The sequence below is a fragment of the Stenotrophomonas sp. GZD-301 genome, assembly GCF_049310345.1.
In the GTDB taxonomy this organism is placed as follows: domain Bacteria; phylum Pseudomonadota; class Gammaproteobacteria; order Xanthomonadales; family Xanthomonadaceae; genus Stenotrophomonas.
Genome location: NZ_JBMOWY010000049.1, coordinates 1 through 41132 on the forward strand (window position 1 = coordinate 1; position 41132 = coordinate 41132).

A 41132-nucleotide genomic window follows, 5' to 3' on the forward strand; every position below is an offset into this window, starting at 1 on the left:
TGGCGCCCGACCGCTGTTCGGGCGACGGCGCGAAGCGCCGGGCTGCTGAGGGGCAAGAGCGTGCCGACCAACGGTCGGCACCCACCGGTCGGGTTTCGGTCCGCAACCACCGGTCGGGCTTCGTCGGCACCCACCGGTCGGGTTTCGGTCCGCAACCACCCACCCGGTTCCGGTCGGCAGCGCCTACAGCCAGCCCTTCTGTCGTGCCAGCCGGTGGGCTTCGATGCGGTTGGCCACGCCCAGCTTGCCGATGCACTCGGACAGGTAGTTGCGCACGGTGCCGTGCGACAGCCCGAGCTGGGTGGCGATCTCGCTGGCCGAGCGGCCGTCGCCCGCCAGGCGCAGTACCTGGCGTTCGCGGTCGTTGAGCGGGTCGGCCTGCGACCACGCGTCCAGGGCCAGTTGCGGGTCGATCGCGCGGCCACCGCGCTGCACCTGGCGCAGTGCGTCGGCCAGGTGGTCGGCGGGCGCATCCTTGAGCAGGTAGCCGCACACACCGGCATCCAGCGCGCGGCGCAGGAAGCCCGAGCGGGCGAACGTGGTGACGATCACCACCTTGATCGGCAGCGCGTGACGGGCGATGCGCTGGGCCAGTTCCAGGCCGGACAGGCCCGGCATCTCGATGTCGGTCACCAGGACGTCCGGGGTGAACTGCTGCAGCATCCGCCACGCTTCCTCGCCATCGGCCGCGCTGCCCAGCACCTCGATGTCGGCTTCCAGCCCGAGCAGCGCCGACAGCGCGCCCCGCACCATCGCCTGGTCTTCGGCCAACACGATGCGGATCATGGCGCGCCTCCCGCCGACAGCGGCGTTGGCCCAGCAGGCGTGACCGGCAGCGCGGCGACGGCGGTGGTGGCCGCCGGCAAGGTGATCCGCACCGAAATGCAGGTGCCCTCACCCCGTACCGACTGCAGCAGCAGCGTGCCACGCAGCGCCGCCACACGCTCACGCATGCCGCTGAGGCCGTTGCCATCGGTCTGCACGCCGCCGCGGCCGTCGTCGCGGATCTGCATCAGCAGGGTGCGGCCGTCCTGCTCGAACTGCACCCAGGCCTGGTGCGCCTGCGCGTGCCGGGCGATGTTGGTGGCCGCCTCGCGCAGCACCAGCGACAGCGCACGCTCGATCTCCACCGGCATCGGTGGCGGTGGCGTGTAGTGCAGGTGCACGTGCTGGCACTCCAGCAGCAGCCGCGCCGATGCCAGCTCGGCGGCCAGGTCGCTGGCGCGGATGCCGGTCACCGCGCTGCGCACTTCCGCCAGCGCCTGGCGGGCGATCGTCTCGGCTTCGGTGACCTCGCGACGCGACGCCTCCGGATCACGGTCGAACAGCTTGCGCGAGAGCTCCAGCTTCAAGGTGATCAGCGACAGGGTGTGGCCAAGCAGGTCGTGCAGGTCGCGGCCGATGCGCTCGCGCTCGGCGGTGGCGGCCAGCCGCCGCACCTCTTCCTGCGACAGCTGCAACGCCGCGTCGCGTTCCTTGTTGAGGCTCTCGACGTTGACGATGATGCCGATGATCAAGGCCATCGACGGAATCCACACCACCAGCTGCCATTGATACCCCACCCACAGCGCGATGCCGACGAACACCGCGTTGAGCGCCAGCAGCTGCAGCAGGTAGCGCCACAGGCCACCCTCGCGGCAGGTGCGCAACATCACGCAGCCGAAGATGAAATAGCTGATCCCGGACGGATACCACGGCAGCAGCGCCAGCCCCATCGCCACCATCGCCAGCGCATAGCGCGGCCCGTGGTGGCGCGGGGCCAGCAGCAGGCGGCCGTACAACGCCAGAAACACCGGGTAGGTCAGCACCGTCAGCCAGAACCACCGCCAGGAATAGCCGGTGCCGAAGATCGGGGTGAAGAACACCCAGCCGGTCCACAGCAGGTGGACCGCATCGGCCCAGGCCGGTTTGCCACGGCGCAGGTTGTCGGCCACCGACGAGTCCGGCGCAGGCCGCAGCAGCGTAGCAATCCAGCGCGATGTCACGGGCGGCTCCAGACGGGGTGGGTCAGGCGCGATCATGCCATTTCAGCCCATGCGCCGCAGGCGGCGCCGTGCCAGCGCCAGGGCCACGGCGGTGATACCCAGCAACACCGCGACGTGCACCCACGCGCTGCCCTGCGCCGGCTGGCCCATCGCCGGCAATGCCAGCTGCGCCAGGTGCCAGGTTGGCCAGAGCGGCGCGAGCGTGGTGAACAACGGCGGCAGCATCGACAGCGGCAGCCATAGCCCGGACAGCAGGGCCAGCGGCAGGTAGACCAGGTTGACCACGGCCGGCGCCGCACCCGCACCGACGTGGCTGCCGATCAGCAGGCCGATGGCGCCCATCGGCAACGCTGCGAACGCCGCGACGGCCAGCAGGTGCACCGCCGCCCACGGCGTGACCGCCACGCCGGCAGCGACCGCCACGGCGATCAGCAGCGTGGCCACCAGCACCGCAAACAGCACCGTCATCAACAGCCGCGCCAGCAGCGGCGCCATTGGCGGCATCGGCAGCGCACGCTTGAGCGTGAGCAGGCCACCCTCGCGGTCCAGCGCCAGCTGCACACCAAAGCCGAACAGCGCCGGCGCCATCGCACCGAACACGCAGTAGGTGGCCAGCAGATACACCGGTGCGTAGCCGCGGCCGAGCAGCACGCCGAACAACGAATAGAACAGCACCGGGAACAACAGCGATGGCACCACGAAGCCCGGGTAGCGCCAGGCGCGGCGCAGCTCGCAGCGGATCTCGGCACGGTAGATCGGCCATGCCGCGGCGAGGGCGGGTGTAGCGGTGGGGACGGTGTTCATGCGGCCTCCCGGGTCAGTTCGACGAAGGCGTCGGCCAGGCCGCCGCCATGCACTTCCAGGTCCTGCAGGTGCGGATCTTCGGCAAGCAGCCGCGCCACCACCGGCTCGGCCGGCTCAGCGAGCAGCTGCAGGTTCAGGCCATCGCGCTGCACCTCGCGGACGCCCGGCCAGTGCTGCACTGCCTCCGCGTCGAGCGTGCTGCGGCAGCGGATTCTTCGTGGTGCACGCTGCGGGCGGAACTGCGCCAGCGGGCCATCGGCCAGCACCCGCCCCTGCTCGATGACCACCACGCGCTGCGCCAGCGCCTCGGCTTCCTCCAGATAGTGCGTGGTCAGCAGCACCCCGCAGCCCTCGCCGGCCAGCTGCCGGATCGCCTGCCACAGTGCCTGCCGGGCCTGGATGTCCAGGCCGGTGGTGGGTTCATCGAGGAACAGCAGGCGCGGCCGGCCGCAGATGGCGATGGCGAACTGCACCCGGCGTTGCTGCCCGCCGGACAGCCGGCCGTAGCGGCGCGATGCCAGGTCGGTGAGGCCGGCCAGCGCCAGGCACTCGTCCAGCGGACGGGGATCGGCGTAACAGACCCGCGCCAGGTCGATCAGTTCAGCCACCTGCAGCACCGGCGGCAACGCGGTGCTCTGCAGCATCACGCCGATGCCCGCGCGGCTGGCGCGGTCCTGCGGATCGCCCCCGAGCAGCTCGGCAATGCCGGCATCCAGGCGGCGCAGACCCAGCAGGACGGAGATCGCCGTGCTCTTGCCGGCCCCGTTGCGACCCAGCAGCGCGAGGATCTCGCCGCGATGCAGCGAAAACCCCACACCCTGCAGCGCGGCCACGGCACCATAGTGAACCTGCGCCTGGTGCAGCCGGGCCAGGGGAGACGCAACGGGATCGGACATGGGACACGCTCCGGGACGGGATGGGGACAGCCTCCGCTGTCGCCTTTGCCCCGGACAGTGGCCGTCGTCAGCGCATGCGGGTGACAGCTGTCACTGACGCTGCGCCAGTCGTGCGCGCATGCTGTGCACCACCCGGCGCCCCTGCCGGATTGCCCGAGGCCCGCCGTTGCGGTCACACTCGGCCCGATTCCCCGTCCAGGCTCACGATGAACGCATCTGCTGAACTGCTCAAGGAACTCCGCATCGACCGCAAGACCCCGCCGCCGCCCTCGTCCGGGCGCGGCCGGTGGATCGTGCTGGCGGTGGTGGCGGTGCTGTTGCTCGGCGCGATCGGCTGGTTCGTCGCCGGCCGCGAGCGCCCGATCGAGGTGACCACCGCGCCGGTGGTGGCGATGGGCCAGGGCGGCAGCAGCAGCACCGTGCTTGATGCCAGTGGCTACGTGGTGGCCCGGCGCATGGCCACGGTGTCGGCCAAGATCACCGGCAAGGTCCGCGAGGTGATGATCGAAGAAGGCATGCGCGTGGAGGAAGGCCAGGTCATGGCGACGCTGGACCCGATCGACGCCAACGCCCAGCGCAGCCTGTCGGCGTCGCAGCTGGAGGCCGCGCGCAGCCAGCTGGCCGGCCTGCAGGCCCAGGTGGCCCAGGCCGATGCCGAGGCCGGGCGCCTGCAGTCGCTGGTCGGCCAGCAGCTGGTGTCGCGCTCGCAGTACGACCTGGCCATCGCCCAGCGCGAGAGCCTGCGCGCACAGCTGCGCACCGCCCAGCGCAACACCAGCGTCGCCAGCGATGCGTTGGCCATCGCCGACCTGGGTGTGGACAACAACATCGTGCGCGCGCCGTTCTCCGGCGTGGTGACCGCCAAGTCCGCGCAGCCCGGCGAGATCGTGTCGCCGCTGTCGGCCGGCGGCGGGTTCACCCGCACCGGTATCGGCACCATCGTGGACATGGATTCGCTGGAGATCGAGGTCGAGGTCGGCGAGGCCTTCATCGGCCGCGTGCAGCCGAAGATGCCGGTCGAAGCCACCCTCAATGCCTACCCGGACTGGAAGATTCCCGGCGAAGTGATCGCGATCATCCCCACCGCCGATCGCGGCAAGGCCACCGTCAAAGTGCGTGTGGCGCTGAAGACCAAGGACCCGCGCATCGTGCCGGAGATGGGTGTGCGGGTGAGCTTCCTGGAAGCGGCCAAGCCCCAGGCGGCCGCGCCCAAGGGCGTGCGTGCGCCGGCGTCGGCCCTGGTCGAACGCGGCCAGCAGACCGTGGCCTTCGTGGTGGGCGAGGACCAGCGCGTGCAGCAGCGCACGGTCACCCCCGGCACGGTGTTGAACAACGACCGCCAGGTCACCGCCGGCCTGCGCGCGGGTGAGGTGGTGGTCACCGACCCGCCGGCGGAACTGCGCGACGGCAGCAAGGTCGTGGAAAAGCAATGACGGCCTGAGGCCCGCGGCAGGCGCCTGTCCTGCCGCCCGCCCGCCGATGCGTGTACGCGGCCCCGGCGTGGTTCCGGTGGCGGCGCGATGTGCGATTCCCGCGTGTCGCCACGGCGCGCGCCTGCCCCCTTTCCAACGATCTCCGGAGAACCGCCCATGTCCACCCTGGTTTCGCTCCGCAACATCACCAAGACCTACCAGCGCGGCCCCGAGAAGGTGCAGGTGCTGCACGGCATCCACCTGGACATCCAGCGCGGCGATTTCGTCGCGCTGATGGGTCCCTCCGGCTCGGGCAAGACCACCCTGCTGAACCTGATCGGTGGGCTGGACACGCCCAGCGGCGGCGAGATCGAGATCGAGGGCGAGCGCATCGACCAGATGAGCGGCGGCCAGCTGTCGACGTGGCGCAGTCACCATGTCGGCTTCGTGTTCCAGTTCTACAACCTGATGCCGATGCTGACCGCACAGAAGAACGTGGAACTGCCGCTGCTGCTGACCCACCTCGGCGCGGCCCAGCGCAAGCGCAATGCCGAGATCGCGCTGACCCTGGTCGGCCTGGCCGATCGCCGCAGCCACCGGCCCAACGAACTCTCCGGTGGCCAGCAGCAGCGCGTGGCGATCGCCCGGGCCATCGTCTCCGATCCCACCTTCCTGATCTGCGACGAGCCCACCGGCGACCTGGACCGCCAGTCCGCCGAGGAGATCCTGCAGCTGCTGCAGCAGCTCAACCGCGAGCACGGCAAGACCATCATCATGGTCACCCACGATCCCAAGGCCGCCGAGTACGCCACCCACACCGTGCACCTGGACAAGGGCGAACTGGCCGACGCGCCAGCGGCCCACTGACGGAGGATGCCGCGATGAAATACCTCTCGCTGGTGTGGGCCCAGCTGTTCCGCAGCAAGACCCGCACCCTGCTGACGCTGCTGTCGGTGGTGGCCGCCTTCCTGCTGTTCGGCATGCTCGACTCGGTGCGCGTGGCCTTCACCTCCGGCGGCAGTGTCGAAGGCGTGAACCGCCTGGTGGTCACCTCGCGCCTGTCGATCACCCAATCCCTGCCGATCCGGCTGGACCCGCAGATCCGCCAGGTGGACGGCGTGCGCGACGTGACCTCGGCCATGTGGTTTGGCGGCATCTACCGGGACCCGAAGAACTTCTTCGCCAATTTCTCGGTGGCGCCCAACTACTTCGACGTCTACCGCGAACTGCAGCTGCCACCGGCCCAGCTCAAGGCCTTCCAGGACACCCGCACCGGCGCGGTGGTGGGTGAGAGCCTGGCCAAGGAGTTCGGCTGGAAGATCGGCGACACCATTCCGCTGCAGGCCACGATCTTCCCACGCGGTGGCAGCAACGACTGGCCGCTGCAGCTGGTCGGCATCTACCGCTCCAAGGACCGGGCACTGGCGGCCAATGAAGAACGACAGTTGATGATGAACTGGAAGTACTTCGACGAATCCAACGACTACATCAAGAACCAGGTGAGCTGGTACACGGTGACGCTGGACAACCCCGACCATGCCTCGCGGGTGGCGCAGGCCATCGACGCGATCTCGGCCAACTCCGACCACGAAACCAAGTCGCAGACCGAGTCGGCGTTCCAGCAGGCCTTCGTCAAGCAGTTCGCCGACATCGGCATGATCGTCACCTCGATCATGGGCGCGGTGTTCTTCACCCTGCTGCTGCTCACCGGCAACACGATGGCGCAGGCGGTGCGCGAGCGCATCCCCGAACTGGCCACGCTCAAGACCCTGGGCTTCCAGGATGCGACCGTGCTGGTGCTGGTGATGGTCGAGGCGATCCTGCTGATCGGCCTGGGCGGTGCGATCGGGATGGGGCTGGCCGCCCTCGTGCTGCCGATCCTCGCGCCGATGACGATGGGCCTGCTGCCACCGCAGGTACCGCTGCAGACCTGGCTCATGGGCATCGGCCTGATCCTGGTCATCGGCGTGGTGGTGGGCCTGCTGCCGGCGCTGCGCGCCAAGCGGCTGAAGATCGTCGACGCATTGGCCGGGCGTTGAGCCCAGGAGAACGACATGAAGAAGCATTGGATGGGAAACGCACTGTCGATCCTGCTGCTGGCCGTCGGCCTGGCGGTCTGGGTCGCGCTGCCGTGGTTCGGCGTGCTCGTCGTCGCCGTGGCGATTCTGGTGTGGCTGGCGGTCACCCGCAGCGGGCGCCTGGCACTGGCGGCCACCCGCATCGGCATTGCCAGCCTGCCGCAGCGGTGGGGTGCCTCCTCGGTGATCGTGGTCGGCATCGCCGGTGTGGTCGGCGTGCTGGTGGCCATGCTGGCGATGGGCGAAGGCTTCCAGGCCACGCTCAACAGCACCGGCGATGACAGCACCGCCATCGTGCTGCGCGGTGGCTCGCAGGCCGAGACCAACTCGGTCATCACCCGCGACCAGGTGCCGCTGTTGTCCACGCTGCCGGGCGTGGCCAAGGACGCGCAGGGACGCGCGCTGATCTCGCCGGAACTGTCGCAGGTGGTCAACGTGGCCTCCAGGGCCGATGGCACCGACGTCAACGCGCAGTTCCGCGGGGTTGGCGAGATGGCGTGGGCGGTACACGACAAGATGAAGATCATCGAAGGCCGCCGCTTCAACACCGGCCTGCGCGAGATCGTGGTCGGCAAGGGCGCGCAGGCGCAGTTCCAGGGGCTGGACATTGGCAAGACGTTGACCCTGGGCAACCAGGCCTGGACGGTGGTGGGCGTGTTCGCCTCCGGTGACGCGCACGAGTCCGAACTGTGGACCGACGCGGAGACCCTGGCCGCCACCTACCAGCGCAGCGCCTGGCAGTCGATCAGCGTACGCACCGAGGGCAAGGCCGGCTTCGAGCAGTTCAAGGCGGCGGTCGCCGGCGACCCCCGGCTCAAGCTCGACGTGGAAACCACCCGTGCCTACTACGCCAAGCAGGGCGGTGGTCTCAGCACGTTGATCAGCGTGCTCGGCACCGTGATCGGCGCGATCATGGCGATCGGCGCGGTGTTCGGCGCGCTCAACACCATGTATGCCGCTGTGGCCACCCGCGCCCGCGAGATCGCCACGATGCGTGCGATCGGCTTCCGCGGCCTGCCGGTGGTCACCGCAGTGATGCTGGAGACCATGCTGCTCGCCCTGCTCGGCGGGTTGCTGGGCTGCGCGGTGGCGTGGGCGATCTTCAACGGCTACAGCGTGTCCACCATCGGCAGCAACTTCAGCCAGGTGGTGTTCCAGTTCAAGGTCTCGCCGGAACTGCTATGGAGCGGGTTGAAGTGGGCACTCGGCATCGGTCTGGTCGGTGGCCTGTTCCCGGCACTGCGTGCGGCACGCCTGCCGATCACCACCGCCCTGCGCGACGGTTGACGGCACTGGCAATGCACCCGCGTGCGCAGGCGCGCGCACTAAATAGCAATGATGAAACCGCATGCGCAAGCGTGCGGTTCTTTTTTTTGGAGAGGTGTTCACTGCGCGTTTAGTTGCGCAGCGTGGTGCACGATACCGCTTGTTTTTCAGGGTGCGGTGCAGTGTCGCAGGCGTTCAAGATGCGCACGCACTCGCCGCTATGGATGCGTCCACGTGTCGTGGCGGCGCGCGTCTACGTGCACCGATGCGCGTAGATGAAAAAGGTTTCTTCTGAATGCGCGCATTTGTCAGCGCGTGTTCATTTAAGGCGTTTTTCATGCTTTCAGATGAAAGTAAAAATTTTGAAAAGTCATTAGAATCCCGCCCCCCACGTCGTGGTGTTGTCCCCACGCCGCCCCTCAGGGCGAACGATTTTTTTGAGAAAGAGAACGCACGGATGTATTTGAAGACCAATCCGCTGCGCAACGCGATCGCCATCGCGCTTGTCGCCAGCTGCAGTGCCCCCGCCTTCGCACAGAGTGCCGCGGACGGCACCACCAACCTCGACCGCATTGAAATCACCGGTTCGCGCATCCGCCAGGCCAGCGTGGAAACCGCGCAGCCGGTCGTGGCGCTGAACCGCGCCGAGATCGAGAAGAAGGGCTACGTCAACGTTGCCGACATCCTGCAGGACGTCACCGCCGCCGGTTCGCCGAGCATGAGCCGTGCGTCTTCGCTGACCTCCTCGCGCGACTTCGGCGGCATGTACGTCAGCCTGCGCAACCTGGGTCCGGAACGCAGCCTGGTGCTGATCGACGGCCGTCGCATGGGCGTGAGCGCCGGCGGTTACTCCGACCTGGCCTCGATCCCGTCCTCGATCGTGGACCGCGTGGAAGTGCTGACCGACGGCGCCTCGGCGCTGTACGGCTCGGACGCCATCGCCGGTGTGGTCAACATCATTACCCGCAAGAACTTCGACGGCGCTGAAGTCAACGCCTACGTCGGCCAGTACGGCCAGGGCGACGGTCAGAAGACCTCCTACAGCGCGACCTTCGGCAAGACCTTCGATCGCGGCTGGTTCACCGTGGGTGGCGAGTACACCGACGAAGACCCGGTGCTGGGCAGCGCGCGTGAGTTCACCGCCTACCCGAACGGCCCGGCACACCCGACCGACGGCCTGAGCGGCATCACCGAGTGGGGCTACGCCACCGTCGGTGGCACCAACATCAGCGTCGGCCCGGGCGGCGATCCGTCGCAGGCAGGCAACTTCAAGCCGGTCGACAAGGCCAACGACAGCAACGCCAAGAGCAACATGAGCCTGCTCACCGGCCTGCAGCGCACGTCGGTGTACGCCAACGGTGGTTTCTCCATCACCGACAACCTGCGCATCGTCGCCGACGCGCTGTACAGCGAGCGCGAGTCGACCAAGCAGCTGGCCGGCTACCCGTACTCGGTCTCGGCCGCACAGGCCCGCAACGGCACCCGTGCCGCCCTGTCCAAGGACAGCGCGTTCAACCATTGGGGCCAGGACGTGCTGTTCGCGCACCGCACCGAGGAAATGCCGCGCGGTACCGAGAACAACCTGACCACCAAGCGCGCCAGCCTGGGTCTGGAAGGCAGCTTCGAAACCGGTTCGCGTTACTGGGACTGGAACGTCAGCTACATGTACAACCGCAATGAAGGCGAGCGCATCGGCACGGGCAGCATGTACCAGCCGAACGTGAACCTGGCCGTCGGCCCGTCGTTCATCGACAGCCAGGGCGTGGCGCACTGCGGCACCGTCGGCAACGTCATCGCCGGCTGCACCCCGTGGAACCCGCTGGCGCCGATGGGCTCCAACAGCGCCGGTTCGCTGAGCCGCCAGGACGTGCAGGATTTCCTGTTCACCCGTTACGTGGACAAGATCCAGAGCACCACCAAGGTGGCCAGCGCGAACATCTCCGGTTCGCTGTTCTCGCTGCCGGCCGGTGACATCATGGGTGCGATGGGCTTCGAGCACCGCAGCGAAGAAGCCAGCTACACCCCCGACCTGATGGTGCAGAACGGCCAGATCGCCGGTACCAGCGGCAAGCCGACCCGCGGCGACTACTCGCTCAACGAGGTGTACCTGGAGTTCCAGGTGCCGCTGCTGGCCGACATGGCCTTTGCCCGCGAACTGTCGCTGGACCTGGCCGGTCGCTACTCGGACTACAACAACTTCGGTGCCACCACCAACAGCAAGTTCGGCCTGAAGTGGAAGCCGATCGACAGCCTGCTGGTGCGCGCCACCTACGGCACCGGGTTCCGTGCGCCGACCGTGGATGACCTCTACGGCGGCACCGTGACCACGCGCGATTCGTTCACCGACCCGTGCGACACGCTGTTCGGCGCGGCGGCCAAGAGCCCCGACGTCGCTGCGCGCTGCGCGGTCAACGTGCCGGCGAGCTTCCGCCAGCAGAGCGCCGATGGCAGCAATGCAATGGTGCCGGGCCAGCAGGCGACCACCGATTTCAACTCGGGTTCCAACCCGGAGCTGAAGCCGGAAACCGCCAAGACCTGGACCGTGGGCGTGGTCTACAGCCCGGAATTCGTCTCCGGCCTGGACCTGAGCCTGGACTGGTGGAAGATCCGCATCAACAACGTGATCGTGGGTGAGTCGGCAACGGACATCCTCAACCAGTGCTACATCCAGGGCAACCAGTCGGCCTGCGGCCGCTTCACCCGTTCGACCTCGGGCAAGAACATCGGCCAGGTCACCGCACTGGACCGCACCCTGAACAACGCCGGTTTCCAGGAAACCGCCGGCTATGACCTCAGCGTGCGCTACCGCCTGCCGGAACTGGCGATCGGCAAGTTCGCGATCTCCTGGAACACCACCTATGTGGATTACCTGGAGCGCAAGAGCGACAACATCGACACCACGCCGGTCGAACAGTTCACCGGTTGGGCCGGCAACTTCCGCGTGCGTTCCAACCTCAACGTGGACTGGACCTACGGCAACCTGGGCATCGGCTGGACTGCGCGCTACTACTCCAGCATGAAGGAGAAGTGCTCGTACGACCTGACCGGCGGCCCGGAATGCAACCTGCCGGACTTCAACTCGGTCTACACCGACGCGCAGCCGAGCAACAAGGTGGGCTCCAACACCTTCCACGACCTGCAGGTGCGTTACGTGCTGCCGTGGAACGGCACCGTGTCGATGGGCGTGAACAACGTGTTCAACCATCAGGGTCCGATCATGTACAGCCAGCCGAACAGCAGCTTCACCTACTACGGTGGCTTCGACATCGGCCGCTTCATGTACATGAAGTACCAGCAGCGTTTCTGATCCAGCGTTTCTGATCCACGGCTTACTCTCTCCAAGCCGTTGATGGAAGTAAGGCGGCGCCCTCGGGCGCCGTCTTTTTTTTGCGCGCGGCAATGATCGGGGCCGGTAATCCGCCAACTGCAGCCGGGTAGAGCCGACCGTTGGTCGGCTGGCCGCGCACAGCGCGGCAATGATCGGGGCGGGCAATCCGCCAACGGCAGCCGGGTAGAACCCGGCTCTACGGGTGCGCAGCGCGGCAATGATCGGGGCCGATGATCCACCAACGGCAGCCGGGTAGAACCCGGCTCTACGGGTGCGCGGCGAATCCCCGGGTAGAGCCGACCGTTGGTCGGCTGGCCGCGCGCAGCGCGGCAATGATCGGGGCTGGCAATTCACCAACGGCAGCCGGGTAGAACCCGGCTCTACGGGTGCGCAGCGCGGCAATGATCGGGGCCGGTGATCCGCCAACGGCAGCCGGGTAGAACCCGGCTCTACGGGTGCGCGGCGCGGCAATGATCGGGGCCGGTAATCCGCCAACGGCAGCCGGGTAGAACCCGGCTCTACGTGCGCGCAGCGCGGCAATGATCGGGGCCGGCAATCCGCCGACGGCCGCCGGGTTGAACCGGCCGCTGGCGTCAGGCGGCTTTGCGCGACCGCCACACGCTGTCGCCGATGAACAGCGCCAGGCCGGTCCAGATCGCAGCGAAGCCGATTGCCTTGGCGGTGTCGAACGGTTCGCGGAAGAAGAACACGCCCAGCAGCAGGCCCAGGCTCGGTGCGATGTACTGCAGGATGCCGACCAGCGACAACGGAATGCGTTTGACCCCGTAGGCGAAGCCGATCAACGGCAAGGCCGTGACCGCGCCGCCCAGGATCAGCAGCGCATCGTTCTGCCAGCCCCATCCCCCGAAGAAGCCGCCGCCGTGCCCGTTCTCGCTCCACAGCGCGAAGCCGATGGCCGGCAGGAACAGGTACAGGCTCTCCACGCCCAGCCCCGCCACCGGGTCGACCGAAATCAGTTTGCGCAGCAGGCCGTACAGGCCGAACGAACAGGCCAGCCCCAGCGCGATCCACGGCGGCGTTCCTGCGTCGATGGTCAGCCAGGCCACGCCCAGCCCCGCGCAGCCCACCGCCAGCCATTGCAGGCGGTACAGGCGCTCCTTGAGCACCACCACGCCCAGCAACACGCTGACCAGCGGGTTGATGAAGTAGCCCAGGCTGGTTTCGATCACATGCCCGGCGTTGATCGCCCAGATGTACAGGCCCCAGTTGAACGCGATCGCCAGGCTGCTCAGCGCCAGTGTCGGCAATGCCCGCTTCTGCGCGGCGATTGCCTTCCACCAGCCGGTGCCCACGCTCAGCAGCAGCCAGGCCACCACCAGCACCGTGCTCCAGATGATGCGGTGGGCGATGATCTGCTGCGACGGCACCGCCTTGAGCAGGTGCCAGTAGACCGGCACCAGACCCCACAGGGTGAAGGTGAACGCGGTGATCGCCAACCCGCGGCGTTGTTCCTGCAGGCTGTGCTGCGGCTGCAGGCTCATTTCGCGCGCGTCCGGGCCAGGGTCAGCACCACCACGCCGGCCAGGATCACCGCCATCGCCAGCAGGTCGTGGCTGCCGAAGTGCTCGTTGCCGATGATCACCCCCAGGATCACCGCGATCACCGGATTGACGTAGGCATAGCTGGCCACCAGCGCGGGGCGCACGTTGTGCAGCAGCCACACGTACGCGGTGAACGCCACGATCGACCCGAACACACACAGGTAGGCCACCGCCGCCAGGCCATTGAGGGAGGGCCAGGTGGTGGGACGCTCACCGGTTGCCAGGCCCAGCGCCACCAGCATCACGCCACCGCAGAGCATCTGCCCGGCCGCCGTCATGAACGGGCTGGGCAGGTCCAGCCCGCGCGCCCAGATCGATCCGAAGGCCCAGCCGATGGGGGCGACCAGCAGCAGGATCAGCCCCTGCGGCGAGGCGGTCAGGCTGCTGCCGGCGTTGAGCCAGACCACGCCGAGGAAGCCGATCGCGATGCCCAGCCATTCGCCACGGCTGGCATGCTGGCCGCGCATCGCGGCGAACAGCGCCATCCACAGCGGCACCGAGGCCACGGCGGTGGCCGCCAGGCCCGAGGACACCGTGCGCTCGGCCAGCACCACCATGCCGTTGCCCAGCACCAGCATGGTCAGGCCCATGATCCCCAGGTTGCGCCACTGCCGCCGGGTCGGCGCCGGCATGCCGCGCCAGCGCAGCACCGCGTACATCAGCGAGCCGGCGATGATGAAGCGCGCGCCGGACACGGTCGTCAACGGCAGCGCGCCGCCTTCCAGCGCCAGCCGGATACCGAGATAGGTGGACCCCCAGACCACGTAAACCAGCAACAAGGCAAGTACGACAAGGCCGCTCCGGGGAGCAGCCGCTGCGGGTTCAGGTGAAGACATGGCACACCACCATCCGGGGGAGTGGGAATTCTAGGGCACCGCGTCGCCGGCGATCACCCCGGCAAACGGCATGCTGTATCCGCTGCGGGGGGCCAGGCGGCGTCGCGCGGGCACCTGTCGTTGACGTGCGATAAGGTAACAAGGAGCTGCCGCCCGGTCAGTTCGACCGTTTCCCAGCCAGGACCCCTACCCTGCATGAGCACGACCTCTCCTCCGGCGATTCCGCACGACGCCTCCCGCGCCGCCCTGCGCCGCTCCATCTCCAACACCCTGAAAGGCTCGGCCGGCAATCTGGTCGAGTGGTATGACGTCTACGTCTACTCGGTGTTCGCGGTGTACTTCGAATCGCAGTTCTTCTCGGCCGCCGACAAGAACTCCACCCTGTATGTCTGGGCGATCTTCGCCGCCACCTTCCTGATGCGCCCGATCGGGGCGTGGTACTTCGGCCGCTTCGCCGACCGCTACGGCCGCCGCCTGGCGCTGACCGTCTCGGTGACGGTCATGGCCGCCTGTTCGTTCCTGATCGCCATTACCCCCACCGCCTCGCAGATCGGCATCTGGGCGGCGGTGATCCTGCTGTTCGCGCGCCTGCTGCAGGGCTTCGCCACCGGCGGCGAGTACGGCACCAGCGCCACCTACATGTCCGAAGCGGCCATCCCCGGCCGGCGCGGCTTCCTGTCCTCGTTCCACTACGTCACCCTGGTCGGCGGCCATGTGCTGGCGCAGCTCACGCTGCTGGCCATGCTCACCTTCTGGGACAAGCCGCAGATCTCCGAATGGGGCTGGCGCATCGCCTTCGGCATCGGCGGCATCGCAGCGATCGTGGTGTTCTGGCTGCGCCGCACGATGGACGAGTCGCTGGGCGAGGCCTCCATCGAGGCTGCCAAGACCGGCAAGGCCAAGGCGTCCGGCTCGATGTACGAGCTGTTCGTGCACCAGTGGCGGCCGCTGCTGCTGTGCTTCCTGATCACCGCCGGCGGCACCGTGGCGTTCTACACCTACTCGGTCAACGGGCCGAAGATGATCCAGAGCGCCTTCGCCGGCGACGACGTGATGACCGGCACCCTGATCAACCTCGGCGTGCTGACCTTCCTGATGGTGCTGCAGCCGATCGGCGGCTGGCTGTCGGACATCGTCGGGCGCAAGAGCCTGCTGGTGTTCTTCGGCATCGGCGGCGTGCTGTACACCTGGTACCTGATCACCGAACTGCCCAACCAGCACGACCCGCTGATGGCCTTCCTGGTGCTGGCGATCGGCTTTGTCATCCTCACCGGCTACACCTCGATCAACGCCGTGGTGAAGGCCGAGCTGTTCCCCACCCACGTGCGTGCACTGGGCGTGGGCTTCGGCTACGCGGTGGCCAACTCGCTGTTCGGTGGCACCGCCCCGCTGCTGTACCAGGGCGCGTTGAAGACCGGGCATGTCACCTCGTTCGCCATCTATGTCACGGCGGTGATCGCGGTGTCGCTGGTGGTCTATGTGTTCTTCCTGAAGAACAAGGGCCCCAACTGGCTGGATGGCACCCGCACGCACCCGTAAGCGGCGGCGCGACACGAAAGGAATCGAGCGGTGCGTGCATGGATGCTGTGGGGTGTGATGGCGCTGGGACTGTGGGTCCCGGCGCCGGGCGAGGCGCGCGAGTGCCGGGCAGGCGTGGCGGTGCCCGACACCCACCCGCGCCCCCACGCGCCGCCTGCCACCGCGGCTGACATGCAGGCGCACGTGCGCGCCTGCGAGGTGCTGGAGCAGCGCGACAAGCAGGTGCGTGCCTGGGCGCCGCGGCTGTCGCAGGGGCTGTTCGGGGTGGCGGTGGTGGCAGCGCTGTTCACCGTCGTGGCGCTGTATCGGCAGCGCGCCAGCCAACGGCGCGCCGGACGCGCCCACGTGTACGCATTCATCGCACTGCACGCCTTCGCCGCGCGGGTGATGCTGGGCGTCGGGCTGGCGGTGTATCGGGGGGTTGCCCCGCTCGTCCAGCGGGGGCCCACACGCTGGCTCTGGTATGACCAGTCGCCCGGCGTCTTCATCGTGCAGCAGAGCATCCAGGTCGCCATCGCGGCGGCTGCGCTGGCGGCGGCCTGGTATGTGCTGCGCGACCACCGTCCGCTGCGCACGGTCAATCCGCTGCCGCGCCGGGGGCCACGCCGGCGCTGAGCGTCAGCGGCGCGCCGACTCGCTCTGCTCGCGCACCGCGCGGAACTCCGATCCCTCTTCCCAGTGCGGCCAGCGGCGGCTGTTGGCCAGTTCCGCGCCCAGGTCGTAGACCAGCAGGGTGTCGGCGGCGTGGCCGCTGGCGTCCCAGCTCGGGGTCCAGGCGTCGCAGGCCTGGTGGTAGCACGCGGCGAAGTAGGCATCGCGCAGCGCGCGGCCCTTTTCCACCCCGCCCTCGGTCATGTCCAGCCCCGGGCCGATGGTGATGGCCGGCACGCCGAGGCGCGCGAACGCGAAGTGGTCGGCGCGGTAGAAGAAGCCGGCTTCCAGGTTCGGGTCCGGCGAGTAGGTGCGGCCGCGGGCCTTGGCCACGCGCTCCAGGTCGCCTTCCAGCGAGACCCGGCCCTTGCCCCACGACGCGATGTCGCGGGTCGGGCCATCCGGACTGAACATCTCGATGTTGAGCACCGCGGCGGTCTTGTCCAGCGGCGCCAGCGGGTGCGCGGCGTAGTAACTGGCGCCGAGCAGGCCCTTCTCTTCGGCGGTCAGCGCCACGAAATACAGCGTGCGCTGCGGCTGCGGGCCGGCGGCGAACACCCGGCCCAGCTCCAGCACGGTGGCCACGCCGGTGGCGTTGTCGATCGCGCCACGGCGGATGCGGTCGCCCTTGGCGTCGGGCTGGCCGATGCCGAACGCATCCCAGTGCGCGGAGAAGATCACCGCTTCGTCGGCATGCGCGCCGCCGGGCAGCTTGGCCACCACGTTGCGGGTGATCACCTGCTCGCGCTTGAGCTTGAAGTTCACCGACAGGCGCGCGTCACCAAGCGCGACCGGAGTGAACGCAGGCGTCATCGCGCGGCGCTTCTCGGCCTCGAAATCCAGGCCGGCATCGCGGAACAGCTGCTCGGCCAGCGCGCGCTGCATCCAGCCGCGCACCGGCACGTGCTGGGCCAGCGCCTGCTCGGGGGTGCGCTCGATGTCGAACAGCGGCGAGGTGCCCGAGCTCTTCACCGTGGCCCAGCCATACGCGGCCGGCGCGGTTTCATGCACGATCAGCACACCCTGCGCGCCACGCCGGGCGGCTTCCTCGAATTTGTAGGTCCATCGGCCGTAGTAGGTCACCGCCTTGCCATCGAACGCGCCCGGCGCATCGGCCTCGAAATCGGCGTCGTTGATCAGCACCACGGCGATCTTGCCGTGCAAGTCGACGTCCTTGTAGTCGTTCCACTGCCGGTCCGGCGCATCGATGCCGTAGCCGACGAACACCAGCGGCGCGTCCTGGATGTCCACCGCCGCCTGCGGCCGCAGGCTCTGCAGCGTCACGTCCTCGCCATTGGCCAGCGGACGCAGATTGCCGTTCTGGCGCAGCTGCGCGCGCACCGGGCCATCGACCTGCGCACGCACCATCGGCACCGGCTGCACCCAGGTGCCATCCACGCCACCGGGCTGCAGGCCGTACTTGCGGAATTCGTCGGTCAGGTACTGGACGGTGCGCTCTTCGCCCGCCGAGGCCGGCGCGCGGCCTTCGAACGCGTCAGATGCAAGGATGCGCACATGCCGCGACAGCGCGTCCGGGTCGATGCCGCCACCGGGCAGGTCGTTGGCCGCGTGGGCCAGACCGCCGACGAACAGACAGGACGACAACAGCAGCATGCGCATCGGATTCACGGCAGACACCAGGCGGAAAACGGAAGCCCCGAGTGTAACGTGACACCTGCATGACCGCTGCCCCGGCCGCCCTCAACGGCGGTCGCGATCCAGCCAGCAGGCCAGGCCCTGCGCATTGAGCTCGATGTCCATCGCCAGCGCCTGCGTCACCGCCGCATCATCCAGGGGGCAGCCGTGGGCCTGCGCGCGCTCCAGGTACAGCGCGGTCAGTGCGGCCACCAGGCAGCGATGGCGGTCCGGCCGTGCATCGCACTGGCGCGCGATGTCGGTCATCGCATCGATCTGCTCGACCAGGTCGGCGGCCAGGCGCGGCACGTCTTCCACGCGGCCGTAATGGGTGAGGTACATCGCCTGCGGTGCACGGTCGAGCAGGCGCGCGATCGACTGCTTCAGCGGCTCCGGTTCGAACTGCACCGGCGAGGAGGTGGGCAGGATGAACGCACCGCGCGCGCTGTCCAGCTCGCGGTAGGACAGGCCGAAGGTATCGCCGGTGAACCAGCTCGCGCTGCGCGCATCCCACACGCACAGATGGTGCCGTGCGTGGCCGGGCGTGTGCACGCACTCCAGCGCGCGCCCGGCAAGATCGACGCGGTGGCCATCCTCGGCAATCACCACGCGTTCGGCCGGCACCGCCAGGATCGGACCGTAGCTGCGCTTTATTTCCGCTTCGCCGTACACCTCCGTCGCGCCGGCAATCAGCCGGGCCGGATCGACCATGTGCGGGGCGCCACGGGGGTGCACCACGAGCATCGCGTTGGGCAGCTGCTGCATCAGCAGGCCTGCGCCGCCGGCATGGTCCAGATGCACATGGGTCAGCACCAGCCAGTCCACGGCGTCGGCTGCCACGCCCGCGCGCGCCAGCGCCTTGAGCATGGCCGGCACCGCCAACCCGGTACCGCAGTCGATGAACGCGGCGCGCCCGTTCTCGACCACCAGGTAGGCGGCGTCGAAATCGTCGCGCTGGAACGCGGTATCGATGGTGTGGATGCTGGGGTCGGAGGTCATCGGCTCATCCCTGGCGGAACATCGGCTAACACGCCCAGTCTAGGGCGAACCCGCCGCCGGCTTCGATGCGGCTTTGGTCGAACACCGCGCCAGCAGCGGCCCGCGCAGCAGGATCGCAGCGACCATCACTGCCAGGAACGCACCGTAGGCATACAGCACGGCCAGCACCTGTCGCCAGATCGGGCCGGCATCGGACTGCACCCCGCCGAGATGGTGGCCCCACAGCATCGCCAGGATGCTGAGGGCGAAGGCAAGCACCAGCGCGACGCCGTCGAACAGGCGGCGCGATGGGCCACGCGGCTGGCGGGGAAACAGCCAGTACAGCGTTCCCAACAGCACAAACCAGGGCAGGAACAACACCAACGACAACCAGGCCATTGCAGTCTCCCGTGCAGGATGTCCGCATCATGCCATGCGCCGATGCCGCCGGCGGCCCGGTACCGGCACCGGGCCGGTACCGCTGCGATCAGGCCTGCTCGCGCAACACCTGCAGGGCATCGAGCACGACCGCCACGTCGACCTCGACCTTGAACAGTTCGCTCTGCAGGCCATCGCCGTGCGTGGTCTGCTTGAGCACACCGATCAGCTGGCCGGCGTCACGCGGCGAATCGAAGGCCTCGCTCTGGATCAGCAGGCTGCCGTCGCCGGCCAGCAGCTTGAAGTAGAACCGGCCGTCCTTCTCGCGGTACTGCTTGAACATCGGCGGCGCCGCGCGCGCTTCGCTGCTGTCTTCGCTGGCCACGCCACCGGCGCTGGACAGATCGCGCAGACCCACCGCATGGCGCAGTTCGGCCAGCAGCGGCACCGCATACTGCTCACGCAGCTGCTGGCCACGGCGACGCAGCAGCGCCTCGATCTTCTCCGGCTCGGCCATCAGCGCCTCGTAGCGCTCGCGCAGCGGGGTCAGCTCGGCGTCGATGCGCTCGAACAGCTGCTGCTTGGCCTCGCCCCAGCCGATGCCGTCGGCAAAGGCCTGGGCGAACGCGGCGGTCTGCTCGGCGCTGGCGAAGGCCTGGTACATCTGGAACAGCGCCGAGCCCTCGGTACTCTTGGGCTCGCCCGGTGCGCGCGAGTCGGTGAGGATGGAGAACACCAGCTTCTTCAGCTCCGCGCGCGGCGCGAACAGCGGAATGGTGTTGTGGTAGCTCTTGCTCATCTTGCGGCCGTCCAGGCCGGCCAGCGTGGCCACCTGCTCGTCGATCACCACCTCCGGCAACGGGAAATACTCCTTGCCGTACACGTGGTTGAAGCGCTGGGCAAAATCGCGCGCCATCTCGATGTGCTGGATCTGGTCACGGCCGACCGGTACGCGGTTGGCCTTGAAGATCAGGATGTCGGCCGCCATCAGCACCGGGTACATGAACAGACCCGCGCTGACGCCGGCATCGTCGTCGAGCTGCTCCTCGCGGTTCTTGTCCACGGCCGCCTTGTAGGCATGGGCGCGGTTGAGGATGCCCTTGCTGGCGATGGCGGTCAGGAACCACATCAGCTCGGTGGTTTCCGGGATGTCGCTCTGCCGGTAGAACCACACCTTGTCCGGGTCCAGCCCACACGCCAGCCAGCTCGCCGCGATCTCCAGGGTCGAGCGCTGGGTCCGCGCCGGCTCCTGCGCCTTGATCAGGCTGTGCAGGTCGGCCAGGAAGAAGAAGCTTTCGATGCCGGACGCCTGGCTGGCCGCAATGGCCGGACGGATGGCGCCGACGTAGTTGCCCAGGTGGGGGGTGCCGGAGGGGGTGATGCCGGTAAGAACGCGGGTGGTCATGAGGGAATCGTTACGGACAGTTGAACGCCCCCAGTTTACCTGCCCGCGCGCAACCCCGTTGGGCGGGGTGGGGCGTTCAATCCCGTACCCCAACCCGGATGCCTGCCATGAAACGCCTGATCCTGCCCCTGCTGGCCACGCTGATGCTGTGCGGCTTCACGCCGGTCGTTGCGCCCCCCGCCGATGCCGGCCCGGTATCCCTGGAGGTGGTGGACCGCGACAGCGGCCGCACCCTGCGCCAGTACCACGACAGGTCCCAGCGCTGGGTCGCCGGCCAGCAGGGCCACCGCTACAGCGTGGCGTTGCGCAACGACAGCGACGAGCGCGTGCTGGTGGTGCTGTCGGTGGACGGCCTGAACGCCATCACCGGCGAGGTTGCCGCCCCCGGCCAGACCGGCTATGTGCTCGACCCGTGGCAGCGCGCGGAGATCAGCGGCTGGCGCAAGTCCCCGCGCGAGGTCGCCCAGTTCGTGTTCACCGACCCCGGCCGCAGCTACGCCGCGCGCACCGACCGCCCCGACAACATCGGCGTGATCGGCATCGCCGTGTTCCGCGAAGCGGCCCGCTACGTGCCGGCACCGCCGATCGCCCGACCGTCGCGCCCGATCCTGCGCGAGGCCCCGCAGGCCGAAGCGGCTGCCGACATGGCCTCCTCCGCACGCAGCGTGGCGGCGCCCGCGCCGCAGCTTGGCACCGGCCACGGTGCGCGCGAATATTCGCGTGCGGACAACACCACTTTCGACCGCGCCACGCGCATGCCGACACAGCGGCTGGACGTGCGCTACGACAGCGAGCGCAATCTGATCGCACGGGGTGTCATGCCCCGGCGCGCACTGCGCCGCGACGATGCGCCGCAGGCATTCCCGCAGGGCTACGTCCCCGACCCGCCGTCGTACCGCACGCGTTGAAACAGAAAAGGCGGGCCGCGCAATGCGGCCCGCCTGGTTTCATACCCTGGCGGCCGTGCCGCCTCACTGCACGCGGCGTACCGCGTCAGTGGAAATCCGGATAGTCCTTGCGCATGGCTTTCTCGAAGTCGCGGACTTCGGTTTCAGCGCGGTCGCGCGCCCAGCCATAGCGTTCCTGCAGTCGGCCTGCCAGGTACTCGGCATTGCCCTCGGCCACCTTGAAATCGTCGTCGGTCAGGTCGCCCCACTTGGCCTGCGCCTTGCCCTTGAGCTGCGTCCACTTGCCGGAAATGATGTCTTTGTTCATGGGTTGGCATCCTTGTTTGCAACGGCGTCGTCGCCGCACGCACAGAATGCGCAGGCGCGCGTTCGGTGGCGGTCAAGCAGCGATGAAACGGATGCTCACGAGCTTGAATGGTTCACTACCGGGGATACGTCAACCGTCAGTCCCGGGCCCGACGCACAACAAAAAAGGCCGGGAAATCCCGGCCTTTTTCTGGGTGTCCGATCCGGGGATCAGTTGCCCTTGGCAGCGTCTTCCACCGTCTCGCCTGCCTTCTGTACATCCTTGCCGGCGCCGGCAACGGTGTTGCAGCCGGCCAGCATCGCCACCGAGAACATCGACAACAGCATCAGTGCAATAACACGCTTCATGGGGTTCTCCTGTTTGATCAACTTCAACACCGGTATCCGGTCCACCTGTCAGACGAGCGATGCTCCTCTTCCCGATCGCGGGGCGGGGGTCGAATCGACACTGCCGCCGCGTGAAGTGCAATCTGGCGGCAGTGGCGTGCAGCGAATGTGAACGCGCCCCGCCAGCATTCAGCCACGCGCCGGAAAGGCGCGCCGCCGCAGGATCAATCGCGCATCAGCGTCGATTTGCCGAACAGGCTTTCCACCAGGTCCACCGCCAGCTCTGCGGTGGTGTTGCGGTTGTCCAGCAGCGGATTGAGCTCCACGATGTCCAGCGAGCCCATGCGCCCGGTGTCGGCGATCATTTCCATCACCAGCTGCGCTTCGCGGTAGTTCACGCCGCCCGGCACGGTGGTGCCCACGCCCGGTGCGATGCTCGGGTCGAGGAAGTCCACGTCGAAGCTGACGTGCAGGTGGGTGGTGTCGTCGATCCCCTGCAGCGCCGCTTCCATCGTGCGTTTCATGCCGGCCTCGTCGATGTAGCGCATGTCGTACACATCCACCTGGTGCTGCTTGATCAGGCGCTTCTCGTCCTGGTCCACCGAGCGGATGCCGATCTGATGCACCTGCTGCGGCCGGATCGCCGGGGCGTCGCCGCCGAGCCGGGTCAGCGCATCCGGGCCCAGCCCGCACAGGCAGGCCACCGGCATGCCGTGCACGTTGCCCGACGGCGTGACGTCGCTGGTATTGAAATCCGAGTGCGCATCCAGCCACAGCACGCGCAGGGTCTTGCCCTGTTCGCGGCACCAGCGCGCCACCGCCGTGATCGACCCGATGCCCAGGCAATGGTCGCCGCCGAGCATGATCGGCATGCGGCCGGCCTGCAGTTCGGCGTAGGTGGCGTCCATCAGCGCACGGTTCCACGCCACCACTTCATCCAGGTGGCGGTAGCCGTGCACCGGCGCGGTCCACGGGTTGCGCGGGCCATCCAGGTTGCCGATGTCGCGCACATCCACGCCGCGCGCGGCCAGGGCATCGCCAAGGCCGGCAATACGCAGCGCGTCCGGGCCCAGCCCTGCGCCACGATGGCCTGCTCCGATGTCGGTGGGAACGCCGATCAGGGAAACGGGGGGATACATCGCCATCGCTGCTGCTCCAGTGCAAAGAAGCACAGTCTAGCCAGCACGGCGGCGCGCGACTCGCGGCGCTGCAGCAGTTGAACATGGGGAGCATCAGACGATCGTGGCAGGCACCGGACGATCGGTAGCCACCGACCGTTGGTCGGTGGTGCCGGCACCCGGATTCGAACTGGGGACCTACCGCTTACAAGGCGGTTGCTCTACCAACTGAGCTATGCCGGCATCGGCACGGCGAACGGCGCTGCCGTCGCGGAGCGTGGATTCTAGCGCACCCGCGCGCAGTCCAGCGAGCGTTGCTGCGCCGCGCCGCTGCGCTGGCGCACCGTGGCGGCGTCGGCCGGGGTGGCCAGGGTCGCATCCACCCACCACTGCGCGCTGCCATCGCCGCCACTGGGCACCAGGCGGGCGTTGAAGCCGGCCGCGCTGAGGGCGGCCATGCGCCGTTCGGCCCCTTCGCGGTTGCGGTACTGGCCCAGGGCGATGGCGTTGGCCTCCTCGCCCTGGCCGATGATGTAGTAATCGCTCAGGCCTGCCGCGACGATGCGCTTGACCGTGGCCTGGGCCTCCTCACGGCTGGCCGCCGATGGCAGCAGCACCCGGTAGCGCGTGGCGCCGGCATCGGCGACCTCGCGCAGGCGCGCGCCACGCAGCCCGGCGCCAGCCTTGGCCTGCGCGGCCTGCGCGCTGGCGCGGTCGGCGAACGGTCCCAGGCTGACGCACTGGGCCGGCCCGGCGGCAGCCGGCGGCGCAACGGCAACCGGCGCAGGCGTCGCAACCGCAGGGGCCGCTGGCGTGGGCGCCGGCTTCGGCGCCTCCGGCGCGGCCACGGGGGCAGGTGCGGGGGCCGGGGTGACATCGGCCAATGCGGGCGCCGCTGCGGCGGTGGCAGGCGCAGGCGCGACCGCATTGCCGGGCAGCAGCTGAAGCTGCGCCACGCCGGCAGGTGCCGCAGGCGGTGCAGCCGCGGGTTCGCCGCGCAGCATCCACCACAGCGCGACACCCAGATTGAGGATGACCAGGACGAGAATCAGGGCACGGGTAAGCATGCAGGGATTCTAGGGCCAAGCGCGGGAATTGCGCGCGGCCTGGCCTGGCTCAGCGTGGCGCGTGGTGCACGGCCCAGCGGGCCAGACCATCAAGCACCAACGCCGGCTGGAACTGCGCATCGCCGAGCAGCGGCATCAACGCCGGTGCGCCGCCACCATGCACCAGCAGCGCGGGCAGCCGGCCGAGCAGCGCGGCCGCCTCGGTGCGGCTGCGCTCGATCAGCGCCACGGCCGCACCATCGCAGCCGGAGGCGAGCGCGTCGGCGGTATCGGTGGCGAACGCATGGTACGCGCCCCCGCTGGCGGGCAACTGCACCGCGCGCGCATGCAACGCCTCGCGCATCGTGGTCGGCGACGCCGCGATACGGCCGCCGTGGTGCAGGCCATCGGCGTCGAGCAGGTCGATGGTCAACGCGGTACCTACCCCGGCAACCACCACCGCCTCGCCACGCTCGGCCACGGCCAGCAGTGCCAGGAAGCGGTCCACGCCGAATTTTGTCGGATCGGCATACGCAACGCGCACGCCGGCGCACTGCGCCTCGGTACGCACGACCCGCACCTGGCCGAAGCGTGCCTGCAGCACCTCGAGCATGCTGCGGGTCAACGCGGGCGCGGCAACGCTGGCCACATAGGCAACGTCGCCCTGCGGCAGCGCCTGCAGCGCATCGTCGGGCATCGCCTCGGCGCCATGCGGCCAGGCCTGTACATCACCGGCACGCACGCCCTGCAGCGGTGCGAATTTGAAACGCGAATTGCCCAGGTCGAACAACCAGTCGCTCATTGCGCCCTCACGCTGACTTCGCCGGCATGGAACACGCGCTCGCCCTGTGCGGTGCGCACCCGCAGCGCGCCATCGTCGGCCAGCCCCAAGGCGTGGCCATCGATCCACTGGCCGCCCTCCTCGACCCGCACCGCGCGCCCGGCCAATCCATCCAGCGCGGCATAGCGCGGCAGGAACGGGGCCAGACCATCGGCATCGAACGCCTCCAGCGCCGGCAGCAGCGACGCCAGGATCGCCGCGACCAGCGCGTTGCGCTCCACGCCCTGCGCGCCGGCCAGGGTGGCCAGGTCGGTCCACGGCTGGGTGATCTGCGCCGCGTAGTCGGCCGGCATGCGCACGTTGACGCCCAGCCCGATCACCGCCCGTGCCGGGCCGGCGAATTCACCGCCGCCTTCCACCAGCAGGCCGCCGAGCTTGTGGCCGTTCACGACCAGATCGTTCGGCCACTTCAGCGTCACCTCGCCGATGCCCTGCGCACGCAGCGCTTCGGCAACGGCCACGCCGGCCACCAGGCTCAGGCCGCCCAGCCGCGACAGGCCGCCGGCGAAGCCGCGCAGCACCGACAGGTACACATGCGCGGCCAAAGGTGAGGCCCACTCACGGCCACGCCGGCCGCGACCGCCGGTCTGGCGCTCGGCCAGCAGCACGGCTGTCCCGCGCTGCGGCGCGCTGCAGCGCAGCAATTCGGTGTTGGTGGAGCCCACGCTCCAGGCAATGTCCAGGGAGGCCAGCAGTGGCAGGACCGCCGCCGGCAGCGCCGCACGGAGGGTGTCCGCGTCGAGCAGATCCAGCGGCTGCTGCAACTGGTAACCGTCCCCGGCGCGCCCCTCAATCGCAATGCCGGCCGACCTAAGTCCTTGAATCCGCTTCCAAATGGCGGCGCGCGTCTGCCCCAGCTCACGCGCCAGGGCGTCTCCGGACAGGCGCCCGGCACCCAGTTTGGCCAGCAGTTGGCGGTCGTCCACGGCAGGTTCCATCAGATTACTGGACAAAATTATGCGGGAAAGCCGCCGCCAGCGCCTGCCGGGGCCTTCCAATACCGGCGCTGAATCGGGCTAGAATCGGGAACTGACCTGTTCCCCCGTTCTGGATATTGACGATGCGCCCGTTCGCCCATTGCCTGATCCTGCTGATGGCCCCCTTGGCCGCGCACGCTTCCGAAGCGATCGCCGGCCAGGTGCGGGGTGGCTGCGTCTATTCCGCCAGCGATGCCGAACGCGCCCCGCCGTCCACGCCGACCACCAGCAGCGCACCGGCGGCGGTCAAGCCCAGCGCCAGTGGCACCGGCAGCACCGGTGGGGGTGGCGATGACGACGTGCTGCCGCGCCTGCGCGCACCGAAGTGGCACAGCTTCCTGCCGGGCATGTTCCGCTGATCGAACGTATGTGGGGTTGGCTGCGGCGCACGCCGCGCGAGATCGATGCGTCCCTGTGGCAGCAGAGCTGCCATCGCGGCCCGTGGCTGCGCGGGCTGGACCCGGCACGCCGCGAGCGCCTGCGCATGCTCAGCGCGCGCTTTCTGCACGAGAAGACCATCAGCCCGGTCGCCGGCCTGCAGCTGGATGAAGGCGACGGCGTGCTGCTGGCCGCGCTGTGCTGCCTGCCGCTGCTGGAACTGGGCGAGGTCGGGTTGCGCGGGTGGTCGCAGCTGATCGTGTACCCGGACGCGTTCCGCGTGCAGCGCAGCCATGTCGATGCGGCCGGCGTACTGCACGAATGGGATGACGAACTGATCGGCGAATCCTGGGACAGCGGTCCGCTGATCCTGTCGTGGGCCGACATCCAGGCCGATATCGCCGACCCGCACGCCGGCTACTGCGTGGCGGTGCATGAAATGGCGCACAAGATCGATGCGCTGGATGGCGCGATCGACGGCACGCCGCCGCTGCCGCGCGAGTGGCAGAAACAGTGGGCCGCCGACTTCCAGCGTGCCTACGACGGCTTCTGCGAGCAGGTGGACCGGGGCCGGCATACGGCGATCGACCCCTATGCGTCGGAGGCGCCCGAAGAGTTCTTCGCGGTGGCCACCGAGTACCACTTCTCCGCACCGGCGCTGCTTGAAAAGGACATGCCGGCGGTGGCCGCGCATCTGCGGCGCTTCTACGGTGCGCCGCCGGCGATGTGACTGCGTACCGCCGCCTCAGGGGCCGGGCGGCAGCTTCACTTCGAACCGTGCGCCACCCAGTTCCGGCGACCGCATGACCTGCAGTTCGCCGCGATAGTCCTTGATCAGGTCCTGCACGATCGACAGACCGATACCGTGTCCCTGCACGCGCTCATCGCCGCGCACGCCGCGCTGGAGCACCTTGGCGATGTCCTCCGGGGCAATACCCGGGCCGTCGTCGTCCACCGACAGCACCAGGCCGGCGCGACGGGCACCCGGCGCCGGCAGCGGGTGGGCGCTGAGCAGCACGCGCCGCTTGGCCCACTTGAATGCATTCTCCAGCAGGTTGCCGAGCAGCTCCTGCAGGTCGCCGGGTTCGCCGTGGAAACGCGCGGCCGCATCGATGTCGAACTCGCACAGCACGCCCTTGGCGGCGTAGACCTTCTCCAGCCCACGCACGATTTCCTCGGCGTTGGACTCGATCGGCAACGGCGCGGAGAACAGCTTGTGGCCCGACGAGGCCGCACGTGCCAGCTGGTAGGACACCAGGTTGTTCATGCGTCGCAGCTGGACGTCGAACTCCTCGCGCAGGTCCTGGTCCTGGGCACCGCTGTCCAGCTGCGTGCGCAGCACCGCCAGCGGCGTTTTCAGGCTGTGCGCGAGGTCGGCCAGGGTGTTGCGCTGGCGCTCCAGGTTCTCGCGCTCGCTCTCGATGAAGGCATTGATGCTGTCGGTCAGCGGCTCCAGCTCGCGCGGGTGGCGCTCGCTCATGCGTTCGGTCTCGCCGCGCTGCACCTTGGTCAGCTCGGTGATCACGCGCCGCATCGGGCGCAGGCTCCACTGCAGAATCACGGTCTGCAGCAGCAGCAGGATCAAGCCCGCGCCACCGAGGTAGAACCACACCCGCCCGCGGAACACGCGCAGCTGCGCACCGAGCGCACGCGAGTCTTCCATCACGTAGATGGTGTAGGGGAATTCGGTGGCCGGGTCGGCGTCGGCATCCCACACCAGGCCCATGCCATAGCGGTACACCGAGCCTTCGCTGCCGTCGATCTGGATCATCGGCAACGGGCCCTCGAACACTTCCTGGCGCGGTGCCAGCAGGCCGCCGCCCACGGTGGGCAGCATCGGCCCTTCGGCCGACATCGAATTGCCTTTGCCGTCGGGCATGACCACCTGCAGGTACAGGCCGCTGCCGGGCACGTCGAAGCGGGGATCCGGCGGCTGCTCGCGGATGTACAGCGAGCGGTCGCGGGTGAAATCAATGCCGGCCGCGTACGCGGTGGCGTAGTTTTTCAACCGTTCGCGCAGGTTGGCGCGCGCGGTGTCGGCGAAGGCCGCATCCAGCGAGTAGCCGGCGGTCGCCAGGAAGGCGACCAGGCCCACGGACGCCGCCAGCATCTGGCGCGCCTGCAGTGAGCGCGGCCGCCAGCGTTTGAAGAACCACAGACGGCCGGACATCATGCAATCGCCAGAGTGTCGACTCAGCCCTCGTTGCGCGGAATCGCGAAACGATACCCGCGGCCACGCACGGTTTCGATCGGCTTGAGCTCACCGTCGGCATCGAGCTTCTTGCGCAGGCGGCCGATGAACACTTCCAGCACGTTCGAGTCGCGATCGAAATCCTGCTGGTAGATGTGCTCGGTGAGGTCGGCCTTGGAGACCAGTTCACCGGCATGCATCATCAGGTATTCGAGCACCTTGTACTCGTAGCTGGTGAGGTCCACGTTGCTGCCGCCGACGCTGACCGTCTGCGCGGCCAGATCAAGCGCGACCGGGCCGCATTCGAGCGTGGGCTTGCTCCAGCCAGCGGCGCGGCGCAGCAGCGCGTTGACGCGGGCCAGCAGCTCTTCGACATGGAACGGCTTGACCAGGTAATCGTCGGCGCCCTGCTTGAGGCCCTCGACCTTGTCCTGCCAGCTCGAGCGCGCGGTCAGGATGAGCACGGGGAATTTCTTGCCCTCGTCGCGCAGCGCCTTGATCAGTTCCATGCCCGACATCTTGGGCAGGCCCAGATCGATGATGCCGACATCGAACGGCACTTCGCGGCCCATGTACAGACCTTCCTCACCGTCCTGCGCAGCATCGACGGCAAAGCCTTCGCGCTTGAGCCGGGCTGCCAGGGTTTCCCGCAGCGGGGCTTCGTCTTCGACCAGAAGGATACGCATGAACTCTCCCTAGTGTCCTGGGTATGGCCGGGGGCCAGTGGGTAATGCAGATGACTGCGGACAACTATCCCTGTTCAGGGGTTATCGCCGCGTAGTGATGACATATCCGAGCGCGGCGTGCGGGGCTGTGAACGCGCCGGCGCCGGATCGTCCATGTAGCGGACCCGCCCGCGGTCGTCCATGTACTTGACCCGGTTGATGTCGCGCCCGTCGAACGGAACGCGCTCGGCGCCGAGGATGTGGCCCCCGGTGGTGCGCTGCACCCGACGCACCGCATCGGACAGCGAGCGCTCCTGCGCCCCGCCACGCGCGGCCCGCGCCATGTCGCCACGGGCGGCCTCCGGCGGCGGGATGTCCTGCGCCAGGACCGTGCCGGTGGAGGCAGCAGCACCCATCGCCAGGAGGGCGAGGACGGCAAGACGGCGATGGCGGGTCACGGAGTACATCGGTCTGATCCTAGCGGACGGCGGCAAAACGTTCAAAAGTTGTAAATCCGGAACCGCCCGGCGTGCCGGCGATTTACGAATCTTTTGCAAATTCTTGGTTTTACGCGGTGAATCCGGTCTGAACTTTTCCGGCGGGGCCGCCAGTTCGTTCATCTAGGTGAACATTGGCGACAAAGCGTGCGCCTTGTCAAGCCAGGACTGCGGCGCAGCTCACGCTGCGACGCGCTCCGCCTGCGCCCGGGTCACGGCCAGCGCCTGCTCGATCAGGCTCCAGTCGGCGCCTGCGCGGTGGGCGCCCTCGCTGAGGATCTGGCGGAACGCGCGGCCGCCCGGCTGGCCGTGGAACAGGCCGAGCAGGTGGCGGGTGATGTGCTTGAGCGCCAGACCATCGGCCAACCGCGCCTCGATGTACGGCCGCATGGCGCGCAGCAGGGCCTCGCGGGACTGCAGCGGCGCGCCGGTCTGCGCGGCCTCCAGCCGGTGCAGCACGTAGGGGTCGTGGTAGGCCGCGCGGCCCAGCATCACCCCGTCCAGCGCGGGCAGCTGCGCCTGTGCGGCCTCGACCGTGGCCAGACCGCCGTTGAGGACGATGGCCAGCTGCGGGCGCTCGACCTTCAGGCGGTGCGCCCAGTCGTAACGCAGCGGCGGCACTTCGCGGTTTTCCTTCGGCGACAGGCCCTTCAGCCAGGCGTTGCGGGCGTGCACGATGAACATCGCACTGCCCGCGTTGACCGACTGATCGACGAAGTTGCGGAAGATTTCGTAGTCGTTGTCTTCATCGACGCCGAGCCGGCACTTCACCGTGACCGGGATGTCGACCGCCGCGACCATCGCCGCCACGCACTCCGCCACCAGGGTCGGTTCGCGCATCAGGCAGGCACCGAAGCGCCCGGCCTGGACCCGGTCGGACGGGCAGCCACAGTTGAGGTTGACCTCGTCATAGCCCCAGTCCTGGGCGATCCGCGCGGCCTGTGCGAGCAGGGCCGGATCGCTGCCGCCGAGCTGCAGGGCCAGCGGATGCTCGCTGCCATCGAAGCCCAGCAGGCGCTCGCGGTCGCCGTGGATCACCGCATTGGCGTGCACCATCTCGGTGTACAGCCGCGCGCCCGGGGCCAGCAACCGGTGGAAATACCGGCAATGACGGTCCGTCCAGTCCATCATCGGGGCGACGGACAGGCGCAGGGAGGCGGTGTAACGCGCCGCGGCGTCGGAGGCAGGCTGGGTCATGGGGCGGGCAGGCATCGGCATCTGCTGGCAATGCCAGCGCAATCAACAGTTTACCCGCTTGCCATGAACGCTGCCCGAGGGCACCCGCGGGCGCTGTCCTTGGCGGCGGTGGCGGCCATCGCGATTCACGGCTGCAATCGGAACAGCGCACAATTGCGCCCTGTCTTTCTGCAAGGCCTGCAATGCGCAGCCCCCTCCTGTCCGGCTTCGACCCTGCCACCGAACAAGGCGTGCTGCGCCTGTCCATCGCCGCATCGCTGGCGATGGCCGCCGCGGCGGTGGTGTTCGGGTTCCTGGCCAACTCCTCGCTGATCATCTTCGACGGCATTTACGGGCTGATCGACGTGGTGATGACCTGGCTGTCGCTGCTGGTGGTGCGGCTGATCAGCCTGTCGACCAACGTCGATACGCTGCAGTCACGCCTCAACCAGCGTTTCACGATGGGGTTCTGGCACCTGGAGCCGATCGTCCTCGGCGTCAGCGGCACGCTGATGATCGGCGCGGCGCTGTACGCGGCGGTCAACGCAGTGGACGCGTTGATGTCGGGGGGGCGCGCGATCGCGCTGGTCCCGGCGATCCTGTTCGCGGTGCTGTCGATCATTGCCGAGATCGGGCTGGCCCTGTTCGTGCGCCGCGCCAACCGCAGCATCGGCTCGGAGTTCATCGCGCTGGACGGCAAGAACTGGGTGGTGTCGGCCAGCATGTCGGCCGCCTATCTGGTCGCCTTCATCGGCGGCTGGCTGCTGGGCGATACGCGCTGGGCATGGCTGGTGCCCTACATCGATCCGGCGATCCTGCTGGTGGTGTGCCTGTTCGTCATGGTCGCCCCGCTCGGCACGGTGCGGCAGGCGCTGTCGGACATCCTGCTGATCACGCCGGTGGACCTGCAGGCGCACGTGGACGAGGTGGCGCGCGCCATCGTCGCCAGGCACGGCTTCCTCGAGTACCGCAGCTACGTGGCCAAGGTCGGGCGTGGCGAGCAGATCGAACTGTTCTTCGTGGTGCGCGCTGACGATCCGCCGCGCGCCCTGCTGGAGTGGGACCGCCTGCGCGATGAGATCGGCGAGGCGCTGGGCGAGGAATCGCCCGACCGTTGGCTGACGATCATGTTCACCACCGACCGGGAGTGGGCGATCTGAAGGGTCAGGGCGCGCGTGCTGCCGCGCCCGCCAGCTTCCACTGCCGCGGCGACTGCCCGGTCTGCGCCTTGAACGCGCGCGACAGCGCCGCTTCGCTGCCGTACCCCACATCGATGGCGATGCGCTTGAGCGGTTGCCCCCTGCGCAGCGCCTGCTGCACCAGCCGCGTGCGCCAGCCCTGCAGGTACTGGCCCGGCGTGCTGCCGATGGTGTCGCGGAAGCTGTCGGCGAAGGCGCTGCGCGACATGCCGGCACGCTGGGCCAGCGATTCCAGCGTCCACTCGTCGGCCGGCGCTTCGTGCATGGCCACCAGCGCATGGCGCAGGCGCGGGTGGGCCATGCCGGCGAGCAGGCCGACGCGCAGCTGGCCGCTTTCCATCAGCGCGCGCAGGATCTGGATCAGCACCACGTCGAACAGGCGGTCGAGCAGCGCCTGGCGGCCGCAGCGCTGGGCGAAGGCTTCCTCGAACAGCAGCGACAGCACCGGATGCCCGCCGTGCAGCGCATCCAGCGGCAGGCAGATCACCGGCGGCAGCGCGGCCGCGACCGGATTGTTGCCGGCGCCTTCGAACTGCAGGTGGGCGCAGGCGAACTCGGCACCGCGCCGCGCATCGGTGATGAATCGGTGGGCCAGCGGGCGCGGGTACAGCAGCACGCTGGGCTGGTCGATCTGCAGCACGCTGCCATCGTCATGTTCCACCCGTACCGTACCGTCACGGATGAGGTGCAGCTGGCCGCGCTCGCCATCGGCGGGCAGGTGGTTGATGCCGCACAGCGCACCGGCATGGAAGACCTCGGCGGTGACCGCGAAGCGACCGAGCAGGGATTGCAGGCGATCGACCATTTTGGACTCCAGATCAAGTTTGCTGGACTAAATGCTGCCACACGTACAGCCCAGTGGCGCACAGTACGTCTCACCTACCCGCTCCATCCCTTGACGCCACAGGAGACTCCCATGTCCATCGATACCGTTCTGTACACCGCCACCGCCACCGCTACCGGCGGCCGCGAAGGCCACGCCACCTCGTCCGACAACGTGCTGGACGTGCAGCTCTCCACCCCGCGCGAGCTGGGCGGCGCGGGCGGTCCGGGCACCAACCCGGAACAGCTGTTCGCCGCCGGCTACTCGGCCTGCTTCCTGGGCGCGCTGAAGTACGTGGCCGGCCAGGCCAAGGTTGCGCTGCCGGCAGAGACCGCCATCACCGGCAAGGTGGGCATCGGCCAGATTCCGACCGGCTTCGGCATTGAAGTCGCGCTGGAGATCTCGGTGCCGGGCCTGCCGCGCGAGCAGGTGGAGGAACTGGTGCAGAAGGCGCACATCGTGTGCCCGTACTCCAACGCCACCCGCGGCAACATCGATGTGACGCTGACGGTTGCCTGAGCAGAGGGGTGCCGACCCACGGTTGGTACCCACTGCAGCGGCAAAAAAAATGGGCGGCTGCCTGGCTCGATAGCTTGGCAACCGCCCATCCCACCGCGGTGGATCCCCAGGGCGCTGCCCGGGGATGCGTCTGATGCTGGTTGTGCCGGCCAGCGGCCGGTACGACCGGATGCTGTTGTTGCCGGCCAGCGGCCGGCACTACCGGGGCTACCGGGGCGGTGGATGGCCACCGGTGGTGCTGTTACTTTTCGTTGGCGATCAGCTGCACGACGCTGCTGAAATCCAGCTTGCCGCGACCGGCCTGGTGGTTCATCGAGTACAGGTTGCGGGCCAGTTCGCCGAGCGGAATCGAGGCGCCGACGCTCATCGCCGCTTCCACGGCCAGGCCCATGTCCTTGAGCATCAAGTCGCTGCCGAAGCCGCCGCTGTAGCCGCGCGAGGCCGGCGCATTGTCCAGCACGCCCGGCCACGGGTTGCACACTTCGGTGGCCCAGCTGCGGCCGGTGCTGACCGCCATCATCTGCGAGAGCACCTTCGGGTCCAGGCCGTGGGCCACGCCCAGTGCGATGGATTCGCCGGTGACGGCCATGATCACGCCCAGCGCCATGTTGTTGCACAGCTTGGCGACCTGGCCGGCGCCACTGGCGCCCACATGGAAGATGTTCTTGCCCATTGCCTGCAGGATCGGGCGGGCGCGCTCGAGCGCCTCGGCTTCGCCACCGACGATGAAGGTCAGGGTGCCGGCCTGCGCACCGGCGGTGCCGCCGGACACCGGCGCATCGAGCATCTGCAGGCCGCGTGCGGCGGCCGCTTCGGCAACCTTGCGTGCGGTGGCCGGGGCAATGGTGCTGCAGTCGATCAGCAGCGCGCCGCCGGGGATGTCGGCCAGCAGGCCATCGTCGCCCAGGTACACGCCTTCGACGTGACGGCTGGCCGGCAGCATCGAGATCACGATCTCGGCGTCGGTCAGGGTGTCCAGCGCGGAATGCGCGGCGGTGGCACCGGCATCGACAGCGGCCTGCACGGCGGCGGGCACCAGGTCGAACACGCGCACGGCGTGGCCAGCCTTGGCCAGGTTGGCGGCCATCGGGCCACCCATGTTGCCCAGCCCAATGAATGCAATACGGCTCATGCGAGGCTCCTTTCAGGGACGGTGGCACCGAGGTCGGCCAGCGGGTGCGCGGCGTCGGACCAGGGCGAAACGAAGAAGGTGTGGGCCCACGCCGCGGTGGCCTCGGCCAGGGTGGCCGGCTGCCAGTGCGGGGTGCGGTCCTTGTCGATCAGCAGCGCGCGGATGCCTTCGGCGAAGTCGCCGTGGGCGGCACTGTGCAGCGCGGCGATGTACTCCAGGCGGTAGACGTCGGCCAGCGACGCGCCGGCGGTGCGGCGCTGCAGTTCGAAGGCCAGCCGCGCCGAACCGGGTGCCCCGGCGGCGAGTGTGGCCTGGGCGGTCTGCAACCAGGCATCGTCGGTGTCCAGCGCGATGATGGCATCCACGATGGTGGCCAGATCGTCGCCCGCGCACAGCGCGTCGAGGGCGGCGGCATGGCGCAGCAGCGGGCCGGTGGCCGCGTCGCTGGCATGCTGCTGCAACAGGGTGCCGAGCTGCTCGTGGTTGCGCTTGGCATCCGCGCTCCAGTGCACGTCGGCCAGTGCGGCAAACACCGTCTCGCGCTGCGCTTCCGGCACGTGGATGTCGGCCAGGCCGGCATAGATCGCATCGCCGGCATTGAGCGGCGCGCCGGTGAGGGCCAGGAACAGGCCGCCGTTGCCGGGCACGCGCGGCAGCAGCCAGCTGCCGCCCACGTCGGGGAACAGGCCAACGGTGATTTCCGGGAACGCCAGTTTCGAGCGCTCGCTGACCACACGGTGGCTGGCACCGGACATCAGGCCGATGCCACCGCCCATCACGATGCCGTGGCCCCAGCACAGGATCGGCTTGGAATAGGTGTGGATGGCGTAGTCGACGCGGTACTCGACGTCGAAGAATTCGGCGGCATACGTGTTGTCGCGGATGTCGCTGCGGCCGGCCTGGCGGTACTCCACCATGCTGCGGTACAGGCTGTGCAGGTCGCCGCCGGCGCAGAAAGCCTTCTCGCCCGCGCCCTGCAGCACCACCAGGGCGATGCCGTCATCGTCGGCCCAGGCCTGCAGACGCTCGCCCAGCAGGTGCGCCATCGGCAGCGAGAAGCCGTTGAGCGTGCGCGCGGCGTTGAGCGTGGCGATGCCGATGCGCATGCCGTTGGCGGCGGTGCGTTCCTCGAACAGCACCGGTGCGTCATCGCTGGCGGCGACGGTGCTCATGCGTTCTTCCACTGCGCGCTGCGCTTCTCCAGGAAGGCGCTGACGCCCTCGACCTGGTCGGCGCTGTCGAACAGGTCGACGAAGGCTTCGCGTTCGGCCACCAGGGCGGCGGCATGGGTGCCGGTGCGGGTGGCCTGCACCAGCGTCTTGCAGGCGGCAATGCTGGTCGGGCTCTGCTTGCCGGCCTTGTGCGCCCATTCCAGTGCCAGTGCGAGGCCTTCGCCCTTGGCGACCTTCTCTTCGGCCAGGCCGATGCGCACGGCAGTGTCGGCATCGATGCGTTCGCCGAGCAGGATCATCCGCTTGGCCCAGCCTTCGCCCACCAGGCGCGGCAGGTTCTGGGTGCCGCCGGCGCACGGCAGCAGGCCGACGGTGGCCTCCGGCAGCGCCACCTGGGCATGCGCTTCGATGATGCGCAGGTCGCAGGCCAGCGCGCATTCCAGGCCACCGCCCATCGCATAGCCGTTGATGGCCGCGATGGAGACGCCACGGAAACCGGACAGCGCTTCGAAGGCTTCGCCGAAGCGGCGTGCCGCCTCGCGCGCGGCGCCCTTGTCGCCGGAGGCGAACTGCTTGAGATCGGCACCGGCGGAGAAGAACTTCTCGCCACCACCGGTGATCACCAGTGCGTAGATGCCCTTGTCGGCATTGAGCGCACCGACCAGGTCGCGCAGGGCGGACAGGCTGTGCACGGTCCAGGTATGGGCCGGCGGGTTGTCCAGCGTCACCACCGCGACGTGGCCATCGGCCTGGACCTTCAGGCCGGTGTGTTCGTGCGTGCGCCAATCCATCATCGCAGTTCCTCTTCGGTGTTGAGCAGGTGGCGGGCCACGATCACACGCATGATCTCGTTGGTGCCCTCCAGGATCTGGTGCACGCGGCAATCGCGCAGCAGCCGTTCGATCGGGTATTCGCGGATGTAGCCGTAACCGCCGTGGATCTGCAGCGCGTCGTTGCAGACGTTGAAGCCGGCATCGGTGGCGAAGCGCTTGGCCATCGCGCACCACACGTTGGCATCGCTGGCACCGGCGTCGAGCTTGCGGGCGGCGGTGTGCACCATCTGCCGCGCGGCCACCAGCTGGGTGGCCATGTCGGCCAGCTTGAACTGCAGCGCCTGGAAGTCGGCCAGCGCCTTGCCGAACTGCCGGCGCTCGCCCATGTAGCGGCGCGCGGCATCCAGCGCGCCCTGCGCGGCACCCAGCGAACAGGCGGCGATGTTGATGCGGCCGCCGTCCAGGCCCTTCATCGCCAGCTTGAAGCCGCCACCTTCCTCTCCCAGAAGGTGGCTGACCGGCACGCGGACGTTCTCGAAGGTGATGCCGCGGGTGGGCTGGCTGTTCCAGCCCATCTTCTCTTCCTTGCGGCCGTAGCTGATGCCCGGCAGGTCGGCCGGCACCGCAATCGCGCTGATCCCGCCCGCACCGGCACCGCCGGTCCGCGCCATCACCACCAGCAGTTCGGTCGCGCCGGCACCGGAAATGAAGGCCTTTGAACCGTTCAGCACGTAGTACTCGCCTTCACGCACGGCACTGGTCTTCAGCGACGCCGCATCCGACCCGGCACCCGGCTCGGTCAGGCAGTACGACGCCAGCTTGGTGCCCGAGGACAGATCGGTGCCCCAGGCCGCACGCAGCGTGTCGGTGCCCCAGGTGGAGACCATCCACGAGGCCATGTTGTGGATGCTGATATAGGCCGCGGTGGACGGGTCCACGTTGGCGAGCTCCTCGATGACGACGGCGGCGTCCAGACGGCTCAAGCCGCTGCCGCCGACCTCGGGGTCCATGTACAGGCCACAGAACCCGAGTTCCCCTGCCTTGGCGATCGCCTCGCGCGGAAAGATGCCCTCCGCATCCCATCGCGCGGCGTGCGGCGCCAGTTCGGCCTGGGCGAAGTCACGCGCAGCCTCTCTATAGGCCTGCTGCGCTTCGTCGAGTTCCGTCGTCATCGAGTGGCTCATGGTCGAACTCCGTTGTTTCTTATTTCAGGCTGATCGTGGTGTTGACGCCGTGGCCGAGCGTCTCGTCATCGAACCAGCGCGAGGTGATGGTCTTGGTCTGGGTGTAGAACATGACCACCTGCTTGCCGTACGGGCCCAGGTCGCCGAGTTTGGAGGCGCGCGAACCGGTGAAGGAGAACAGCGGCACCGGCACCGGAATCGGCACGTTGATGCCGACCTGGCCGACGTCGATGTCTTCCTGGAACTTGCGTGCGGCGGCGCCGGACTGGGTGAACAGCGCGGTGCCGTTGCCGTTCGGATTGGCGTTGATCAGGTCGATGGCGTCTTCCAGCGTGTCCGCTTCGAGGATCACCAGCACCGGCCCGAAGATTTCCTCGTCGTAGATGCGCATGCCCGGGGTGACGCCATCGAAGATGGTCGGGCCGACGAAGTTGCCCTTCTCGAAGCCGTCCACCTGCGGGTTGCGGCCATCCAGCACCAGCTTGGCGCCCTGCTCCACGCCCGAGGCGATCAGGCTTTCCACGCGCTCGCGGGCGGCGCAGGAGATGACCGGGCCGACATCGGTGCCGGCCACGCTGCCGGCGCTGACCTTCAGCGTCTTTGCCTTGGCCACCAGGTCCGGCACCCACTCGCGCGCTTCACCGACCAGCACCAGGGTGGACGCGGCCATGCAACGCTGGCCCGCAGCACCGAAGGCGGCGCCGACCATCGCGTTGAGGCTCTGCTCCTTGTTGGCGTCCGGCAGCACCACGGCGTGGTTCTTGGCGCCCATCATGCACTGCACGCGCTTGCCGGCCAGCGAGGCCCGGTTGTACACGTGGGTGCCGACACGGGTGGAGCCGACGAACGACACCGCCTTGATGTCCGGGTGGTCGCAGATCGCGTTGACCACGTCTTCGCCGCCGTGCACGACGTTGAGCACGCCCTTGGGAATGCCCGCTTCCAGCGCCAGTTCGACCAGGCGCATGGTGACCATCGGGTCCTGTTCGGACGGCTTGAGGATGAAGGTGTTGCCGGTGGCGATGGCCATCGGGAACATCCACAGCGGGATCATCGCCGGGAAGTTGAACGGGGTGATGCCGGCGCACACGCCGAGCGGCTGCAGCAGGGTGTAGGTGTCCACGCCGTTGGCGACGTTGTTGGCCAGCTCGCCGAGCTGCAGGTTGCCGATCGCCGCCGCGTGCTCCACCACTTCCAGGCCGCGGAACACATCGCCTTCGGCGTCCGGCACGGTCTTGCCCTGCTCGGCGGACAGGATGTGGGCCAGCTCGCTCATGTTCTCGCGGATCAGCTGCTGGTACTTCAGGAAGATGCGCGCACGGGTGCCGATCGGGGTCTTGCGCCAGGTCTTGAAGGCTTCCTTGGCGGAGGCGACGGCGGCGTCCACTTCACCGGGGGTCGCGAACGGCACCTGGGCCAGGACGTCCTGGGTGGCCGGATTGACCACGTTCTGCCAGTGCGGGCTGGCCGATTCGATGAACTGGCCATCGATCAACATACGGATGCGGGGCGCTGCAACAGTCATGGACAATCCCGGGGGTCGATAAGTTGTTGGCATTATTCACAGGGCCAACCTCGATTTCCGGGCTGTATGCGCTTAATCTGGCCAATGCCCGCTACGATTTTTGTGAATTCTGTGAATAGCCAGCCTCCCCAACGCCAGATCGGCCTGCGCCTGCTGAAGCTGCGCGAACAGCGCGGCTACAGCCAGATCGACCTGGCCCGGGCGCTGGGGCTCTCGGCCAGCTACCTGAACCAGATCGAGCGCAACAAGCGACCGCTGACCCCGGCCGTGCAGCAGAAGCTGCGGGCGGTACTCGGCGATGTCAGCGAGCTGTTCGACGTCGATGAGCCCGGCGCGCTGCAGGACGCCCTCGGCGAAACCCTGCGCGACCTCGGCCTGGACGATGTGAGCAGCACCGAGCTGCGTGCGATGGCCGGCAACCTGCCGCAGATCAGCCGCGCCCTGCTCGACCTGCACCGGCGCCACCTGGTGCTGCGCGAGCATGCCGCCGCGCTGGAGTTCCAGCTGGGCGACGTGCATGCCGGCCAGGCGCTGCCCGCCGGCGACCAGGTGCGGGACTTCTTCAACCGCATGCACAACCACATTCCCGAACTGGACGACCTGGCCGAGCAGCTGTTCGGCGAATGGGGGCTGGTTGCGGGCCACGTGGCGCCGCGCCTGCGCCAGCTGCTGGCCGACCGCCACGGGGTGCTGGTGGAAGTGGCGCCGCTGCAGGCGGGGCGCGAGAAGCGCGTGTATGACGGCGGCAGCCGCACGTTGTGGTTGCCCGACTACCTGGAGCCGGGCCAGCAGGCGTTCCAGATGGCGGCCGAACTGGCCCTGCTGGGATACGCGGCGCAGATCGATGCGGTGATCGCGCGTGCGGGCTTCCGCGAGCCGGAGCAGATCGCGCAGGCGCGGATCGGCATGTCCAACTACTTCGCCGGTGCGCTGGTGATGCCGTATGCGCAGTTCCTGCGCGCGGCCGAACTCAGTGCCTACGACATCGATGCACTGGCCCACCGCTTCGGAGTGGGCTTCGAAGCGGTCTGCCACCGCCTGAGCACGCTGGCGCGGCGCAGTGCGCCCGGGCTGCCGTTCTTCTTCATCCGCGTGGACCGCGCAGGCAATGTCTCCAAACGGCATTCCGCCACCGACTTCCACTTCTCGCAGGTGGGCGGCTCGTGCCCGCTGTGGATCGTCTACGAGGCCTTCAACCAGCCCGGCCGCGTGCTCACCCAGACCGCGCGCATGCCCGATGGCCGCCGACACTTCTGGCTGGCGCGCCAGGTGAGCAGCGGCCCGGTCGGGCACGGGCAGCCGCGCAAGACGTTCGCCGTGGCGTTGGGCTGCGACCTGCAGCATGCCGAGCGGTTGATCTACTCGCGCGGGCTGGACATCCAGAGCCCGGGCAATTCGGTGTCGATCGGCCCCGGCTGCCGGGTCTGCCCGCGCGAGGACTGCATGCAGCGCGCGTTCGCGCAGTTGCCGGGGCGCTGAGGCGGGAGGTGCGACGCCTGAGCCGGCGGTCGTGCCGGACGATCCCTGGCCCGGTAGTGCCGGCCGCTGGCCGGCTCCGCATGATGCTTTGGCCCTGTAGTGCCGGCCGCTGGCCGGCTCCGCATGATCCTGACATGGCGAGG

39 protein-coding genes and 1 tRNA gene are annotated in these 41132 nt (G+C 68.6%); 13 read left to right on the top strand and 27 right to left on the bottom strand.

The genetic code is table 11. The features are described from left to right. Nucleotides 1-183: 183 nt before the first annotated feature. The 4 genes from ACO6VK_RS13315 to ACO6VK_RS13330 are packed head-to-tail and all read right to left on the bottom strand — an operon-like array spanning nucleotide 184 to nucleotide 3685. Nucleotides 184-786, bottom strand: coding sequence for a response regulator (locus ACO6VK_RS13315; RefSeq protein ID WP_422507852.1), 603 nt, complete (start codon nucleotides 784-786; stop codon nucleotides 184-186). After that, nucleotides 783-2021 carry a sensor histidine kinase gene (locus tag ACO6VK_RS13320; protein ID WP_422507854.1) on the bottom strand — a complete coding sequence of 413 codons (1239 nt, stop codon included), beginning with the start codon at nucleotides 2019-2021 and terminating at the stop codon, nucleotides 783-785. The genes ACO6VK_RS13315 and ACO6VK_RS13320 overlap by 4 nt, the downstream gene beginning before the upstream one ends. Nucleotides 2022-2027: 6 nt before the next feature. Beyond that, nucleotides 2028-2789: an ABC transporter permease gene (locus ACO6VK_RS13325; RefSeq protein WP_422507856.1), complete on the bottom strand. Its 762-nt coding sequence runs from the start codon at nucleotides 2787-2789 to the stop codon at nucleotides 2028-2030. Next, nucleotides 2786-3685 (bottom strand): ABC transporter ATP-binding protein, encoded by a 900-nt coding sequence (locus ACO6VK_RS13330; protein ID WP_422507858.1) that lies wholly within the window; start codon nucleotides 3683-3685, stop codon nucleotides 2786-2788. Before ACO6VK_RS13330 ends, ACO6VK_RS13325 begins: the two co-directional genes overlap by 4 nt. A gap of 206 nt (nucleotides 3686-3891) precedes the next feature. Between ACO6VK_RS13330 and ACO6VK_RS13335 the strand changes: the two genes are divergently transcribed. From ACO6VK_RS13335 to ACO6VK_RS13355, 5 genes are all read left to right on the top strand, one after another. Then, entirely contained in the window at nucleotides 3892-5118 is a 1227-nt protein-coding gene (locus ACO6VK_RS13335; protein WP_422507860.1) for an efflux RND transporter periplasmic adaptor subunit, read from the top strand. A gap of 156 nt (nucleotides 5119-5274) precedes the next feature. After that, the gene (locus ACO6VK_RS13340; protein WP_422507862.1) at nucleotides 5275-5964 is read left to right on the top strand and encodes an ABC transporter ATP-binding protein; all 690 of its coding nucleotides are present in this window, start codon (nucleotides 5275-5277) and stop codon (nucleotides 5962-5964) included. Nucleotides 5965-5978: 14 nt separating this feature from the next. Further along, the gene (locus ACO6VK_RS13345; protein WP_422507864.1) at nucleotides 5979-7136 is read left to right on the top strand and encodes an ABC transporter permease; all 1158 of its coding nucleotides are present in this window, start codon (nucleotides 5979-5981) and stop codon (nucleotides 7134-7136) included. Between the two features lie 15 nt (nucleotides 7137-7151). After that, entirely contained in the window at nucleotides 7152-8462 is a 1311-nt protein-coding gene (locus tag ACO6VK_RS13350) for an ABC transporter permease (protein WP_422507866.1), read from the top strand. Nucleotides 8463-8898: 436 nt separating this feature from the next. Then, on the top strand, nucleotides 8899-11748 hold the full coding sequence (locus ACO6VK_RS13355; RefSeq protein ID WP_422507868.1) for a TonB-dependent receptor plug domain-containing protein: 2850 nt from the start codon (nucleotides 8899-8901) through the stop codon (nucleotides 11746-11748). Between the two features lie 614 nt (nucleotides 11749-12362). On the opposite strand, the gene rarD is transcribed toward ACO6VK_RS13355, so the two are convergent. After that, nucleotides 12363-13271 carry an EamA family transporter RarD gene (gene rarD / locus ACO6VK_RS13360; protein ID WP_422507870.1) on the bottom strand — a complete coding sequence of 303 codons (909 nt, stop codon included), beginning with the start codon at nucleotides 13269-13271 and terminating at the stop codon, nucleotides 12363-12365. After that, nucleotides 13268-14167 (bottom strand): drug/metabolite exporter YedA, encoded by a 900-nt coding sequence (gene yedA / locus ACO6VK_RS13365; RefSeq protein ID WP_422507872.1) that lies wholly within the window; start codon nucleotides 14165-14167, stop codon nucleotides 13268-13270. The genes rarD and yedA overlap by 4 nt, the downstream gene beginning before the upstream one ends. 195 nt (nucleotides 14168-14362) lie before the next feature. Here yedA and ACO6VK_RS13370 point away from each other — a divergent pair, with 195 nt between their 5' ends. Together ACO6VK_RS13370 and ACO6VK_RS13375 are read left to right on the top strand one after the other, a co-directional pair. Beyond that, the gene (locus ACO6VK_RS13370; protein WP_422507874.1) at nucleotides 14363-15706 is read left to right on the top strand and encodes an MFS transporter; all 1344 of its coding nucleotides are present in this window, start codon (nucleotides 14363-14365) and stop codon (nucleotides 15704-15706) included. 30 nt (nucleotides 15707-15736) lie between these two features. Then, nucleotides 15737-16321, top strand: a complete 585-nt coding sequence (locus tag ACO6VK_RS13375; protein ID WP_422507876.1) for a hypothetical protein — start codon at nucleotides 15737-15739, stop codon at nucleotides 16319-16321. Nucleotides 16322-16324: 3 nt separating this feature from the next. On the opposite strand, the gene ACO6VK_RS13380 is transcribed toward ACO6VK_RS13375, so the two are convergent. From ACO6VK_RS13380 to ACO6VK_RS13395, 4 genes are all read right to left on the bottom strand, one after another. Further along, a complete protein-coding gene (locus ACO6VK_RS13380) occupies nucleotides 16325-17977 on the bottom strand; it encodes a M28 family metallopeptidase (RefSeq protein ID WP_422507916.1) in 1653 nt (550 codons plus the stop codon). A gap of 81 nt (nucleotides 17978-18058) precedes the next feature. Continuing rightward, the gene (locus ACO6VK_RS13385) at nucleotides 18059-18991 is read right to left on the bottom strand and encodes an MBL fold metallo-hydrolase (RefSeq protein WP_422507878.1); all 933 of its coding nucleotides are present in this window, start codon (nucleotides 18989-18991) and stop codon (nucleotides 18059-18061) included. Between the two features lie 39 nt (nucleotides 18992-19030). Beyond that, entirely contained in the window at nucleotides 19031-19369 is a 339-nt protein-coding gene (locus ACO6VK_RS13390; RefSeq protein ID WP_422507880.1) for a hypothetical protein, read from the bottom strand. Nucleotides 19370-19457: 88 nt separating this feature from the next. Next, a complete protein-coding gene (locus ACO6VK_RS13395; protein WP_422507882.1) occupies nucleotides 19458-20753 on the bottom strand; it encodes a tryptophan--tRNA ligase in 1296 nt (431 codons plus the stop codon). Between the two features lie 107 nt (nucleotides 20754-20860). Here ACO6VK_RS13395 and ACO6VK_RS13400 point away from each other — a divergent pair, with 107 nt between their 5' ends. After that, nucleotides 20861-21661: a hypothetical protein gene (locus ACO6VK_RS13400; protein WP_422507884.1), complete on the top strand. Its 801-nt coding sequence runs from the start codon at nucleotides 20861-20863 to the stop codon at nucleotides 21659-21661. A gap of 85 nt (nucleotides 21662-21746) precedes the next feature. Here ACO6VK_RS13400 and ACO6VK_RS13405 read toward each other — a convergent pair whose 3' ends face one another. The 7 genes from ACO6VK_RS13405 to birA all read right to left on the bottom strand — a co-directional run bounded on the left by ACO6VK_RS13405 (nucleotide 21747) and on the right by birA (nucleotide 26237). Continuing rightward, complete coding sequence (locus tag ACO6VK_RS13405) at nucleotides 21747-21968, bottom strand: CsbD family protein (protein WP_282294988.1); 222 nt, start codon at nucleotides 21966-21968, stop codon at nucleotides 21747-21749. 209 nt (nucleotides 21969-22177) lie between these two features. After that, a complete protein-coding gene (locus tag ACO6VK_RS13410; RefSeq protein WP_026070664.1) occupies nucleotides 22178-22315 on the bottom strand; it encodes an entericidin A/B family lipoprotein in 138 nt (45 codons plus the stop codon). Nucleotides 22316-22518: 203 nt separating this feature from the next. Next, nucleotides 22519-23439 (bottom strand): arginase, encoded by a 921-nt coding sequence (gene rocF / locus ACO6VK_RS13415; RefSeq protein WP_422507886.1) that lies wholly within the window; start codon nucleotides 23437-23439, stop codon nucleotides 22519-22521. A gap of 140 nt (nucleotides 23440-23579) precedes the next feature. Continuing rightward, nucleotides 23580-23655, bottom strand: a tRNA-Thr gene (locus ACO6VK_RS13420). A 41-nt stretch (nucleotides 23656-23696) separates the two neighbouring features. Beyond that, complete coding sequence (locus tag ACO6VK_RS13425) at nucleotides 23697-24479, bottom strand: SPOR domain-containing protein (RefSeq protein WP_422507888.1); 783 nt, start codon at nucleotides 24477-24479, stop codon at nucleotides 23697-23699. 49 nt (nucleotides 24480-24528) lie between these two features. After that, nucleotides 24529-25260 carry a type III pantothenate kinase gene (locus tag ACO6VK_RS13430; protein WP_422507890.1) on the bottom strand — a complete coding sequence of 244 codons (732 nt, stop codon included), beginning with the start codon at nucleotides 25258-25260 and terminating at the stop codon, nucleotides 24529-24531. Beyond that, nucleotides 25257-26237 (bottom strand): bifunctional biotin--[acetyl-CoA-carboxylase] ligase/biotin operon repressor BirA, encoded by a 981-nt coding sequence (gene birA, locus ACO6VK_RS13435; protein ID WP_422507892.1) that lies wholly within the window; start codon nucleotides 26235-26237, stop codon nucleotides 25257-25259. Before birA ends, ACO6VK_RS13430 begins: the two co-directional genes overlap by 4 nt. Before the next feature lie 122 nt (nucleotides 26238-26359). Between birA and ACO6VK_RS13440 the strand changes: the two genes are divergently transcribed. Both ACO6VK_RS13440 and ACO6VK_RS13445 read left to right on the top strand, forming a co-directional pair. Next, nucleotides 26360-26635, top strand: a complete 276-nt coding sequence (locus tag ACO6VK_RS13440) for a hypothetical protein (RefSeq protein WP_422507894.1) — start codon at nucleotides 26360-26362, stop codon at nucleotides 26633-26635. Next, the gene (locus ACO6VK_RS13445) at nucleotides 26602-27384 is read left to right on the top strand and encodes a zinc-dependent peptidase (RefSeq protein WP_422507896.1); all 783 of its coding nucleotides are present in this window, start codon (nucleotides 26602-26604) and stop codon (nucleotides 27382-27384) included. Before ACO6VK_RS13440 ends, ACO6VK_RS13445 begins: the two co-directional genes overlap by 34 nt. A 15-nt stretch (nucleotides 27385-27399) precedes the next feature. Here ACO6VK_RS13445 and ACO6VK_RS13450 read toward each other — a convergent pair whose 3' ends face one another. From ACO6VK_RS13450 to dusA, 4 genes are all read right to left on the bottom strand, one after another. Next, on the bottom strand, nucleotides 27400-28824 hold the full coding sequence (locus tag ACO6VK_RS13450) for a sensor histidine kinase (RefSeq protein WP_422507918.1): 1425 nt from the start codon (nucleotides 28822-28824) through the stop codon (nucleotides 27400-27402). Nucleotides 28825-28847: 23 nt separating this feature from the next. Further along, nucleotides 28848-29531: a response regulator transcription factor gene (locus tag ACO6VK_RS13455; RefSeq protein ID WP_017355070.1), complete on the bottom strand. Its 684-nt coding sequence runs from the start codon at nucleotides 29529-29531 to the stop codon at nucleotides 28848-28850. A gap of 74 nt (nucleotides 29532-29605) precedes the next feature. Beyond that, complete coding sequence (locus tag ACO6VK_RS13460) at nucleotides 29606-29977, bottom strand: hypothetical protein (protein WP_422507920.1); 372 nt, start codon at nucleotides 29975-29977, stop codon at nucleotides 29606-29608. 210 nt (nucleotides 29978-30187) lie between these two features. Further along, entirely contained in the window at nucleotides 30188-31219 is a 1032-nt protein-coding gene (dusA, locus tag ACO6VK_RS13465; RefSeq protein ID WP_422507898.1) for a tRNA dihydrouridine(20/20a) synthase DusA, read from the bottom strand. 167 nt (nucleotides 31220-31386) lie between these two features. On the opposite strand from dusA, the gene ACO6VK_RS13470 reads away from it, so the two are divergent. Continuing rightward, complete coding sequence (locus ACO6VK_RS13470) at nucleotides 31387-32343, top strand: cation diffusion facilitator family transporter (RefSeq protein ID WP_422507900.1); 957 nt, start codon at nucleotides 31387-31389, stop codon at nucleotides 32341-32343. 4 nt (nucleotides 32344-32347) lie between these two features. Here ACO6VK_RS13470 and ACO6VK_RS13475 read toward each other — a convergent pair whose 3' ends face one another. Continuing rightward, a complete protein-coding gene (locus ACO6VK_RS13475; protein ID WP_422507902.1) occupies nucleotides 32348-33187 on the bottom strand; it encodes a cupin domain-containing protein in 840 nt (279 codons plus the stop codon). Nucleotides 33188-33298: 111 nt separating this feature from the next. On the opposite strand from ACO6VK_RS13475, the gene ACO6VK_RS13480 reads away from it, so the two are divergent. Further along, complete coding sequence (locus ACO6VK_RS13480; protein ID WP_422507904.1) at nucleotides 33299-33724, top strand: organic hydroperoxide resistance protein; 426 nt, start codon at nucleotides 33299-33301, stop codon at nucleotides 33722-33724. Between the two features lie 241 nt (nucleotides 33725-33965). Here the strand turns inward: ACO6VK_RS13480 and mmsB are convergent, their stop codons facing one another. The 5 genes from mmsB to ACO6VK_RS13505 are packed head-to-tail and all read right to left on the bottom strand — an operon-like array spanning nucleotide 33966 to nucleotide 39510. After that, a complete protein-coding gene (gene mmsB, locus ACO6VK_RS13485) occupies nucleotides 33966-34856 on the bottom strand; it encodes a 3-hydroxyisobutyrate dehydrogenase (RefSeq protein WP_422507906.1) in 891 nt (296 codons plus the stop codon). After that, nucleotides 34853-36028, bottom strand: a complete 1176-nt coding sequence (locus ACO6VK_RS13490) for an enoyl-CoA hydratase/isomerase family protein (protein WP_422507908.1) — start codon at nucleotides 36026-36028, stop codon at nucleotides 34853-34855. The genes mmsB and ACO6VK_RS13490 overlap by 4 nt, the downstream gene beginning before the upstream one ends. Continuing rightward, nucleotides 36025-36822: an enoyl-CoA hydratase gene (locus ACO6VK_RS13495; RefSeq protein ID WP_422507910.1), complete on the bottom strand. Its 798-nt coding sequence runs from the start codon at nucleotides 36820-36822 to the stop codon at nucleotides 36025-36027. Before ACO6VK_RS13495 ends, ACO6VK_RS13490 begins: the two co-directional genes overlap by 4 nt. Beyond that, on the bottom strand, nucleotides 36819-37985 hold the full coding sequence (locus tag ACO6VK_RS13500) for an acyl-CoA dehydrogenase family protein (protein ID WP_422507912.1): 1167 nt from the start codon (nucleotides 37983-37985) through the stop codon (nucleotides 36819-36821). Before ACO6VK_RS13500 ends, ACO6VK_RS13495 begins: the two co-directional genes overlap by 4 nt. A 19-nt stretch (nucleotides 37986-38004) precedes the next feature. Then, complete coding sequence (locus tag ACO6VK_RS13505) at nucleotides 38005-39510, bottom strand: CoA-acylating methylmalonate-semialdehyde dehydrogenase (RefSeq protein WP_422507914.1); 1506 nt, start codon at nucleotides 39508-39510, stop codon at nucleotides 38005-38007. A gap of 111 nt (nucleotides 39511-39621) precedes the next feature. Between ACO6VK_RS13505 and ACO6VK_RS13510 the strand changes: the two genes are divergently transcribed. Continuing rightward, the gene (locus ACO6VK_RS13510; RefSeq protein WP_422507922.1) at nucleotides 39622-40989 is read left to right on the top strand and encodes a helix-turn-helix domain-containing protein; all 1368 of its coding nucleotides are present in this window, start codon (nucleotides 39622-39624) and stop codon (nucleotides 40987-40989) included. Nucleotides 40990-41132: the final 143 nt, after the last annotated feature.

What these genes read in the sequence shown, in the direction of transcription:
- ACO6VK_RS13320 (WP_422507854.1), bottom strand. Translation starts at nt 2,021, where the DNA reads ATGATCGCGCCTGACCCACCCCGTCTGGAGCCGCCCGTGACATCGCGC.
- ACO6VK_RS13460 (WP_422507920.1), bottom strand. Translation starts at nt 29,977, where the DNA reads ATGTACTCCGTGACCCGCCATCGCCGTCTTGCCGTCCTCGCCCTCCTG.
- ACO6VK_RS13470 (WP_422507900.1), top strand. Translation starts at nt 31,387, where the DNA reads ATGCGCAGCCCCCTCCTGTCCGGCTTCGACCCTGCCACCGAACAAGGC.
- rarD (WP_422507870.1), bottom strand. Translation starts at nt 13,271, where the DNA reads ATGAGCCTGCAGCCGCAGCACAGCCTGCAGGAACAACGCCGCGGGTTG.
- birA (WP_422507892.1), bottom strand. Translation starts at nt 26,237, where the DNA reads ATGGAACCTGCCGTGGACGACCGCCAACTGCTGGCCAAACTGGGTGCC.
- ACO6VK_RS13325 (WP_422507856.1), bottom strand. Translation starts at nt 2,789, where the DNA reads ATGAACACCGTCCCCACCGCTACACCCGCCCTCGCCGCGGCATGGCCG.
- ACO6VK_RS13475 (WP_422507902.1), bottom strand. Translation starts at nt 33,187, where the DNA reads ATGGTCGATCGCCTGCAATCCCTGCTCGGTCGCTTCGCGGTCACCGCC.
- ACO6VK_RS13355 (WP_422507868.1), top strand. Translation starts at nt 8,899, where the DNA reads ATGTATTTGAAGACCAATCCGCTGCGCAACGCGATCGCCATCGCGCTT.
- ACO6VK_RS13395 (WP_422507882.1), bottom strand. Translation starts at nt 20,753, where the DNA reads ATGACCACCCGCGTTCTTACCGGCATCACCCCCTCCGGCACCCCCCAC.
- ACO6VK_RS13495 (WP_422507910.1), bottom strand. Translation starts at nt 36,822, where the DNA reads ATGATGGATTGGCGCACGCACGAACACACCGGCCTGAAGGTCCAGGCC.
- ACO6VK_RS13410 (WP_026070664.1), bottom strand. Translation starts at nt 22,315, where the DNA reads ATGAAGCGTGTTATTGCACTGATGCTGTTGTCGATGTTCTCGGTGGCG.
- ACO6VK_RS13405 (WP_282294988.1), bottom strand. Translation starts at nt 21,968, where the DNA reads ATGAACAAAGACATCATTTCCGGCAAGTGGACGCAGCTCAAGGGCAAG.
- ACO6VK_RS13490 (WP_422507908.1), bottom strand. Translation starts at nt 36,028, where the DNA reads ATGAGCACCGTCGCCGCCAGCGATGACGCACCGGTGCTGTTCGAGGAA.
- ACO6VK_RS13440 (WP_422507894.1), top strand. Translation starts at nt 26,360, where the DNA reads ATGCGCCCGTTCGCCCATTGCCTGATCCTGCTGATGGCCCCCTTGGCC.
- ACO6VK_RS13390 (WP_422507880.1), bottom strand. Translation starts at nt 19,369, where the DNA reads ATGGCCTGGTTGTCGTTGGTGTTGTTCCTGCCCTGGTTTGTGCTGTTG.
- ACO6VK_RS13500 (WP_422507912.1), bottom strand. Translation starts at nt 37,985, where the DNA reads ATGAGCCACTCGATGACGACGGAACTCGACGAAGCGCAGCAGGCCTAT.
- ACO6VK_RS13345 (WP_422507864.1), top strand. Translation starts at nt 5,979, where the DNA reads ATGAAATACCTCTCGCTGGTGTGGGCCCAGCTGTTCCGCAGCAAGACC.
- ACO6VK_RS13480 (WP_422507904.1), top strand. Translation starts at nt 33,299, where the DNA reads ATGTCCATCGATACCGTTCTGTACACCGCCACCGCCACCGCTACCGGC.
- ACO6VK_RS13505 (WP_422507914.1), bottom strand. Translation starts at nt 39,510, where the DNA reads ATGACTGTTGCAGCGCCCCGCATCCGTATGTTGATCGATGGCCAGTTC.
- mmsB (WP_422507906.1), bottom strand. Translation starts at nt 34,856, where the DNA reads ATGAGCCGTATTGCATTCATTGGGCTGGGCAACATGGGTGGCCCGATG.
- ACO6VK_RS13430 (WP_422507890.1), bottom strand. Translation starts at nt 25,260, where the DNA reads ATGAGCGACTGGTTGTTCGACCTGGGCAATTCGCGTTTCAAATTCGCA.
- ACO6VK_RS13380 (WP_422507916.1), bottom strand. Translation starts at nt 17,977, where the DNA reads ATGCGCATGCTGCTGTTGTCGTCCTGTCTGTTCGTCGGCGGTCTGGCC.
- ACO6VK_RS13385 (WP_422507878.1), bottom strand. Translation starts at nt 18,991, where the DNA reads ATGACCTCCGACCCCAGCATCCACACCATCGATACCGCGTTCCAGCGC.
- ACO6VK_RS13315 (WP_422507852.1), bottom strand. Translation starts at nt 786, where the DNA reads ATGATCCGCATCGTGTTGGCCGAAGACCAGGCGATGGTGCGGGGCGCG.
- ACO6VK_RS13350 (WP_422507866.1), top strand. Translation starts at nt 7,152, where the DNA reads ATGAAGAAGCATTGGATGGGAAACGCACTGTCGATCCTGCTGCTGGCC.
- ACO6VK_RS13335 (WP_422507860.1), top strand. Translation starts at nt 3,892, where the DNA reads ATGAACGCATCTGCTGAACTGCTCAAGGAACTCCGCATCGACCGCAAG.
- ACO6VK_RS13340 (WP_422507862.1), top strand. Translation starts at nt 5,275, where the DNA reads ATGTCCACCCTGGTTTCGCTCCGCAACATCACCAAGACCTACCAGCGC.
- ACO6VK_RS13330 (WP_422507858.1), bottom strand. Translation starts at nt 3,685, where the DNA reads ATGTCCGATCCCGTTGCGTCTCCCCTGGCCCGGCTGCACCAGGCGCAG.
- dusA (WP_422507898.1), bottom strand. Translation starts at nt 31,219, where the DNA reads ATGCCTGCCCGCCCCATGACCCAGCCTGCCTCCGACGCCGCGGCGCGT.
- ACO6VK_RS13425 (WP_422507888.1), bottom strand. Translation starts at nt 24,479, where the DNA reads ATGCTTACCCGTGCCCTGATTCTCGTCCTGGTCATCCTCAATCTGGGT.
- ACO6VK_RS13450 (WP_422507918.1), bottom strand. Translation starts at nt 28,824, where the DNA reads ATGTCCGGCCGTCTGTGGTTCTTCAAACGCTGGCGGCCGCGCTCACTG.
- rocF (WP_422507886.1), bottom strand. Translation starts at nt 23,439, where the DNA reads ATGGCGATGTATCCCCCCGTTTCCCTGATCGGCGTTCCCACCGACATC.
- ACO6VK_RS13455 (WP_017355070.1), bottom strand. Translation starts at nt 29,531, where the DNA reads ATGCGTATCCTTCTGGTCGAAGACGAAGCCCCGCTGCGGGAAACCCTG.
- ACO6VK_RS13400 (WP_422507884.1), top strand. Translation starts at nt 20,861, where the DNA reads ATGAAACGCCTGATCCTGCCCCTGCTGGCCACGCTGATGCTGTGCGGC.
- ACO6VK_RS13370 (WP_422507874.1), top strand. Translation starts at nt 14,363, where the DNA reads ATGAGCACGACCTCTCCTCCGGCGATTCCGCACGACGCCTCCCGCGCC.
- yedA (WP_422507872.1), bottom strand. Translation starts at nt 14,167, where the DNA reads ATGTCTTCACCTGAACCCGCAGCGGCTGCTCCCCGGAGCGGCCTTGTC.